This window comes from Sphingomonas desiccabilis (assembly GCF_004135605.1).
GTDB classification, from domain to species: Bacteria; Pseudomonadota; Alphaproteobacteria; order Sphingomonadales; family Sphingomonadaceae; genus Sphingomonas; species Sphingomonas desiccabilis.
The window spans coordinates 1,692,485-1,750,155 of the sequence record NZ_SDPT01000001.1; the positions used below are offsets into that span (position 1 = coordinate 1,692,485).

Genomic DNA, 57,671 nt, shown 5'->3' on the forward strand with positions numbered 1-57,671 from the left:
CGATCTGATCCCGCGTGGTCCACGGGCCGAACAGGCTCCGGGAACGCGATACGGTGAGCGCCATCCGCGGCGGCAGCGCATTGAACAGATAGTAGTAGTCGCCGCGACGCAGGATCTTCGAGCCTTCCGCGCCCTTGATGTAGTGGATCTTGCGGCTGTCGGTGACGCGCGCGAGATCGCGGTCCAGCGTCAACAGCGTGATGGTACCGTCCGCCGTCGAGGCCGTCGCGAGATAGGCGCGCCCGTCGGGTTCGATGAACAGGCCGGGATCGAACGCCTCGCGGTCCAGCTCATGGTGCTGCCAGGGGCCGCGCACGTCCTTCGCATAGTAGAGGCGAGTCTTCTGCCCGACGGGCGTGGTCGCGAGATAGAAGGTTCCCGCATGATAGCGCAGGCTGGAGGCGTACAGGCCCTTGCGATAGGCGTTGCCGCCTATGAGATCATATTGCGGTCGACCCTCCAGCCGCTCGGCGAGGTGGGACACGATCGTCCAGTTCACCAGGTCGCGGCTCTCCAGGATGGTCACCCCGGGTACGTTGGCGAAGGTGGTGGAGACGAAGTAATAAACCTCGCCCACGCGGATCACGTCCGGGTCCGGGTAGTCGGCAAACAGCACCGGGTTGCGGAAGGTGCCGTCTCCCTGATCCGATCGCCACACCTGCGCGGGCGCTGCGCCCGCGGCAACCAGCATCGCCGCCGCGGCGAGGCGCGCGCCCCTCATCGGCTGAACGCCAGGTTGCTCGAGAAGAAGGGGATCATCTTCTCCTGAACGCGAGTCGCAACGCCGCTGGTATGATCACCGGGGTAGATCTCGAACCCGTTGGCGATGCCGTAGCGGTCCAGCGCGGCATGAAACTTCACCGCATCCTCCTTCAGCCCATCCTTGTCGCCCACGTCGATGCCGATCGCGGCGTAGCGGCGCAGATTGCCGACATACTGGTCGAGCATGGAAAGCGGCGCGTTTGCCGCCCAGCGTGCGAGCACGTCCGGCTGCGGCTCGCCATCCTTGATCGGCAAATCCAGGAACAGCGGCGGGGCAGCCGGGTTCGGCGACCAGGCCGCGGCCGTCGCCAGCTGCGCGCGCAGGCCCCAGGGAAGGGACGCGCTTTCCGCCGGGGATCGAAGTGCCCGCAGCGTCTTTTCAGCCGAAGCGTCCGGCTTGCCGAGCGCCGCCGTGGACAGGCAACAGGGGCTCATCATGTACAGCGCGCCGAAGACGTCGGCATGCTTCATGCCGATACGCGCGGTGCCGTAGCCGCCCATCGAATGCCCGGCCAGGCCCCGGCTCCGCCGGTCCGCGATGGTCCGGTAGTGGCTGTCGATGTAGGCGACCAGATCCCTGGCGACGAACTTCTCGAAGTCGCCGACGGTCACCGAGCTCGAGTAAAAGGAGCCGTTGTGCGCGGTCTTGCTGTCGGGCAGCACGACGATCATCTCGCGCGCGCCCTTGGCAAAGGCTCCCTCGATAGTCTGGGGCACATGGATCTCACCGACCCACTGCTCAGCGCCGATCGAGTATCCGTGCAGCGCGTACACCACCGGGTAGCGCCGCTGCGGACTGGATCGATAGCTGGGCGGCAGCACGACCAGCACCGTGCGATCCGCGCTCTCCCCCTCCAGATTACCCTCGATCGCGGGCGCGTGCACGGTGATGCGCTCGATCGTCACGGGCTTGGCACCCGGCACGACGGGCGGCGCCGGCGTCGTGACCTGGGCCTCTGCCGGACCGGCTATGGTCATCGCGGTGCCGAGTGCCAGCGCGGCTGCGAGGAACTTGGTTACGGGCATCGGCTTGTCTCCATCGAATGGCAAAGGGCGGTCGCCGCCCGTGGTTTCAGGCGGGGCGCAACTCAGCGCCGCGCAACGCCGTCGCGCGGCCCGGCACGAGCGAAACGTCGGCAGTGCGAGATCCCAGGCGCACGCGGTAGCGGTTGGCGACATCCGACCTCAGTACCACCTCGACAAGCTGCCCGCCGCCCCACCGGAGGTCCACCGTGCAGCGACCGCGCGCGCGCAGGCCCGTCACGGATCCGCTCGGCCACGCGCGCGGCAGTGCCGGCAACAGCAGGATTTCATCACCCCGGCTCTGCATCAGCATTTCCGCAATGGCTCGGGTACCGCCGAAATTTCCGTCGATCTGGAAGGGCGGGTGCGCGTCGAACAGATTGGGGTAGGTCCGCTCGGGTCCGAGCAGGAAAGCGAGGATATGATGCGCGTGTTCGCCGTCCCGCAGCCGCGCCCAGAGGTTCGCGCGCCAAGCCGTCGCCCAGCCGGTCGACTCGTCGCCGCGCAGCTCCAACGATCGCCGTGCGGCGTTCGCCAGTTCGGGCGTGCGATCGGGATCGATCTGGTCGCTGGGGAACAGGGCATAGAGATGCGACACATGGCGATGGTTGGGCTCGGGCGCGGCCCCGTCCCAGTCCTGCTGCCACTCCTGAAGCTGACCGCCGCCGCCGATGCGATCCGGCGCCAGCCGCGCACGCGCAGCCGCGACCTCTGCGGCGAAGGGAGCGTCCGTGCCGAGTAGCCCTGCCGCCTTCCCGACCTGGTCGAACAGATCGCGAAGGATCTGCTGATCCATCGCGGGCCCCGCACAGATCGAGGCCCCGTGCGGGTGGGCATTTTCGGGTGACAAAGAGGGACTGGTCACCAGCAAGCCGGTCTCGGGATCGGTCTGGAGCGTGTCGAGGAAGAACTGCGCCGCACCCCGCATCAGCGGATAGACGGATCGCAGATACCCGAGGTCGCGGCCGTAGTCGTAATGCTCCCAGAGATGGGTGCAGAGCCAGGCACCGCCCGTGGGCCAGAGCCCCCACTCCGCCCCGTCGATGGGCGCGGTCGCGCGCCACAGATCGGTGTTGTGGTGGCAGACCCAGCCGGGCGCACCGTACATCTGCCGTGCGGTGCGCGCACCCGTCTCCGCCAGTTCGCGCACCATCTGCACCAGCGGCGCGACGCATTCGGGCAGGCCCGTAACCTCGGCGGGCCAATAGTTCATCTCGGTATTGATGTTGACGGTGTACTTCGACTGCCACGGAGGATCGACCGCTTCGTTCCAGATGCCCTGCAGATTGGCAGGCTGGCTGCCTGGGCGGGATGCGGCAATCAGAAGATAGCGGCCGTAATCGAAGTAGAGTGCCGCGAGTGCGGGATCCTCCGAGGCCCTGTTCGCGCGAATCCGCTCGTCGGTCGGCCGCTCGGCAGCGGCAGTCCGGCCAAGGTCCAGCGACACCCGGCGAAACAGCGCGCGGTGCGCAGACGTGGCGTCGGCCCGGATCCTTGTCACACCCCTGGCGCTTGCCCGCTCCAGGACGGCAAGCGTTTCCGCAGCGGGATCGCCCCCGACGTCATCGAAGCTGCGATAGCTCGTGCCCATGGCGACAAAGATCGTGACGGCACGCGCGCTGCGAACCTGCACCCGCTTCCCTTCCGCCGTGACGGAGCCACCCGTGGCGGAGACGTGCGCGCGGCCGGCGAACCGCAACGCGCCCGCGACGCCGGCTCGGGCGCTGTTGCGGCCGGTGAGCGTCAGCATGTTCCCCGCCGCCTCGACAGCGGCGTCGGGCAACGGCGAGGAGAACCCGACCTCCAGGTGGATCGGGCGGCTCGCGGTCAGGTGAACCACGATCACCCGATCGTCCGGCGAGGCGAACACCTCCCGCCGATAGCGAGTATCGTTGAACGTGAAGCTGGTCGTCGCGACCGCAGCATCCAGATCGAGCTCACGAACGTAGCCGCTGGCAGTCCCCGCCGCTTCGGGCAATTCGAGCCAAAGGTCGCCGAGCGGCTGATAGGCCATCTGCGTCTTGGGCGTGCCCATCAGCTTGGCATTGGCAAGCGCCTGCGCCTCCCCAAACCGCTCCTCCTCGATCAGGCGGCGCACCTGGGGCAATGCCGCATGCGCCGCCGGATTCACGGGATCATATGGCCCGCCGGACCAGAGCGTGTCCTCGTTGAGCTGGAGGCGTTCCTTGGCAGTGCCGCCGAAGACCATCGCCCCGAGCCGCCCGTTTCCGACCGGAAGCGCTTCCGTCCAGGTCGCTGCGGGCTGCCGGTACCACAGGCGCTGCGCCCCTGCCGGCGCAGCCGCCTCGGCAGGCGCCGGCATCGGCAGGGAGGCGACGGCCGCAGTCGCCGCACTCCCGCCAAGAAAGCCGCGGCGGGAGGGGTGGAACAAACCCGCCATCCCGCGTCAGCGCAGGTCGAGGACGACGACCGATTTCGCCGGCAGGGTGACCGTCAGCGTGCCGCCGCTCGCTTGCGCGCCGGTGAATGCCTGGGGCCTCACCGTGTCCGGCTGCTCGAAGCTGTTGTGGGCATCCATCGCCGCACCCGTGACGATGCGTCCGGTCACCGCCCCCGCCTGGACCCCGGCGAGCGAAACCGTCACCGGCAGCGTGCGGTTGGGATCGAGGTTGACCAGCGCGACGTGAACCTGCCCTGCGGTGTCGCGTACGGCCGAGGCGCTGACCGCCGGAATCGCGACCTCGTCCTTGTGATACCAGGGCGACTTCACCTCGATCGGCAATGCGGTTGCACCCTGCCACGGCTGGTACAGATCGAAGACCCAATAGGTCGGCGTCTTTACCATCCGCGGCCCGTCCGTCAGCAACATCGCCTGCAGCACGTTCACCATCTGCGCGATGGCGGCCATGCGCACCCGGTCCGCATGATGGGCGAAGATGTTGAGGTTGAGACCGGCCACGATGGCGTCGCGCAGCGAGTTCTGCTGCTGCAGGAAGCCGGGATTGCTGCCGGGCGCCGGATCGTACCAGGTGCCCCACTCGTCCACGGCAAGCATCACGCGCTTCTCCGGATCATATTTGTCCATGATCGCGGAGTGCTTGGTGATGAACTCCTCCATCTCCAGCGTGTGGGCCATGGTGGTTGCCCACTCGCGCTCCGGAAAGCCCAGTGCGGGACCCTTGTCGTTCCAGTCCTTGTTGCGCGGACGGGTGTAGTAGTGGAGCGCCAGGCCGTCGATGTGCTTGCCCGAGATGCGCATCAGCGTCTCGGTCCAGGCGTAGTCGGAGTCGCTCGGGCCGCTGGCGATCTTGAGCATCGGCCCGTTCGCGGACTTGGCGAACTGCGCATAGCGGTTGGTGAGATCGGCGGCATATTCCGCGCGCATGTTGCCGCCGCAGCCCCACAGCTCGTTGCCGATGCCGAGGTACTGGACCTTCCAGGGCTCGGCATGGCCGTTGCGGGCACGCTCCTTCGCCAGCATCGTGCTGTCCTTGGGAGCGGTCATATACTCGACCCACTGCGCGGTCTCTGCCGGCGGGGCGCTCCCGACGTTCGCCGACACATAGGTCCTGGCGCCAAGCCGATCCATCAGACCCATATATTCATGGGTTCCGAAGCTGTTGTCGTCGTTGACCCCGCCCCAGTTGGTGTTGACCTTCGCCGGGCGGGCCTTGCTCGGGCCGATGCCGTCGCGCCAGTGGTATTCGTCGGCGAAGCAGCCGCCGGGCCACCGGACCATCGGCACCTTGATCGCACGCAGCGCCTCCAGGACGTCCCGGCGATAGCCGCCGTCGTTCGGGATCTTGGACTTCGTGCCCACCCAGATGCCTTCGTAGATGCCGGTGCCGAGGTGCTCCGCGAACTGGCCGAAGACGTCCGGGTGGATCTGCGGGCCCGGCTGGTCCGCACGCAGGGTTGCGGTGACGCTGTCGGGAGCGGCTTCCTGCGCGTGGGCCGGGAGCGCCATGGCCACCGAGGCCAGCATCAAAGGCGCAAGCAGGCAACGCAGCCGTGCACTCGACGAACGGTGGACCGCCTCTCGCGAGGAGGTGTGAGCGGATGCCGTACGCGCACTGATAGTCATCAGGTCCATGCTCTCCCTTTCAGCTGATCAAGTCAGTCTGTTATCGTTACCATGGTTATGCAGGCTGAGGATCGGCCGTCAATCGGTACGCTCCAACAAAAGCCGGCTCAGGGTTGGCGGAAGCTCCACCGGCCAGCCGGGCTCTTCGGGTCGAACGAGGCGAGCGTCGGCGTACTCGCGCCAATCGCTACCAGCGCCAGATCCTTCTTGGCGCCCGTGGCGGATTTGGGCGCTATCCGGTAGGTGCCGTCCGTCAGCTGGTCGATGCGCCACAGCTGTTCTGCTGCGCCGGTAAAGGCGGGGACCGTCTCCACGGTGTCCGAAGGAGTGGCCGCCAGCGCACGGCCGGTGCCGGCAATGACGATCTTGTAATAGGGCGAGCCAAAATAGCCCCCGGCACCCGGCACGGGCTCGAGGGTCCAGAGTTGGTGCGGGCGGACCATATAATCGGCTAGGTCCACGCGGATCCGCTCCTGCGGCCAGACCGCAGAGTCTTCGGCGAGCGTCTGATCCGGGATCGGGCTGACGGGCTCGCCGGGCTTCGCCATGAAGCTGCGGCGGACGTCGAAGGCGATGCGAACGAAGTCGGTCGCCAGCCCAAGCGCATAGCCGCTGCGCTCCGACTGGATCTCGTACGTGCCGGGCCGCACGTTCTCGCCCGCGACGGGCCAGCCGTCTTTCCAGAGAAGCGGCTCGATGCCCAGAACACTACGGCCGCTGCGGTTCATGTCCGCCTCGTAGTGCATGGAGAACTTCTCCACGCCGCCGTCGAGTTCGATCAAGCCGAAGTGCCCAGGGCCGATGTTGCGACCGCGCGCGTTGACGACCAGCTTCCCGCCTCCGCGGAGCAGCGGAACGCCCATGTGATCGACGTACGGGCCGAGCGGGCTGCGCGAACGCCCGACCCGAATGTGGTAGGTCGAATTCGGCCCATCACAGCACGTGCCATGCGTGCCCAGCAGATAGTACCAGCCGTCGCGATACATCATCGCGGTGGCTTCCATGTCGATCGCGACATCCACCGGCTGGTTGCGCGCGACCCGCTGGCCGGTGGAGGGATCGAGTTCGATGATCCGGATCGGACCGAAGTAGGTGCCGTAGGTCAGCCACAGGCGCCCTTCGACATAGAGGAAGGCGGGATCGATCGCATCCGCCATCTCGACACCGTCGCTGGACGCGACCACCCCGATGTCGTGAAAGCCGAAGTCGGGGGACTTGGGATCCAGCGAGCGGGTCCACATCATCCGGACCTGACTGGCATGGCCGCCCGACATACCGCCGCCACCAATGGCGTAGGACATGTAGTAGCGATCGCCAATCTTGACGACGTCGGGTGCCACACCGCCGCCTGGACGCTCGGGGCCGCCGTGCCAGGTCCACCCATCCTCCGAAACCAGCCCGCCGCCGCGGGTGCCGAAGGTGTAGTATCTGCCGTCAGAGAGGACGATCGTCGACGGATCGTGGATAAAGGGCTCTCCCTCCAGTTGCGCGGCGGCGGGAGATGCGTGGAAACCAAGGCACAGACAAAGGCCGATCGCGGCCGTAGCAAGTCGCTTCATACGATCTCCGTGGATCTGCTGGATCGGGCGCGATAGCGTGGCCGATGCTATTTTAGCGTGGTCTCGAGCTCCCGGATCGGCTGCCCCTCCTCGTCGAGGAAGCGGACGCAGAAATCGCTGAGCCCGGGTCCGTTGATGACGGCACCGCGGATGACGTTGCGGCCCTTGCGCAGCGTGAGCCGGTCGGAAACGACATCGTCCATCACCATCCGGCGATCGTTGAACAGGCCGACCGCCTCTTCGCCGTTCAGCCACCACATCGACGCAGAATTGGAGCCCACCGCCATACGAACGTTGCGGACCTCCCGCGGGCTGTCCACAACGGTCACCGCCCAGAAGATGACGCCATAGGTGGGCTTTCCGAGCGATTGCGCGAAGTTGAACAGCTTGACGTCGAACTGGGTGGAATCGAGCGCGTGCCAGCGCAGCGGCTCGGCTGCCTTCACCACCTGTCCGTTCCGGGGAACGACCGTGAACTGCCCAGGGAAGTACTGCTGCGTCAGCGCCTGGCGCACATAGGAGCCAGTAAAGCCGGCATTCGTCGAATTGGGCTTGCTGATCGGTTCCAGCAACAGCCAGCGACGCAGGAAGCCATCCTGGTCCGGCGTAGCGGCCGCGGTCGTGGCCGGCTGGAAATACGCAGCCATGGCGGGCCTTGTCGCCCCTTGGTCTGCAAAGGCGCCTGACGATGCCACCGCAACCGCGCCGGCCCCAAGCAGCAGCAGCGGGCGCCGGATACTCAGGCACCCAATCTTCCGGTTGCCGATCATATTCCTCTCCTTCAATCACGAAGTTTCCCGTCTCGGCCCGGCTGACAGACCGCATCGACGCCCCCGCTCTGCCGTTCTCACGCCGGCATTTCACCTGCGCTTGAGCAGACCGTTCGTGTCGAGCCAGTGCAGGAAACTGTCGAACCAGCCCGTGCTCGTCGTCCCGTGCTTGCCCAGGCCAAAGCCATGGCCCCCCGCCTGGTAGAGGTGGAACTCGACAGGTCGGCCCGCCTGCTGCCAGGCATCGATCAACCCAAAGCCCTTTCGCGCGAACAGCGGATCGTCTGCGGCCAGGACGCCAAACAAGGGCGGCGCATCCGCGGGCACCTTCACCGCCTCCATCGATCCGTAGATCGGCGCAACGAAGGCAAGCCGGGTTTCGGGCGCCGCAAGCGCCGTCGCCATGGTGGTCATCGCCCCTGCCGAGAAACCGATCATGCCGATACGCTGCGGGTCCACACCCCATTCAGCCGCGCGGGAACGCACCAGCGCGACCGCCGCGCGCCCATCTGCGATCTGATCCGAGAGCCCCGCGATCGCAGCGTCCGGGCTGAGCCGCGACTGCGGCTTCCCCACGCTCGCGAACATGGCCGTCACCGCCTGCTCGAACGCGTTCATGTCCGCAGGAGTGGGCTTCAGCCGGTATTTGAGGACGAATGCGGCGACGCCGCGGTCGGCGAGCGCCTTGGCGACCCGCCAACCTTCGTTCTCCATGGAAAGCATCAGGAAGCCGCCACCCGGCGCCACGATCGCCGCCGCGCCGGTCGCGGTCGCCGGATCCGGCAGGAATGGCGTAAGCGTCGCGGAGGAAACGTTGCGCGTCATCGCGACGCCATATTGTTTGAACCAGGCTTCCGGCGCGGCCTGGCCCTTCACCGGCCCGGTCCGCAACGGAACCGCGTTCGGCTCGGCAGGCGCCTCCATCGTCGTCATGCGGGCATCCTGCGCCGATGCCGGCATCGTCGCTGCAGCCGCACTTGCGGCGATCAGACCGCCAACTCCCCTGATCCAGCGCATCGTCGCCCCCGTTTCTTTCGTGTCTCTTGATTTCAGCTCAGCAGGATCCGGCGCGCCTCGCCTTCCGGATCGTCGACCATCCGACAGGTCTCGTCGAAGACCATCGTCTGACAGCGATGGGGATCGGTCGCCGCCCAGGCGAGCCCGGAATGGCTCGGATTGCCGGTCCTGGCGAACGTTGCCCAGGCGGTCGCCATGGTCCGGGCGAGCCGCTGCGCCCCGGGCGTGTTCCCGGTGCCCTGCGCGCACAGGGCCGTGTTGTCGAAGCAGAAGGCGAGCTCTGCGGTATGCCAGGCACCGGCCACGCCGCCCAGCTGCGGCGACTGCCACTGGAAGAGGTATTGATAGACCGGCGCCCCGCCCTGCGCGTGCTTCAGGCGCACCATGTCCTGAACGCGGTTTCGGTTCATCAGCCCCTGAACCCCATAGGCCAGGGTACGCGTAGCCTTTTCCGGGTGCGCCTTCTTCATCGCCGCGATCAGGCGATCGGCCTTCGCGCTGCCCATCTGGGCGGAGAGATCGGCACGCCACCGCGCTTCCGACGGATCATAGCCCCAGCGCATCCCTTCCTCGCTGGTGTTGCCGATTAGCAGCGGAACGTTGCGGGAAACCTCCGGCGCCACCGCGGAGAAGGAGGCGACGGTGATCACCTCCCCGTCGAGCGTGGGATTCCAGCCGACGCGCGGCGTGAGCGCTGGTCCCATTGCCGGGCGCGGACCGTTCATCGCGTCGGCGACCTTGTTTCCGGCCTCGAACAGCGGTTTCCACTCCATGCGCTGGAGGGCCGCGATGTCGCGCGGGCCGATCCCGAGTTCCCGCACCACGCGACGCCCAAACTCCCGCGACTGCTCGGCGCTGGGAAGCGCACCGCCGCCGCCCGACTGGACCGCCGCGCGGTGGATCATCCCCTTCCCGCTCGGCATCCCCAGCAGGGTCGTCACCTTCGATCCGCCGCCCGACTGGCCGTAGATCATCACCTTGTCCGGATTGCCACCGAAGCGAGCGATATTCTCCTGCACCCAGCGCAAGGCGGCGATGCAGTCGGTCATGCTGACGTTGACCGACTCCGCATAGGCGGAGCCGCCGACCTCCGTCAGGTCCAGGAAGCCCAGCACGTTCAATCGATGGTTGATCGACACCTGCACCACATCGTGGTGCCGCGCCATCTGGGCGCCGTCGTGCGATGCGAGTTCATAGGAAGAGCCGAAGCTGAAACCGCCGCCGTGGAAATACACCATGACCGGCCGATTGCCGGAAAGCGCGGGCGTCCAGATGTTCAGCTTCAGCATGTCCTCGCCGAGGAAGCCATCCGTCCATTGTTGAAGAAAAGTATGCTCCCTGGCCCTGAAGTCGTGGAGCGTTTGCGGGCTGTTCGCGCCATAGGCGAGCGCAGGATAGGGATCCGTCCAACGAGCAGGCGCCTTCGCCGGCAGCCACCGGTTCTCGCCCCCGGTGTCGGCGCCGTAGGGCACGCCTTTGAAGATATAGACGCCGTCTTCGACGTAGCCGCGGACCGGCCCGTATTGCGTGCTGGCGACCGCGTCCCGAGGCGTAGAGCAGCGCGCTCCGGCGGCTGCCGTCGTCGCGGCACCCGCGCTGCCACGACGCGGCAGCAGCAGGCCGGCACCCGCGCACATCGATCCGAGCATAGCCCGGCGACGATTCACCATCCCCTTACCCTCTCCACCGCTGGTCTATCCGTCGACCCGGGACCGATTCCATCGACCCTCCTAAGTCTACGACCTTTGTTGTTGGAGTATTATGAACGGCTAGAAGTACCCGTCAAGCACCAACTTCCCCAGTTATGGAAGCAGATCCGCGACGGGATTAGCAACATCTACCGGCCTTCCAGCCTTTGAACTACGATTCAGCCAGCGCGAACTATCGCCGCGCGCACAGCTACTTGCCGGAAGGCCGCGGCCACTTGATCCGCAGCGCATTCATTCAGCAGTACTCGCCCGGCGCGCGTGCGACGCCGTTCTCAATCCGTGCCGATGCGTAACGGTTTCATCCACAAACTATGCTGTTACCGCTAACCTGTCGAGAGGCCGCTTCTACAAACCGAAAGGTGGGCGGGGCGGCTTTGTCGGACTGCGGTACTTGCCCAGCCGCTTTGACGGCTGGCGCCACGACTTGTTAGCGCTATAGTCGAGCAGAACGAGCACCGCAGAGTGCCGCAAACTGGATCAGGAGAGGATGACCATGGCGGGAAAACCCGTGCTCTGTTTCGTCGCGGCACTGCTCGCGAGCGCGTCCCCGGTGGCGGCGCAGACCACCGTGCCAGCCCCCGCCCCCGAGCTGAGGTTGGGCGACGCCGGCTATTACGAGGCCCCGGCAGTCAACGTGCTGGTCTTCTCCAACTGGTATGACGGCCTGTTCGCCGATTCGAAGATCAGCGGCGTCGAGATCATCCAGCAGGGCAAGCGGATCGCCACCAATGGCGACGTCCGCCTGTCCTCCACTCCCGGTCAATGGGACGCGATCGGGCGGTTGGTGGACCGGAAAGTCGACGCCGCGACCGGTGCGATCACGGTGACGCTGGAATATCCCGAACACCAATGGCGCTACCGGATCCGCTCCGAGAAGCGCGGCGCGGCGGTGGCCGTATCGGTCATCCTGGACCAGCCGGTGCCGGCTGCACTCGCCGGCAAGGCAGGCTTCAACCTGGAATTCCTGCCCTCCGCCTATTTCCACCACAGCTACATGGTCGACGGACGCACCGGTGGCTTCCCGCTCTACCCCGCCGACGCCATGACGCGGACGGCCGAACGCAATCCGGCGAGTGGACGCGCCGAGGGCCCGGGCGCCGAACCGACGGCGATGGCCAGCGGCAACCGCTTCGTGCTTGCGCCGGAAGATCCGGCGCGACGCGTGTCGATCCAGTCGAACGTCGAGGTGCAGCTGTTCGACGGCCGCAACCAGGCGCAGAATGGCTGGTTCGTGTTCCGCTCGCTGCTGCCAGCAGGACGCACGGGTACCGTGGTCGAATGGACAATCCAGCCGAACAGCGTCCCCGGCTGGCTCCGCCCGCCCGTCATCGCCCATTCGCAACTCGGCTACACGCCGAATGCGCGCAAGGTCGCGACGATCGAGCTCGACCGCAACGACCGCCGCAACCTGCCCGCACGGCTGCTGCGCGTCGGCGAAGATGGCGGCATGACGCCGGTCGAAACCGGGGCGCCGAAGCGCTGGGGGGACTATCTTCGATATAGCTATCTGCAGCTCGACTTCAGCCGCGTGCGCCAGCCGGGCCTTTACGTGCTGGAATATGGCGATGTCCGCACTGCCCCCTTCCGCATCGCCGCGGATGCGTATGCGGGTGCCTGGCACCCAACGCTCGACGTCTATTTCCCGGTCGCGATGGACCATATGTTCGTCAACGAAGGCTATCGCGTCTGGCACGGCGAGGCGCACCGGGACGACGCGCGCCAGGCGCCGGTCAACCATGAGCACATCGACCTCTATGCGCAGGGGCCGACCACCGACACCCGCTACAAGCCGGGCGAGCACATTCCCGGCCTGGCGGTCGGCGGCTGGTTCGACGCGGGCGACTTCGATATCCGCACCCAGTCGCAATATCAGGTGATCCGCTCCTTGGTGGACAGCTGGGAACGCTGGCGGCCGACGCGCGACACGACCGCGGTGGATTGGAGCCGCCGCCGGACGGAGATGCATGTCCCCGACGGCACCCCGGACCTGCTCCAGCAGATCCGCCACGGCACGCTGCAACTGGTCGCGCAGTTCGACGCCGTCGGCCACGCCATCCATGGCATCGTGGAGCCCGACGTCGCGCAATATACCCATCTGGGCGACGCATCGACCAAGACCGACGGGCTGATCTACGACCCGAGGATGAAGCCGGGCGAGGAGCGAAACGGGCGCAGCGGCACGCCCGACGATCGTTGGGCCTTCACGACCAAGGCTTCGGCGCTCAACTATGGTTCGATCGCCGGGCTGGCAGCAGCATCCCGGGCGCTGGCCGAGGTCGACCCGGAACTCTCGAGAAAGGCGCTGGCGATCGCCACCCGCACCTGGGCGGAGGAGCAGTCCCATGCCCCCGATCTCTACCAATATGGCAACACCACCGGAGGTCCGCTGGAGGCAGAACGCTTCTCGGCCGCGGTGGAACTGCTACGCGCGACAAGGGACCAGCGCTACGTTGCCGCCGTCCAGTCGGCGTGGCCGGCGATCGAGAAGACCTTCGCGTTCAACCTGCGGGACGCCGTCGCGGCGCTGCCCTTCATGCCCGCGAGCTATCGCGACGGCATGATTTCGGCGGTCCGGGCCTATGCCGAGGCCACGCGCGCGGGGGCAGCCGCCAATCCGTTCGGCGTGCCGATCACCACCGGTGGCTGGGCGGGCAGCGGGGCCGTGCTGGGATCGGCACTCAACGCCTATGCCCTGCACAAGGCGTTCCCGGAGATCATGCCGGCCGATCCGGTGTTCCGCGGGATCGAGTTCCTGCTCGGCCATCACCCGGGCTCCGACATTTCGTTCGTTTCCGGGGTCGGCACCGTCTCCAAGGAAGTGGCCTATGGCAACAACCGCGCCGACTTCTCCTTCATTGCGGGCGGCGTCGTCCCCGGCGTGCTGATCATCAAGCCCGACTTCCCCGAGAACCATGAGGACTGGCCCTTCTTCTGGGGCGAGAACGAATATGTGATCCCGGAGGGGGCGATGTGGATCGAGCTGGCCCATGCAGCGCACGAGCTCGCCACCCAGGCCGGTGCGGCCAAGGCGGACCCGAGCAGGCACTAACGGCGAGTTCGCGCCCGCAGAACAACAGAGAGGATCAACATGCACATTCGCACGCTTGCTTTGGCGCTGGCGGGTCTCGCCGCCGGCTCCGCAGCCCTGGCGACGGAGCCGGCGCGGTTCAGCCGCTTCACCTATGAGGGCCGTGCGCAGGAACGCGTGGCCGTGCGTGCGGGGCAGCACCGCAACCCCATCCTCTCCGGCTACTATCCCGATCCGTCGGTCACGCGCGTGGGCGACGACTATTATCTCGTCCTCTCCTCCTTCGCGCACTATCCGGGGCTGCCGATCTTCCGTTCGAAGGACCTGGTGAACTGGACGCAGATCGGCAACGCGATCGATCGGCCGGAGCAGCTCGACTTCACCGGCATGCGGACCTCTCAGGCGGTGTTCGCGCCCGACATCTCCTACCACCAGGGCACCTTCTACATCGCGAACACTTGCGTGGAGTGCGGCGGCAACTTCGTCATCACGGCAAAGGATCCGGCCGGCCCCTGGTCGAAGCCGATCTGGTTGCCGTTCGAGGGGATCGATCCTTCGATCTACTGGGAAGGCGACCGCGCCTATATCGTCAACAACCGGGCACCCGCCGAACCGCCGCGCTACGACGGCCATCGCGCGATCTGGATCCAGGAGTATGACTGGCGCGCCGGCAAGATGGTCGGCGAAAGCACCCAGCTGGTAAACGGCGGCGTCGACATTTCCAAGAAGCCGGTCTGGATCGAAGGGCCGCACATCCTGAAGAAGGACGGCTGGTATTACCTGACCGCTGCCGAGGGCGGGACCAGCGTCAACCATTCCCAGGTGGTGCTGCGATCGAAAAACCTGCGCGGCCCCTTCCTACCCTATCCCAACAATCCGATCCTGACGCAGCGGGATCTCGATCCGGCACGTCCGAACCCGATCACGTCGGCGGGACACGCCAAGCTGGTCGAGACGCAGAACGGGGAGTGGTTTGCGACCTTTCTGGCCGTGCGCCCCTACGAAGGCGACTTCTACAACATCGGGCGCGAAACCTTCCTGCTGCCCGTGACCTGGAAGGACGGCTGGCCGATCATCCTGCCCAAGGGCGAGGCCATCCCCTTTGCGAGCACGGCACCCAAGCTTCCGGCCCAGGCGCCGGGGCCCCTGCCCACGACCGGCGACTTCCGCTATGTCGACGAGTTCGACGGCGACAAGCTGGCGATGCAGTGGGCCGGCGTCCGCACGCCCAAGCGCCCCTTCTACCACCTCGCGGCCGGGGACCTGGTGCTCGACCGCGGCACGCCCATCGGCGACCTGTCAGGCGTCCCCGCCTTCGTCGGCCGGCGGCAGCAGCACCATGTCGCCACGGTGAGCACGACGGTGCGCTTCAATCCAGAGGCAGATGGCGAGCGCGGCGGGCTTGCGGCGATGCAGAGCGACCGGAACTACCTGTTCTTCGGCGTGACGCGGATCGCCGGCAAGCCGGTCGTGGCGCTCTACACGGCCGACAAGGGCCAGGAACGGCTGGTCGCCTCGGCTCCGATATCGCCCGGGAAGCCGGTGACGCTGACGATCCGGGCCGATGGGCCAACGATGGCGTTCGACTATGAGGGCACGGCTGGCAGGAAGACGCTGGCCGCCGACGTGGACACGCGCTTCCTCAGCACCAAGGTCGCAACCGGCTTCGTCGGAACGCTGATCGGCCCGTACGCCTGGACGAAGTAAACCACTCCAGGCGCCTGATATGAGAAAGGCGGGAGTACCGGTGTGGTACTCCCGCCTTTTATGCGTCTTCTGGCGAACGGGGGCTTAGCCCGCCATGTCCTCCAGCTCGCGGCCACGGGTCTCGTTCACCATCGCCTTCACGAAGAAGAACGACACTGCCGCAAAGAACGCATAGCCGAAGTAGGTGACGGCCAGGCCCGGCGAGACGGCAAGCGCCGGGAAGCTCACCGAGATCGCCGCATTGGCGATCCACTGCGCAAAGCCCGAGACCGCCAGGCCGGAACCGCGGATCTGGTTCGGGAACATCTCACCCAGCATCACCCACATCACGGGGCCCCAGCTGGCATTGAAGAAGATCACGTAGAGGTTCGCCGCGACCAGCGCGATCAGGCCGTTGTGGCCCGGCAGCGAAACGGCGCCGGACGCATCGGTGACCGCGGTCGAAAAGGCGTAGGCCACGATCGCGAGCGTGACGGCCATGCCGGCCGAGCCGACGAGCAGCAGCGGCTTGCGCCCGATGCGATCCACCGTCGCAATCGTGAACAGGCAGGCTGCGATCGACAGCACGCCCGACAGGATGTTGATCTGGAGCGCGTTGTCCTCGGTGAAGCCGACCGCCTCCCACAGCACGGCGCCGTAGTAGAAGACGACGTTGATGCCGACGAGCTGCTGGAAGACCGCAAGGCCGATACCCGCCCACAGGATGGGACGGATCTTGCCGGTCGCCTTGTCGCGGAGGTCCGACAGCTTAGGCTTGTGATGGTCGGCCGCGAGCGAGTTGCGGATCTCGACCACCTTGCGATCGGCCTCGGCACTGCCGAACAGGCGGGTGAGCACCGCATGCGCATCCGCATCACGCCCCTTGGCTACCAGAAAGCGCGGGCTTTCCGGAATGACGAGCAGCGCCAGCAGATAGATGGCCGCCGGGATGGCCTGCAGCCAGAACATCCAGCGCCAGGCCGGGAAGCCGAGCCAGAACTCGGACGTCGACCCACCGGCATAGCGCGCCAGCACGAAGTTGGCGACGAACGCGCCCGTCAGGCCCGTGATGATCATCACCTGCTGCACGCTCGAAAGCCGGCCACGGATCGAAGCGGGCGTGACTTCCGAAATATAGACCGGTGAGATGACGCTGGCGGCACCGACGCCCAGGCCACCGACGATGCGGGCCAGGATGAACACGACCGAGCCGTTGGCCGCCCCTGCAAGCACGGCGCTCACTAGGAACAGCACCGCCGACAGCATCATGACGTTGCGGCGACCGATCGCGTCGGCCAGCCGTCCCGCGCCGAAAGCGCCGATGGCGGAACCCACAAGGATGGCGCCGACGTTCACGCCGATGCCCAGGCGGCCGAGGTCGAACGCCGACTCAAGCCCCTTCTGCGTTCCGTTGATCACGCCCGAATCATAGCCGAACATGAAGCCGCCGATCGTCGCCACCGCGACGATTGCGGCAATAAAGCCGTGGTTGGTGGCGATGCCCGCCCCTCCCGGCCCCGGTCCCCTTACGCTGTCGGTCATCGTCTCTCCTCGCCCGGCCCACGCCGGATTGATGCTGTCGGCGGCTTCTGCTCCTCGCGGCCATGACCGCGAGTTGGCGCATATGCCTGTCCGCCTTACCGTGTTATCGCTATCAACTTGCAGCCCGCCGTCAAGCGCCGAGCGCGCGCGGACGGCGGCGCGGCGGTGCATCCGATTGGCGGCGGATCAGCGTGAAATCGAGAACCTGCTGCTCGGCGGCACCATCGAGGTGCTTCTGCTGGCGGAGGGTGGCGACCAGCAGTTCCACAGCTGCGCGCGCCATGTCGGCGATCGGCTGGTGGATGGTGGTCAGCTCCGGCCAGATGGCGGTCGCAAGCGTGGTGTCGTCGAATCCGCAGACGGTAAGGTCGCCGGGCACGTCGAGGCCGCGGCGATGGGCGATCGCCACCGTTGCTGCCGCCATGTCGTCGTTGGACGAGAAGATTGCGGTCGGCGGCTCCGCCAGGTCCAGCAGTTGCTCGGCCGCATCCAGGCCGGAGCGATAGGTGAACAGGCCGTCGACGATCAGCGCCGGGTCCTCGGCCATGCCTGCCGCGGCCAGCGCTTCCCGGAATCCCTCGAGCCGCTGGGCACTGGCGGAAAGGTTGGGATTGCCGGCAATGAAGCCGATGCGGCGATGCCCAAGCTCCATGATGTGCCGCGTCATCATCGCCGCAGCCTCGCGATCGTCGATGCGGATCGCCAGCTGGTTCTCGGCAGGAACCCCGGTCGCGACGGCGACCGTCGGGATCCGCGCCGAGCGTAGCAGCGAGAGCAGCGCCGGCGCCTCGCACAAGGGAGGCGGAAGGATGATGCCGTCGATACCGCCGCGCACCAGATGCTGCGCGACTTCGAGCTCGTGTTCGCCGAGTTCGCACCGCTCCACCACGATCTGCACGTCGCTGCGGCTTGCCTGGTCCAGACTGCCGAGCAGGAACTCGCTGAGGAAGCCCGCGCTGGGATTGCTGTACAAGAGGCCGATCCGGACCTGCCCTGCCCCGGCCAGGCTGCGGGCGGCCCGGTTGGGCGCATAGTTGAGCGCGGAAATGGCCGCATTGACGGCATCCCGGGTCGCCGGCCGGACGTTAGCCTCGCCGTTGATGACGCGCGAAACGGTCATGGGAGAAACCCCGGCGCGTTTGGCGACGTCGCTGATCGTCGGGGCCGACCCTGCGCGGCGGGAGGAACGTGTCGGTGCGGCGGCTATGGAGTCCATGGGGCGGTTGGCGCATTCCAGGTTCGGGAAAGCGCAGGCATGAACGCAAGCCGCAGGATCGGCAAGACCCACACGCATGCGCAATGTCCTTGCAGGCCGCGGATTCCCGCAATATGGTAGCGCTATCTAGGCCGAGAACCGGCCCGAGGCCTCGCAAGAAGGTCCGAAAAGAGGAAGGAGAGCCTGAATGCGCCTGCGCCTACAACTCTGTCTCGCGACCGCGGCCATCGCTGCCACGGCCACGCTTGCCGCCGCGCAATCGCACACCCCCGCCCAGCACACGGCGCAGGCCGAGGCTCGCAGCCCGGAGGGTCGGCGCTACTTGGCGCAGCCGCTGGTAACCGACAAGTTCTTCGCCGATCCTTCGGCGCACGTCTTCAACGGCAAGCTCTACGTCTATCCCAGCCACGACGTCGATGCGGGGATCCCCAACGACGACCTGGGCAACCAATATGCCATGCACGACTATCACGTGCTGAGCATGGATCGCGTCGGCGGCCCGGTGACGGTGCATCCGGTCGCGATCGACGTGAAGGACATTCCCTGGGCCTCTAAGCAGACCTGGGCGCCGGACGCTGCATACAAGAACGGCACCTATTATCTCTACATGCCGGCGCGCGACAAACAAGGCGTCTTCCGCATCGGCGTCGCGACGTCCAAGTCTCCGACCGGGCCGTTCAAGGCCGAGAAGGAGCCGATCCGCGGCAGCTACTCCATCGACCCGGCCGTCTTCACCGACACGGACGGCGCAAGCTACATGTACTTCGGGGGCATCTGGGGCGGCCAGCTCCAGCGCTGGACGACGGGACGCTATGATCCGAACGGTGGTGACACCGACCTGAAGCAGGACGACAAGCCCGCGATCGCACCCAAGATCGCCCGCATGTCCGCCGACATGAAACAGTTCGCCGAAACCCCGCGTGACGTCGTCATCTTGGACGAGGCCGGCAAGCCCGTCCTGGGCGGCGACCACGACCGTCGCTTCTTCGAGGCCGCATGGACGTTCAAGCGCAGTGGCAAATACTACTTCACCTACTCCACCGGCGACACGCACTTCCTGAACTACGCGATCGGCGACTCGCCCTACGGCCCGTTCCGCTACACCGGCCATATCCTGAAGCCGGTGCAGGGCTGGACGTCGCACCACTCGATCGTCGAATTCCAGGGCCGCTGGTGGCTGTTCTACCACGACACCCAGCTGTCGGATAAGAACCACCTCCGTTCGACCAAGGTGACCGAGTTGACCTTCAATCCGGACGGCACGATCCAGCTGATCGACCCGTTCAAGGACTGACCGGCCCATGTTTCTAGGCATCGATATCGGCACCTCCGGCGTAAAGGCCGTGGTGCTGGACGAGCACGGCGCGGTGGCCGGTCAGGGTACCGCCGCGCTCAGCGTCCAGCGGCCCCAGCCGCTCTGGTCGGAGCAGGACCCCGACGCCTGGTGGCATGCCACCACGGCCGCGGTGCAGGCGATCGACCCGGCGGTGCGGCGCGCGGTGCGGGGCATCGGCCTTGCCGGGCAGATGCACGGCGCGACGGTCCTCGGCGCGGACGACACGCCGCTGCGACCGGCGATCCTCTGGAACGACGGCCGGTCGCATGCCGAGTGCGGCGAGCTTGAGGCAGCGGTTGCGGATCTGCATGCGATCGCCGGCAATCTGGCGATGCCCGGTTTCACGGCACCCAAGCTCCAGTGGCTCCGCCACCATGAGCCCGCAGTGTTCGACCGCATCGCGACGGTGCTGCTGCCCAAGGACTATGTCCGGCTGAAGATGACCGGCGAAAAGGCGTCCGACATGTCGGATTCCGCCGGCACCTTGTGGCTCGACGTCGCCGGGCGCCGGTGGAGCGACGCGCTGCTGGCGGCGACCGGCCTTACCGAGGCGCAGATGCCGCAGCTGGTCGAGGGGAGCGACATCGCCGGCCGGCTGCTGCCGGAGATCGCGTCCCTGTGGGGCATGGCCGAGGTACCGGTCGCCGGCGGCGGCGGAGACAATGCCGCGGGTGCCGCGGGTGTCGGCGCCGTGCGCGACGGCGACGCCCTGCTCTCGCTTGGCACGTCGGGCGTCATCTTCGTGGCGACGGACGCCTTCCGGCCCAATGTCGCCGGTGCGGTGCATGCCTTCTGCCACTGTGTGCCCGGCATGTGGCACCAGATGGCCGTACACCTGTCGGCGGCGGCCTGCATCGACTGGGTGGCGCGTCTGACCGGCGCCGCCGGTGCCGCCGACCTGTTCGCCCGCGCCGAACGCGCCGGGCCGGCGTCCGGACCGGAGATCTTCCTCCCCTATCTCTCCGGTGAGCGGACGCCGCACAACGATGCGCAGGTGCGCGGTGCGTTCCTGCGGCTCGACCATGACACCAGCCCGGAACGGCTGTCGCAGGCGGTGCTGGAAGGCGTCGGCTTTGCGCTCGCCGACGGCGTCCGCGTCCTGCGCGAGGCCGGCACCACCATCGATCGCCTGTCGGTGATCGGAGGCGGCGCCCGCTCCCGCTACTGGGGCGAGACGCTTGCGGCAGCCATGGACGTGACGCTCGTCTACCTGCAAGGCGGCGAGGTCGGCCCGGCGCTTGGCGCCGCGCGACTGGCGCAGCTCGCGGTGGACGGCGGCTCGGCATCCGACATCTGCCAGCCGCCCCCGGTGTCCCACGTCATCGAACCCGATCCAGCGCTCGTCGAGCGCCTGGCCCCCAAGCGCGCCACCTTCCGCGACGCCTATCCCCGCATAAGGAACCTGTGATGGCCGAGTTCTTCGCCGACATTCCCCAGATCCGCTACGAGGGTCCCGATAGCGAGAACGAACTCGCCTATCGCTTCTATGACAAAAACCGCGTCGTGCTCGGCAAGACGATGGAGGAGCATCTGCGCTTCGCCGCCTGCTTCTGGCACACCTTCTGCTGGCCCGGCAGCGACGTGTTCGGTGGCGGCACCTTCAATCGCCCCTGGCATCGCGGCGCGAACGACAGCAACGCAGCGGCGCAGAAGCGCGAGGTGGCGTTCGACTTCTTCCAGAAGCTCGACGTTCCCTTCTACTGCTTCCACGACGTCGACGTGATGGCGGACGCCGGCAACGTTGCCGAGCACCGCCGCTATTTCGCCGAAGCCGTCGACCACCTCGAGAAGCTGCAGGCGTCCTCGGGCCGCAAGCTGCTCTGGGGCACCGCCAACCTGTTCAGCCACCCCCGCTATGCAGCCGGCGGCGCGACCAACCCGGATCCGGAAGTGTTCGCGTTCGGCGCGATGCAGGTCCGCGACGCGCTGGAAGCGACGCACCGGCTGGGCGGCACCAACTATGTGCTGTGGGGCGGCCGCGAGGGCTATGAAACGCTGCTCAACACCGACCTGAAGCGCGAGCTCGACAACCTCGGCCGCTTCCTCAACCTGGTGGTCGAGCACAAGCACAAGATCGGCTTCACCGGCACGATCCTGATCGAGCCGAAGCCGCATGAGCCGACCAAGCACCAGTACGACTTCGACACGGCGACGGTGTACGGGTTCCTGAAGCGCTACGGCCTGGAGAACGAGGTCCGCGTCAACATCGAGGCGAACCACGCCACGCTGTCCGGTCACACCTTCGAGCACGAGATCGCGACGGCCGGTGCGCTCGGCATCTTCGGCTCGATCGACGCCAACCGCGGCGATCCGCAGAACGGCTGGGACACGGATCAATTCCCGAACTCGGTCGAGGAAATGACGCTGGCGATGCTGGAGATCCTGCGCGCCGGAGGCTTCACCACCGGCGGCTTCAACTTCGACGCCAAGGTTCGCCGTCAGTCGATGGACGCCGCCGATCTCTTCTACGGGCATATCGGCGGGATCGACGTGGTGGCCAAGGGCCTGCTGAATGCCGCAGCCCTGATCGAGGACGGCCGCCTGGATGCGATCAAGGCGGAACGCTACGCCGGCTGGACTGGTGCGTTCGGCGAAAAGATCGCCGGTCTCGACCTGGCCGCCATCGCGGACCTGGCCGTCGAGCAGTCGATCGACCCGCAGCCGCGCTCGGGCCGCCAGGAGCGGATCGAGAACCTCATCAACCGCTTCATCTGACACGGCCCCCTGCGAGCCGGGCCCCGCTCGGTTCGCAGGGCCGACCCACATTCGTGCCGGACCGGCACGCCCCTCTTCCGTGCGGCCGCAATGCTGCTAGCTTCATCCCGAAGCCTGATGCCCAAGGACACGCCGCGACGCGACACCTGATTGTCCAGATAGCTTTGCGCTCGTGCGTACGCCTTCCCGATCGATCGACCCGAACGCCAGGGAGCCTGCTATGGACGTTGCACGACGCGATCTTATCCTTTCGGCCGCCGCACTCGCACTGAGCCCCCGTGCCTTCGCGGCAGATCGCCCGAACCGCCCGCTCGGCTACGCCATCGTCGGGCTCGGCTATTACGGCCAGCAGATCATCATCCCGCAGTTCGCCAATTGCCAGCACAGCCGCCTGGCGGCCGTCGTGAGCGGCGACCCCGCCAAGGCGAAGCGCGTCGCGGCCGAACACGGCCTGCCCGCGCGCTCCATCTACTCCTACGCGAACTTCGACACCATCCGCGACAATCCCGACGTGGACATCGTCTATGTCTGCCTGCCCAATTCCCTGCACGCCGAATATACGATCCGCGCCGCCAAGGCGGGCAAGCACGTGATGTGCGAAAAGCCGATGGCGACATCCGTCGCCGAATGCGAAGCGATGATCGCTGCCTGCAAGGCCGCGGACCGCAAGCTGATGATCGGCTATCGGTCCCACTTCGAGCCGTTCAACCTGGAAGCGATGCGACTGGCGCGCGCCGGCGAGGCGGGGAAGATCCGCTACGTACGGTCCGAGCACGGCTTCGTGCAGGGCGACCCGTCCGCGTGGCGCCTGAAGAAGAGCCTGTCGGGCGGCGGCTCACTGATGGACATGGGCGTCTACAGCCTGCAGGCGGCGCGCTACATGACGGGCGAGGAACCCGTGGCGGTCACCGCGCGGGAATCGACCGACCGCAGCGATCCGCGCTTTACCGAGGTCGAGGACATCATCGACTGGACGCTCGAATTCCCTTCGGGGGCGATCGCCAGCTGCCAGTCGATGTACAGTGCCAACCAGAACCACATCCTGCTGATGGGCGACAAGGGCCGGATCGAGCTGGAGCCGGCGACCCGATACGAGGGCAACCGCATGTGGCTGGGCCGCGACGGCCGCGAGCGCGAGGTGACCGCGCCCCCCGGGCCGGGCAAGACGCAGTTCGCGGGGCAGCTCGATCATCTCGTCCAGTGCGTTCGCACCGGCCGGGAGCCGATCGTGTCGGGCGAGGAAGGCCTGCGCGACATGCGCATCGTCGAGGCCATCTATCGCTCCGCGCGGGAAGGACGGACGATCCGCCTCGACGGCCGGGCGTGATCGCCTAGCGCTACGGGCCCGCGCCGCCTCTGGCACAGCGCGGGGTCCATCCGAACAACGGCTTCATAGCGTCGGCCGCACTGCGGCCGGCGATTCCTTGTGCGCGGCTTCGATCGATGATGTGCGTGGCCGAGGATGCGTTCCGGACCTTCGCCACAAACGACAACGCCGCCCCGAAGGGCGGCGTTGCGCGTTCCTGCTTGTGCTTTGGCGCCTTAGAAGCGTCCGCGCACACCCACCAGGACGGTTCGGCCCGGATTATATTCGTTGAACGTCGCGTTCGGGAACTGGAAGTACGAGCTCTGTGCTTCCTTGTTGATGTTGATCACGTTCACCACGACCGTCGGCAGATAGTCGTTGCCGAGGATCTTGCCGAGATCGATGTTCCCCGAGAAGTCGAGCTGGCCGTAGTTGCGACCGATGATCGCCGCATCCGGGATACTGTTCTGGTTCAAGCCCGAGTTCACCGAACCTTCGTTGTAGGTATAGGTCAGGCGCGCCGACAGGCCGTTTCCTTCATAATAGCCGGTCAGCGTGTAGGTGGTCGGCGAGACGCCCAGAGCGACCGGCGCGACTGTTCCTTCGCCGCGCTGATCGATCAGGGTCAGATTGCCCTGCACGCCGAAGCCCTCGACGCCAACCAGGCGCGTGACGAAGTCGAGCGGCTGGGTGACCTGGAACTCGAGGCCGTTGACCTTGAGCTTCCCGTCCGCGTTCACCTGCTGCTGGATCTGGATCGGAACCTCTTCAGGCCGGATACCTGCCGGGCCGGCGCGATCGATCAGGGCCTGCTGCTGCGCAGCCGTGAGCGACGCGAAGGTGATCCCAAACGGTGCCAGCGTCGAGAACGGCACCGTGGTGAGGCCGTTGACCGTGAAACCGGTGATCGACTTGCGGAACGCCGCAAACGCGATCACGCCTTCCCCGCCCGTGTAATACTCGAACCCCAGATCGATGTTGTCCGAGATATACGGGTTGAGCGCGTTGTTCCCGAGCGTACCGACGTCCGCCGACGGCGAGGTGAAGCTCGCGCCGGGCAACAGCTGGTTGGGATCGGGACGGGTCATCGTGCGGGAGATCGAGGCACGCGCCACCGCTTTGTTGCCAAAGCTGTAGGCGAGGCTCGCCGACGGCAGGAAGTTCGAATAGACGCGCTGCGTCCGCGCGAAGTTCACGATCGTGGGGTAACACGAACCGTCGAGCACGAACGTCGGGCTCTCACCCGGGCAGGTCACGCCGTCGCGAACGTTCAACGGGTTCGGCAGGGTCGTCCGGCCGCCCACGCGCTGGTCGGTGCGAACGTAGCGGATGCCGCCGTTCACGCGAAGCGTGTCGCCATCCCGCACGTCGAAGACGCCGTTCATCTCGGCAAAGGTACCGGTGACCTTCTCCCGGATCAGGCCGCCGTTCGCGCCGCTGCTGCCCGAACCGGTCTCCGTCGCGCCGGCGAGCAACTCTTCATAGCCGGTCGCGTCCTTGAACCTTTCCCAGTCCACCGTGACGAAGCCGGCGCCCGTGGGCATCAGGAAGCCGGGGACCGCCGCAGTCGGGACGACCGAACCGCCATAGCTGAGCGGCGGCAATCCGGCCGAGAAGCCGGTGCCATAGCCCAGATAGGGCGGATAGCCCGGAGGCGTCGCCGTGCCGGGCAGGTTGGCACCGTCGCAGACCGGCTGACGGTTCGGGCCGGGCAGGACGACATTGGGATTGTTGCCGCAAACCGCCGCCTGCCACGGGTTGGTGTTGTCGAACGGCGTGATCCGCCGGCTGGTGTCGTCATAGGCCGCGCCGACCCGGACGCTGAAGCGCGACTCATCGCCGAACAACAGGCTGCCGCGGACGCCCTTGGTCTCGGTCTCGCGCTCTTCGCCGTTGAGGTTCAGGCGGCCGCCGCCAGCCCAGCCGAAGCGGCTCGGATCGTTCAAATCGATGTTGGTCGAGATGTCCGGGATGCCGCCGTCGTTGGTGTAGTCCACCGTAACGCCGCTGTTAGGGGGCGTGATGACGAGAACGGTCGGGCTTTCCCGACGAAAGTTGCTCTTCGTGTAGTTCGCCTGCAGGTCGCCCTTGATGAAGTCGTTGACGACGAACTCCATACCGGGGTTGACGCCCCAGTAATCCTGCCGGTCCTTGTATGGGCGGAACTCGAGGAAGAACTGCGAATTGGCGTAGGTCCCGCTGGTGACGGTGCAGCCGTCGGAACAGTCGGACTTGTCATAGGTGGTGTTGAGCGGGATGGCGGCGCCATTGCGCACCGCCCAGTTCATTGCCGAGCGCTGGAAGTCGGTGTCCCGCTTGGCGTACATGCCGTCGACATAGAAGTGCAGCGCATCGCTCGGCCGCCATTCCACCGACACCAGGCCATTGTAGCGGGTGCGTTCGCCGATCTCGGTACGCGGGCGGCCGAGGCGCGGCAGCAGGCCGTTGTCGATTTGCTCGATCGTGGCGCCTGGATTATTGGCGAGGAGGAATGCCTGGTCGATCACCGTACCAGCCGTCAGGCCGTTGCCCGCATTGACCGGGACGGTGCCCGGGATGGTCCAGTTGCCGCCGCCGGTGTTGTTGCGCGTCGGGCTGCTGCTCTGGGCCGCAGTCAGGTTCGGGTTGGTCCAGCCGATCGTCTCGAAGCCGTCGACGCGAAAGCGGTTCTTGACCGCCGCACCGCCGACCAGGATGCCGAAGTCGCCGAACGTCGCGCTCGCCAGGACGTGCCCGCGATAGCCCCACTTGTCGGCCGAGCTCACCTTGGAGCCCTGCAGACCGTAGCTGACATAGGGCTTCGGATTGTCGAAGGGCCGAGCCGAGCGCAGGTTCACGGTCCCGGCCGCGCCACCCTCGATCTGGCTGGCGGTGGGCGACTTGCTGACGGTCAGCTGCGTGAACAGCTCCGTCGGGATCAGGTCGAGATCGACCTCGCGGTTGGTGCTCTGCGCATCGAACCGCACCGACGCGATGGCGACCGGTGCGCCGTTCAGCAGCACGCGGGTGAAGTTGGTGCCCAGACCGCGGATCGCGACGTTGGCGCCTTCGCCAGTGACTTCGCGGCTGATGGTGACGCCAGGAATGCGGTTCACCGACTCCGCAATGTTGGTGTCCGGGAACTTGCCGATGTCCTCGGCGAAGATCGTGTCGGTGAAGCCGATCGAATTGCGCTTGGCGTTGGTCTGGCTCTGAAGCGACGCGCGATAGCCGGTGACGACGATGTCTTCGTTGCCGGTCGCCGACGGATCTGCAGGCGCCTGCGCCGCATCGTCGATGGCAGTAGGCTGCGTCTGTCCGGCGCCGTCCTGGGTCGGCGCACCTGCCTCGATGGTGGCGCTGCTCGACGAAGATGCGGTGGGCTCACCTTGCGTCTGGGCCATTGCCGGCCATGCGACGGTGGTGAGCAAAAGAGCGGCGAAGCCGCCCGTGCGGCGAATCGATGACGTGCCCATGCGTTCCTCTCCCAATGAAGCCGGGGCGTGAACCGCCCTCGTTTCTGGATATGCCCTGCTTTACTGGTAGCGCTAACCAGCGCAAGCGCGATTATCCAAGCTATGCTACCGATGTTCGCATTGTAGATCAGTGTGACCTTAGCGCCACGCCAGCGACCATTTTCCGCGGCGCCCAGAAGCTACCGGTAGCGGTACAATCGCACCTTCTGAATGCCCCACTCGCCGGCAGGCAAGCGGATATGGCGCCCCTGATGCGTCTGATCGCCGTTCAGCAGGCGTCCGGCCACCCAGCGGCCGTCGGATGCAAACGTGCCTTCCTCTGCGCGCTCGATCCCGGCGAGCGACGGCCCCTCACCCGCACCCGCGAAGGTCACCGTGATCCCCTGCCCCGCGATCAGATATTCGTCCGCCCCGGTCTGGATCACCATCCCCCCATAGCCGGCGGTCTCCGGCGTCATGGCGGGGCGCTCGATGTCGGCGAATGCCACGGTGAAGCGGTAGTTGCCCATCCGCCGGACCTGCGGCTCGTAGTCGAGCGAGTCGTCGTAGCGCTGCCGCGGCTTGAAGCCGGCGATCCGGTCGCTACCCTGCGCCTGCAGGATGTGTGGCTGGAGCTGGCGAAGCACGCCATATGCCGCCCCGAGTTGCCCCGGCGCATCGTCCACGGAGTCGATCGAGAACGGCCCGAAGCCGATCGCGTCCCGCTCGCCAAAGGCGTAAAAGGCGTTCGCCGGCACGACCGGATTGTCGGCGTTGTGCGCCTCGGGCACGAACAGCGGATTGTCGGGCCGATGATAGCGATCGACGATCTGGGTGAAGTTCGAGAAGTAGATGTCGGGCGCGAGCAGGTCGATCGAAGGCGCCCCTGCCTTCCACACGTCGATCAGGTGCGGCAACGGGCCGCCGCTCGGATATTGTCCGGGGGCGCGTCCCGGACGGTTGAGCGCCACGTTCACGTACATGGGCAGCGCATAAGCGGCCTTGCCCGCACGGGCGAGCGCATCGGCGAAGCGGGCATAGTGCCACGCGGTGAATACCTCCGCCGCGGCATCGCCGTCGCCGAACAGCTCCGTCCAGCTGCCTTGCGTGCGGGCGCCCCGCTCCAGCCACATCGCCTTCATCTCCGGCACCAGCGCGTCGCGGTGCTGGACCAGATAGCTGGTGAGCTCTGCGGGCACCGGCTGCGCGAAGGCTGCATTGGCAGCGGGCGAATAGTCCCGCGCCACCGGGAGCATGCCGATCTCGTTCTCCACCTGCACCATCACGACGGTGTTCCGGTCCCCGTCGATCGCCTTGAGATGCGCCAGCATCGCCGCATAGGCACGCGCATCCGCACGGATCATCTCCTCCCCGAACGTTGACAGGATCTCGACCGACTGGCCGTTGGGCAGCCCTGCCCGCGGGAAGCGCGCCTGATCGCGCTTCACCCACCCAGGCACATAGGTGGACATGGAGTTCTTGTAGGCGCCGAACCAGAGCAGGACGAGCTTCAGGTCGTTCGCACGCGCTTCTCGGATCATGGAATCGAGGCTGGACCAGTCGAACCGCCCCTCGATGGGCTCGATCAACTCCCAGGACACCGGCGCCAGCACCGTGTTGAGGTTCATCGCGCGCAGCTTGGCCCAGTGCGGTGCCATGTAGGTCGCGCTGGAGGCTGCTGAGTTGCTCAGTTCCCCGGCGATCAGGAGCATCGGCTTGCCGCCGACGACAAGCTGCGTCGCCTCGCCCTGCCGCTCGAGCCGCGGCATCTGGGCGAAGGCGGGTGTGGCGATGAGGAGCGTTGCGGCCAGGCTTGCGGCGATATGCTTCACATCGGTTCCCTTGTTCGGTCGGCCGCGGCGGAGGAGGCTCATTGCGCGATCTTCACGTTGCGGTAGCGCGGGTTGAGGAGGTGGAAGACCAGCAGCGCGACCAGGTACGCGACACCGCACGCGACGAAGAACGGACCATAGCTGCCGACCTTGTCGAGCAGCGCACCCAGGGTCTTGGACGCCAGGAAGCCGCCGACCGCGCCCGCGAAGCCGCCAAGGCCGATCAATGTGCCCTGGGCGTAGCGGGGGAACTGGTCCCCCGGCAGCGCGAACAAATTGGTCGAGAAGCCCTGATGCGCCGCGCAGGCGAGGCCGATCAGTGCGACGGCGATCCAGATGCTGCTCGCCTGTGCCGCAAACATCACCGGCAGGGCGAACAGCGCGCATACGAACATCGCGCGCTTGCGGGCGCTGCCTGCGGAGGCCCCCCGCTTCAGCTGGCGCGACGAGTACCAGCCGCCGGCGACCGCGCCCAGGTCCGCCAGGATGTAGATCGCGACCAGCGGCGGGCCGAAGCTCTTGAGGTCGTAACCGTAGCGGGTGTGGAAGAAGTCCGGCAGCCAGAAGAGAAACGTCCACCACACCGGATCGATCAGGAAGCGGCCGGCCATATAGGCCCAGGCTTCCCGATGGCGCAGCACGGACAGGAAGCCTGCGCGGCCGCTGTCGTCGGCGGGCTCCGCCTCGATCCAGGCGCGCTCCTCGGTCGTGACGCGCGGATGGCGGCCCGGCGGATGGTAGAGGCGCCACCAGGCGAAGAGCCAGACGATGTTGAAGAGGCCGGTCACGATGAATGCCCAGCGCCAGTCGAGGATCAGGTCGGCGACGATGAAGCCGACGAGCAGCGGTGTGACCACCGCACCCACGTTGGCGCCGGCGTTGAAGATGCCGATCGCGAGCGCGCGTTCCTTTTTGGGGAACCACTGCGAGGCGGCGGCGAGCGCCGACGGATAGGTCCCCGCCTCACCGAAGGCGAGCGGGATCCGAGCGACGACGAAGCCGGCGGTGGAGGTGACCAGCGTCTGCGCGAAATGGCCGACCGTCCAACTGCCCATCGCCAGCAGATAGCCCCACCGCGGCCCCACCCGGTCGATCAGCCAGCCGAACAGCAGGAAGCCGACGCCGTAGAAAACCTGGAAGTAGCCGGTGATGTCGGCATAGCCGGAGTTGGTCCAGCCGTAGAGGCCCTCCAACTGCGGCTTCAGCACGCCCAGCACCAGGCGGTCGATGTAGCTGAGCACCACCGCGGTAAACAGCAGTCCGCAGATCACCCAGCGGATGCGCCCGCGCGGCGGCCGCACTGCGTGCGCGGCGGTTTCCGGCGCCTGTGCGGCGGCCTCGCTGAACTCGCTCACTTCACCAGCTCCACAAGGTGCCGTCCTCCAGCCGGTTTACCGGGAGGAAGGCGCGCTTGTAGGCGTGGGTGCTGGCCAGTTCCTCGTCGATGTCCACGCCCAGGCCGGGCTCGTCGCCGGGGTGCATCAGCCCGTCGGCGAAGGAATAGGCGTGCGGGAACACGCGGTCCGTTTCCTCCGTGTGCGGCATGTGCTCTTGGATACCGAAGTTCGGGATCGAGAGGCCGAAATGCAGCGCCGCTGCCATGCAGATGGGGCTAAGGTCGGTTGCGCCATGGCTGCCGGTGCGGACCTGATACAGATCTGCGAGCGCCGCGATCCGGCGCATGTGGGTGATGCCGCCGGCATGGACCACCGTCGCCCGGACATAGTCGATCAGCTGGTTCTCGATCAGCGCCTTGCAGTCCCAGACCGAGTTGAAGATCTCCCCCACGGCGAGCGGCGCCGTGGTGTGCTGGCGGATCAGGCGGAAGGCGTCCTGGTTTTCGGCCGGGGTCGCATCCTCCAGCCAGAAGGGGCGATAGGGCTCCAGGTCCCGGCCGAGCCGCCCCGCCTCGATCGGCGTGAGGCGGTGGTGGATGTCGTGCAGCAGGTGGACGTCCCAGCCGAGCTCCTCCCGCGCGACCCGGAACAGCTCCGGCACGACGCGCAAATATTTGGACGTCGACCAGACGCTTTCGCTCGGCAGGTCCGCGTCGGCGGGCTCATAGCGCTCGCCGTGCTTGGCGACCCCGTAGGTGGAGGGTAGCCCCGGCACGCCGCATTGCAGGCGCACGGCCAGATACCCCTCGTCCATTGCCGCCTTGGCTGCCGCGATCGTATCGTCGATCGTCGTTCCGTTGGCATGGGCATAGACCATGCACCCCTCGCGGGCCGCACCGCCGAGCAGCTGGTAGACGGGAAGCCCGGCGATCTTGCCCTTGATGTCCCACAGCGCCATGTCGACCGCTGCGATCGCGGTCATGGTCACGGGGCCGCGCCGCCAATAGGCACCCTTGTAGAGGTATTGCCAGATGTCCTCGATCTGGTGCGCCTCCCGCCCGATCAGGCAGGGCACCACATGCTCGGCGAGGTAGCTGGCGACCGCGAGTTCCCGGCCGTTGAGCGTGGCATCGCCCACGCCGGTCGTGCCGTCGTCGCACTCGATCTTGAGGGTGACGAAGTTGCGTCCCGGACTGGTGACGATGACGCGGGCATGGACGATCTTGGGCATGGGTTTCCTCAGGCGATTTCGAGCACGACGGACTGGAGGTCGCGGCTGTTCGGGCCGGTCAAGATGTCGAACCGCCCCGGTTCGACGACCTCGCGCATCTCCGCGTTCCACAGTCGGAATGCGTCGGGGCCGAGGGGCAGCCGGACGGTCCGGGTCTCCCCCGGCTTCAGGGTGACGCGCCGGAAGCCTCGCAGCGCCTTCACCGGACGGGCGACCGAGGAGACCTGGTCGCGGACGTACAGCTGGACGACCTCGTCGCCCTCCCGGCTGCCCGTATTCGTCACATCGACCTCCACGGTCACGCTCCCACCGGCGCCGATGGTCGCAGCCGACAGGCGCGGCGCCGACAGACGGAAGCTGGTGTAGCTCAGCCCGAAGCCGAACGGGAACAAGGGCTCGTCGTCGTCGAACAGGTAACCGCGGCGCGCCGAAGGCTGGTGATTATAGTAGAAGGGCACCTGCCCCACGTCCCGAACGACCGTCACCGGCAGCTTGGCGCCCGGGTTCACGTCCCCGAACAGCACGTCCGCGATGGCGTGGCCGCCCTGCTGGCCGACGTACCAGCACTCGACCAGTGCGTTCGTAGCACCCGCCACGGTCGGCCAAGACGGCGGCCTGCCGTTGATCGCGACTACCACCACGGGCTTGCCCGTCGCTTTCATGGCCAGGAACAGCTCGTTCTGCTCGCCCAGCAGGTCCAGGCTGGTGCGGTCGCCCAGATGGGACTTGGCATAGCCCTCGCGGCTGGTCTGTTCGGTGTCGCCGATCGCCAGCAGGATCACGTCGGCCGTCTTCGCCACCGCGACCGCCTCGGCGATCAGCTGGCGGTTGCGAGCGGGATCGGCGAGGATGACCGCGTTCGCCGATCGATCCTCGCTCTGGGTGATGAACACGCCCTGGGCGTGCAGCACCTCCGCCTTGCCGCGCAGCCGGGCCCGCACGCCGTCCAGCAGCGAGACCGGGTCGGCCGGAATGGAGGAGTATCCACCGAGCCGGGGAACGGCCGCGTTGGGGCCGATCACCGCCACCCGTCGAACCGTGTCGGTCGAGAGCGGAAGCGTGCCGTCGTTAATGAGCAGCGCGATGGATCGGGCGGCAGCCTCGCGGGCAAGTGCCAGCGCTTCCGCATTGGCCGTGAGCCGAGCCGCCGCACGAGCATCCGCCGGCGTTTCCTCGAACAATCCGGCGCGGAACTTGAGCGTCAGCATCCGGCGGCAGGCGGCATCCACCGCCGCTAGCGATACCCGCCCCGCGCGCACCTCGTCCGCGAGGGTGCGATAGGCGACGCCGTCGGGAAGGTCGCAGTCGACGCCTGCCTCCAGCGCCTGCCGCGCGGCATCACCCTTGCTGGCGGCGACATGGTGGAAGTATTCGAGCTCGGGAATGGCGGCATAGTCGCTCACCACTGCGCCATCGAAGCCCCATTCGCCGCGCAGCACCTCCGTCAGCAGCCACCGGCTGGCGTGGGAGGGAACCCCGTCGATCTCGTTGTAGGAAGGCATGACCGCGCCGATGCCGGTCCGCTCGACCACCGCCCGGAACGGCGGGAAATAGCTTTCGCGCAATTCCCGCTCGCCCAGTTGCGCGGGCGCCACGTTGTTGCCGGCCTGCGGCTGGCCGTGGCCGGTCATGTGCTTGAGCGTGGCGAAGACCTTGCCTGGGCCAAGCTCCCGCCCTTCCCCTTGGAGGCCGAGCACCGCGGCCACGCCCATCTCCCCGCAGAGATACGGATCCTCCCCGAACGTCTCCTCAATCCGTCCCCAGCGGGGATCACGGGCGATGTCCACGACGGGCGACAGGGCAAGGACGGAACCATGTGCCCGTACCTCGCGAGCGATCACCGACTGCACACGGCGCATGAGCTCAGGATCGAAGCTTCCGGCGAGGGCGATCGCCTGTGGGAAGCTGGTTGCTCCCGGCGCCATGTACCCGTGGAGGGTCTCCTCGTGGAAGAGCACCGGGATGCCGAGCCGCGTGTCCTTACGCGACCACCGCTGCGCCGCGTTCACGAAGGCGATCGTATCCGCAGGCCTCCGCCACCGTCCGGTGACTTCGGCACCGGTGTCATGCGCGGTGGCAGCCCCGCCGTGATCGGACGGGCGTGCGACCTGGCCGATCCCGTGCGGATAGGCGGCACTCGCCCTGGCGGGATCGAAACCGCGGGCGGCGTCCATCACGTCCCGCTTGGTGGTGGAAAGGGTGATGAGCTGGGCCGTCTTCTCGTCCAGCGTCATGCGTGCCATGAGGTCGCGCACCCTCAGGTCCACCGGCGCCCGGGCATCGAGGTAGAGCGGTGACGCCGCGCGGGCGGCAGCCGGAACAAAGGCCAGGAGCGAGGCGCCCATGCTCCAGCGCATCAGGCTTCGCCGGTCGATCTTCCATCCTGCGCGCGTCACGATCCGCTCCCCGTTGCAGCCTCCGTCTTGCGCGGGTTGCCTGTTCAACTGATACCGTTACCATGACCAGCGACGCGCCGGGCTGTCAACCGCCGCGCACCGGGAGAGATCAATGAAGGCAATGAGGACGCTGGTGCGCGCCAGCGCCATGGCGGTCACCGCGGCGCTGCTGACAGCACCCGCCGCGGCGGAGGACGGCTACAGGCTCTGGCTCCGCTCTGACGCGCCAGCCGAGGGGCCGATCGCGATCTCTCGCCTCGGCGACACGCCCACTCTTCGGCTGGCCGAAGCCGAGCTTCGTCGCGATCTGCCCGCGGCCGCGAACCTCCCGGTCGTGGTAGCGCTGGCAAGCGATCCAGCGGTCTCGGCGCTTCGGCTACCGGTCGCAGAACTGGGGAATGAAGGCTATCTGGTCCGCCCCTCGTCGATCGGCGGCCGGCAGGTGCTGTTGATCACGGGCAACACCGATCGAGGCGTGCTGTACGGCGCCTTTGCCCTGATCCGCCATGTCGCCAGCGGCGGGCAGGTCGCGAACGCGACGCTTCGCTCGGCGCCCAAGGTGAAGCTGCGCGTTCTCAACCATTGGGATAATCTCGATGGCACCGTGGAGCGGGGCTATTCCGGCGAGTCGTTGTGGGATTGGTGGAAGCTGCCGGACTATCGCGACCCGCGTTACACGGACTATGCGCGCGCCAATGCCTCGATCGGCGTCAATGGCACGGTGCTGAACAACGTCAATGCCAAGGCCGACAGCCTCACCGCACCGTATATCGCCAAGGCGGCGGCGCTGGCCGACGTGTTCCGCCCCTGGGGCATCCGCGTCTATCTTTCGGCGCGTTTCTCGGCACCGATCGAGATCGGCGGCCTCAAGACCGCAGATCCGCGGGACCCTGCCGTTGCTGCCTGGTGGAAGGCCAAGGCGGACGAGATCTACCGGGCGATCCCCGACTTCGGGGGCTTCCTGGTAAAGGCCAACAGCGAGGGGCAGCCGGGCCCGCGCGACTACGGCGCGAGCCACGCCGACGGGGCCAACATGCTCGCGGCGGCGGTGAAGCCCCATGGCGGCATCGTGATGTGGCGCGCCTTTGTCTATGCGGACACCGATCCCGAGGACCGCGCCAAGCAGGCCTATACCGAGTTCAAGCCATTGGACGGCAAGTTCGCCGACAATGTGCTGGTGCAGGTGAAGAACGGCGCCATCGACTTCCAGCCGCGTGAGCCCTTCCATCCGCTGTTCGGCGCCATGCCCAAGACGCCGCTGATGATGGAGTTCCAGATCACCAAGGAGTATCTCGGGCAGGCGACCCACCTCGCCTACCTGGGACCGCTCTTCACCGAGGTCCTGGAGGCGAAGACCGGGCGCGGGCAGGAGACGGTGGCGAGCGTCGTCGACGGCGAGAGCGAGAACCACCAGCTGACCGGCATGGCCGGCGTCGCGAACATCGGCGACGATCGCGACTGGACCGGAGGCACGTTCAACCAGGCGAACTGGTACGCATTCGGACGGCTGGCATGGGATCCGTCGCTCGACTCGGCAGCCATCGCGCGCGAATGGGCGCAGCAGACGTTCGGCACCGATCCGCGCGTCATCGGCCCCGTCGTGGACATGATGATGCGCTCGCGAGAGGCGGTGGTGGACTATACCGGCCCCTTCGGGCTCGCGCACCTGATGGCGACCGGACACCATTATGGGCCGGGGCCGTGGGTGAGCGAACTGCAGCGGCCCGAGTGGAACCCCGTCTACTATCATCGCGCCGACCGCCAGGGGATCGGCTTCGACCGCACCCGGACGGGCAGCAACGCGGTCGCGCAATATGCGCCGGCGGTGGCGAAGCTCTATGCCAGTCCGCGCACCACACCCGAAAGCGAACTGCTGTGGTTCCACCACCTCCCCTGGGACTATCGCCTGAAAAGTGGCGAGACGTTGTGGGACGGCATGGTGCGCCGGTACGACCGGGGTGTCGCCACGGTGGCGGCGATGCGCCGCGAATGGGACGGACTGCGCGCGCTGGTGGATACGGAACGCTGGGAGAAAACGGCTGCTTTCCTCGCCATCCAGGAGCGCGAGGCACGCTGGTGGCGCGACGCGAGCCTCTCCTACTGGCAGTCGGTGAACGGGCTGCCGCTCCCGGCCGGGGCAGCCCCGCCCGAGCACGACCTCGCCTGGTACAAGGCACAGAGCTACCCCCACGCGCCGGGCAATCCGCATTGATCCGTCACCACCCCCGGCATTGAGGAACCACCGATGGCAGCACCTTGGAAGACGACGATTGCGGCCGCCGCCCTCCTTCTGGCGAGCGGCGTGGCCGGAGTCGCCGACGCGCGCACCACGGCGACACGCTGGATCGCGACCTGGGGCTCGGCACAGATGATCCCCGAGGGCGAGAATGCACTGCCGGCGGATGCGTCGGCCGCCATCACCCTGCGGCAAGTGGTCCGCCTGTCTGCGGGCGGGGGCGAGATCCGCGTGCGGTTCTCCAACCGCTTCGGCACGCGTCCGCTGCCGATCGGCGCAGCGCATGTCGGCCGCGCGGCACGGCCGGGGACGCCGCGGGTCGAAGGCGGCGTGGCGCTGACCTTCTCGGGTCATGCCGATGCAGTGATTCCTGCCGGGGCGGAAATCTATTCGGATCCGATATCGCTGGAACTCGCCCCTGGCGCGGATCTCGCCATCAGCCTCTACCTGCCCGAAGCGCCCGAACCGCAGACGGGCCATCCGGGCGCGCGTGCCACCAGCTTCCTCCTGACCGGCCAGCATGTCGCGGACGCGGACCTGCCCGGCGCACGGCCCACCACCCGCTGGTACCTGATCGCCGACGTGGAGGTCGCGGCCGCATCGAACGGCGGCACCGTGGTGGCGATCGGCGACTCCATCACCGACGGCTATGGCGTCCAGCCGGAACGGAACAGCCGCTGGACCGACGTGTTCGCGCAGCGATTGCGGAGCCAGGCCGCGACGCGCGGCATCGGCGTGGTCAATACCGGGATCGGCGGCAACCGCATCCTCCTCGATGGGCTCGGCCCCAATCTGATGGCCCGCTTCGACCGCGACGTGATCGCCCGCAGCGGCGTCCGCTGGGCGATCGTGCTGGAGGGGATCAACGATCTCGGCACCCTCACCCGAGATGCACCGGCGACCCCGGAGCAGCATCGCGCCCTGGTGCGGCAGATCACCGCCGCCTACCGCCAGCTCGCCGACCGCGCGCACGCCCATGGCATCAAGCTGATCGGCGGAACGGTGATGCCGTTCGGCGGCAACAGCTACTATCACCCAGGCCCGGAACTCGAAGCGGCGCGACAGGAAATCAACCGCTTCATCCGCACCTCCGGCACGTTCGACGCAGTTATCGACTTCGACAAGGTGATGCGCGACCCGGCCCACCCGGATCGGCTCGCCCCGGCGCTCGACTCCGGCGATCACCTCCACCCGTCCGAAGCGGGCTATCGAAAGATGGGAGAAGCGGTGCCGCTAAGCCTTTTCTCGGGAGCTCACGGGCGAGCGAACTGACGGGATGGTACACGTTCAAGCCCAGCGATCATTGCAGCGCGGGCCGCGCCACCTCCAGATTTCGGGAGCTTCTTCATGAACGAGAAGATTGATCGCTTGCTGCGTCGTCCGGTACTTGCCTTCGTAGCCAGGTTCGCCCTCACCTTTCCCTTCTGGGGCAGCGGCCTCTCGAAGCTGATCAACTTCGATGCCGGCGTTGCAGAGATGGCGCATTTCGGGCTGGAGCCCGCGGTCGCTTTCAACCTGGCGACAATCGTCGTGCAACTCGGCGGCTCACTCCTGATCATCGCGAACCGCCTCGCATGGCTAGGCGCGGGCGCGCTCGCGGTTTTCACGGGGCTAACGGTGATCCTGGTGCATCACTTCTGGACCATGACCGAGGAACCGTTCCGAACCATCGCCTTCCATACCGCCGTCGAGCATGTCGGCATCATCGGCGGCTTGCTGGCTGTCACCATTCTAGCTGCACACCGGGACCCAAAGCGGGGTTGAGGAGGAGGCTCCGGCGGCGTGACGTTGCGCCGAAACTGGTCGGGGCTGCGTAGCGTGCCCGCGAACGAACGCGGCCGCTCGATTTGACCGCGGGCCCTTGCGCGCGCAGCGACCAGCGGCGACACGTGCGGCTTCACCAGAACAGTGGATCCCCATGCGCCGCTTCCTCCTTGTTTCCGCCCTGCTCGCCGCGCCCGCCATGGCTGCGCCGGACGCACCCTCACCCATCCTGACGACACTGGATGCGCGCGACGTGCTCACCTATGCGCGTCCGGAGATTGCGCGGGTGACGCATGTCGACCTCAACCTCGCCGCCGACTTTGCGAGCCGCACGATGCGGGGCACCGCGACCCTCGACATCCTGGCGCGCCCGGACGCGCGTGAGATTGTGCTGGACGACAAGGGGCTGGTCATCGCCCGCATCACCGATGGCGCGGGCAAGCCCCTCAAATGGACGGTCGGCGCGGAGGACCCGTACAAGGGCGCGCCGCTGACCGTGGCGATCGGCAAGGCCCGCCGGATCGTCATCACCTATAGCTCGCGCCCCGACGCGCGGGCGCTGGGCTGGCTGCCGCCCGAGCTCACCGCCGGCAAGCGCAAGCCCTACCTGTTCAGCCAGGGGCAGGCGATCAACAACCGCAGCTGGATCCCGACCCAGGACAGCCCCGGCATTCGCCAGAGCTGGAGCGCGTCGATCACCGTTCCCGACGATCTGGTCGCGGTGATGAGCGGCGAGCGGCTGACGCCTGAGGGCGAGGCTGCCGGCGAGGGCCTCCACCGCTTCCGCTTCCGCATGGATCGGAACGTGCCGCCCTATCTGATCGCACTCGCCGTCGGTGACATCGGCTTCCGCGCCGTCGACGGCCGCACCGGTGTCTTCACCGAGCCGGGCCAGCTCGATCGGGTAGCGACCGAACTCTCGGACACGGGCAAGATGGTGACCACCGCGGAGGCGCTCTACGGCGCCTATCGCTGGGGACGCTTCGACGTGCTTGTCCTGCCACCCTCCTTCCCGTTCGGCGGCATGGAGAACCCCACCCTCACCTTCGCCACCCCGACGATCATCACCGGCGACAAGTCCAACGTCGACGTGATCGCGCATGAACTGGCGCACAGCTGGTCGGGCAATCTCGTCACCAACGCGACCTGGTCCGACAGCTGGCTCAATGAAGGTTTCACCACCTATTTCGAGAACCGCATCGACGAGGCGCTCTACGGCAAGGAGCGTGCAGCAACGCTCGCCGACCTGTCTTGGGACGATCTCCAGCGCGACCTGAAGGAGGCGAAGCCCGAACAGACCCGGCTGCACGGCGATCCCGAGGGGACCTATGGGCAGCTCGATTATACCAAGGGGTCGACCTTCCTGCGGACGATCGAATATGCTGTCGGGCGTGCGCGCTGGGACGCCTATCTGCGCGCCTATTTCGACCGGCATGCCTTCCAGCCGCAGACCAGCGCCAACTTCCTAAAGGATCTGCGCGCCAACCTGATCCGGGGCGATCGCGCGCTCGAGGAGAGGCTGCAGCTGGACGCGTGGGTGTACCAGCCGGGGCTGCCGTCCAATGCGGTACATGTGAAGTCGGCGACGCTCGCGAAGATCGACCAGATCCTGGAGCGCGTGAACGGCGGCGCGCCGATCGCTTCGGTCGATGCGGGCCGCTGGTCGACGCAGGAGTGGCTTCGTTTCCTGAACGGCCTGCCCCGCCAGCAGAGCGCAACGCGCCTGGCCGAGCTGGACCAGGCGTTCCGGCTCTCGACGTCCACCAACGCCTACATCCGCTCTGCCTGGCTCGTGCTCGCGATCGGCAACCGCTACCAGCCGGCAGTCGCGTCGGCCGAACAATTCCTGCCAAGCGTCGGCCGCAACCTGCTGATTACCCCCGTATATCGCGCACTGAAGGCGCAGGGCGAGTGGGGGGTGCCGGTTGCGCGTCGGATCTTCGAGCAGGCGCGCGCGGGCTATCATCCCGTCACGGCAGGAGCGATCGCGCAACTGCTGCATTGAGCGGGGGCGGGCGTCGGTTCGCCGACGCCCGCCCCCGCAGGCTAGTCCTTTCCCGGCATCTCGCCCGCTTCTTCCTCTTCGTCCCACGGGAGGCTCAAGCGCCTCTCCGCCCGGTCCCGGTACAGGGCCGAACGGGCGAGCAGGATGAACCCGACCGGGGCCGTGCAGGTCAGGAACAGCGCGATGACGATTTCGTGGACCGACAACCGGCCGCGCAGGACCGAGAAGCAGACGATGGAGGCGGCCACGATCAGTGTCATTCCAAGGGTGCTGCCAAGCGTCGGCGCATGGACCCGCTCGTAGAAACTCCTGAGCCGCAGCAGACCGAGCGAGCCCACCAGGGTCACCGCGGCGCCCGAGAGGACCAGCACGGCGACGATCAGGGCCGCCCATTGGGGAAGATCGGGTGCCTGGATCATTCGATCACCTCGCCGCGCATCAGGAACTTGGCGAGGGCGACTGTCCCCACGAACCCGAGCAGCGCGATGATCACCGCAGCCTCCAGATAGAGTGTCCGCCCGGTCTGGATGCCGAAGGTCAGCAGCAGAAGCATCGCGCTGGTATAGAAGGTGTCGAGCCCGAGTACGCGATCCTGCGCACGGGGGCCCCACACCATGCGCAAGACGGCACACGATACCGCCAGCCCGAGCAGGATCTGCGCGGCGGTGATGGCGAACGCGAGCGCCAGGGTCGTCATTGCTCGAACGCCTGGAGCAGAAGGGTTTCGTAGCGAGACTTGATCAAGTTCGCCCATTCCTCTTCGTCGATCAGATCCAGCACGTGGAGCAGCAGCGTGCGCCGCCGCTGGTCGTACTCGACCCAGAGGGTTCCCGGGGTGGCAGTCAGGATCAGCCCGAGCAGCGCCAGCCCGCCCCGCTCGGTCAGCTCCAGCGGGATGCGGACGAAGCCGGAGACCCGGCCCTTCCGGGGGAACAGGATAATCGCCGCCACTGCCAGGTTGGAGCGCACCACGTCGACGGCGACCAGGCCCGCCAGCTTCATCAGCGGCGCCAGACGAACCCGCCGGCTGCGCGGCGGACGCAGCACCGCCATGGTGCGGGTACCGACCAGCGCCGCGCCGGAACCAAGCAACAACTGGCCGACCGAAACGGACTGCGAGAGCAGCAGCCACACCAGCAGCAACGCAAGGGCGAGCCCCGGATAGGGAAGCCACCGTCTCATCGGCCGGCCGCCTGCGGCCCGAGCACCGCCTCGACATAGCCGTGGCGGTCCCCCAGCGACTGGCTCGTCCGCTCCATGTACCGCATCACCGGTCCGGCGAAGATCGTGAGCGCGAGGCAGATGGCGAGCAGCAGCCCTACGGGCAGGATTTCGGTCAGCTGCAAGGCCGGCTGGGGGCTCTCGGAAGGTGCCCAGATGAGGTCGATGCCGGCACGGGTCGTCGCGATCAACGTTGCGAGGCCCGAGCCGACGATCAGGCCCACGAGCCACCACACGGGCGCGCCGACCGTATCCCGCAGATCCAGCAGACCGTTGATCATGGCGAATTTCGCGAGGAAGCCGGAGAGCGGCGGCAGCCCCGCGATCAGCAGCACGCAAAAGGCGAAGCCCCCGCCGAGGATCGCCACCGATGCCGGGATGACGACGCCGATCTCGCTCTCCTGCTCCATCGGCATCAGGCCGACATACTCGTCGTCGAAAACAGGCTCGCCGCCTAACGCCGTCGCGGCATCCCGGCGCTCGACCAGCTCGATCAGCAGGTAGAAGGCGGCCACCGCGAGGGTCGAACTGACGAGGTAGAACAGTGCACCGGCAAGGACGGAGCCCTCCCCCGCGCCCACCGCCGCCAGCAGCGTTCCGGCCGAGATCGTGAGCGAGTAGCCGGCGATGCGCGACAATCGGCGTGCGGCGAGAACGCCGATGATGCCGAATGCGATCGTGCACACGCCGCCGAAGAACAGCCATTGCTGGGCAGCACCCGCGGTCCGGCTGATCTCCCCGACGAAGAGGAGCAACGGAACTCGAAGCACCGCATAGACGCCGACCTTGCTCAGGATGGTGAAAAGCGCGGCGACGGGCGGTGCCGCCGTGGCATAGGTGCGCGGCAGCCAGAAGCCGAGCGGCCACATCCCCGCCTTGACCAGGAACGCGATGGTGAGGATCGCCATGCCGGCCTGCAGCATGGGCAGGTCCTGGTCGCTCACGCTAGCGACCTGCAAGACCAGATGCGCCATGTTGAGCGTGCCCGTCACCCCATAGATGAGCGCGGCACCGATGAGGAAAAGCAGCGACGTCGCGACGTTGAGCGCGACATAATGCAGCGCTGCCTTGATCCGCGCCTTGCTCGACCCGTGCAGCAGCAACCCGAAGGAAGCCGCCAACAGCACCTCGAAGAAGACGAACAGGTTGAACAGGTCGCCTGTCAGGAAAGCGCCGTTGAGCCCCATCAGCTGGAACAGGAGCAGGGTGTGGAACCGAGGCCCCGCCTGGTCCCAGCGGGTCGCTGCATAGATCAGGGTCGCCAATCCCACGACGCTCGTGAGCACCAGCATCAGCGCCGAGAGCCAATCGAGCACCAGCACGATGCCGAAGGGCGCCGGCCAGTTGCCGATGCGATAGACTAGTGTCGCCGGATCCCCGGCAAACCCCGTGCACGCCACGCCGGTGAGCAGCAGGGCCGAGACGAGCACGAGGGTCGCGGTGGTCCCCAGCGCGATCACCCGCTTCGCCGTGCGCCTCTGCTCCCGGAGCAGCAGCAAGACCGCGCCGGCGACCAGCGGCAACAAGATGGGGACGATGATCAGGTGCCCAGCCCAACCCGCGCTCATTCGCCGTCGTCCCCGTCGACATGATCGGTGCCGGTGATGCCGCGAGAGGCGAGCAACACGACCAGCAGCAAGGCGGTCATCGCGAAGGAGATCACGATGGCCGTCAGCACCAGCGCCTGCGGAAGCGGATCATCGTACCGCGACGCCTCCACCGCGCCTGACCCCACAATGGGCGGCGCATCCACCTTGAGCCGCCCCATCGCATAGATGAACATGTTCACCGCATAGGAGATCAGCGAGAGGCCGAGGATCACCTGGAAGGTTCGCGGACGCAGGATCAGCCATACGCCCGATGCCGTGAGGATTCCGATGCCGAGGGCAAGGACCAGTTCCATCAGCGCTTTTCCACCCCCGTCTCGTCGCCGCCCCGCAACGGCCGGACCGGCCTTCGGATCGACTGGTGGGCGATGGCGATCAGGATCAGCGCCGTGGCCCCCACCACGAGCAGGAACACGCCGAGGTCGAACAGAAGCGCGGTAGCCAAGGGGGTTTTTCCGACCAAGGGCACTTCGAGATACCGGAACCAGGACGTGAGAAACGGGTGGTCGAAGAGCAGCGCCCCAGCGCCGGTGGCAGCTGCGATCAACAGGCCGCCCGCGATCCAGTCGGTCGGGCGAACGCGCAGGCGCGCCTCTACGCTGCGCGTCCCCGCAGCCATGTACTGGAGGATCAGCGCGATCGACATGGCGACGCCGGCCGCGAACCCGCCGCCGGGAAGGTCGTGCCCGCGCAGGAAGAGATACAGCGCGATCACGACGATGAACGGGAACACCCATTCGAGGATGACCCGCGGGACGACCAGGTAATCCGACACCGTATCCCCCGGCGCCCGACCCGCATGCGCTTCGTCGAAGGCGTCCTGCAGGCGCTGCTGCTCGGGATCACGGACGCTCTCCCGGGCGGGGCGGAACCGGCGCAGCAACGAGAAGACCGTCAGCGCGACGATCGCCAGCACGGTGATCTCCCCGAGCGTGTCGAATGCCCGGAAGTCCACCAGAATGACGTTGACGACGTTGCGACCGCCGCCTTCCGCATAGGAGCGTTCGAGGAAGAAGCGGGAGATGGCGTCGGGAAGCGGGCGGGTCATCATCGCATAGGCCAGAGCCGCGACGCCCCCGCCGGCAGCGACGGCGATCGCGAGGTCGCTTCCCCGGCGCAGCACGACGCTCGCAGGCGTGCGCTTGCCAGGCCAGTTGTCCGGCAGTCGTTTGGGGAGCCATCGCAGCCCCAGGAGCAGGAGCACCGTGGTTACCGTCTCCACGAGCAGCTGGGTGAGTGCGAGATCGGGAGCCGAGAGCCAGACGAAGCCGATGCAACTGGCAAGCCCCGTCCCCGACACCAGCACCACTGCGGCGAGCCGGTGGTACTTCGCCTGCCAGGCGCCGGCGACGGCGCAGGCGCTGCCGATCAGCCAGATCAGTGCGAAGCCGGGATCGATCAGGGTTCGCGGCGCCGTTCCCGGCGCGTAGCCATGCCGAAGGAAGGGCAGCAGCGCCACGGCACAGGCGACCAGAACCATCAGGCGAAGCTGCGGCTGCAGTCGGCGCGTTCCCAGCCAGTCCTCCAGCCAGCGCGTCCCCGAGACGAGCACGGAAAGGACCGCATCGAACATGCGCCGCCCCCTCAGCCGACCGAGAAGGGGAACGGCATCGGCGGCGTTCAAGCTTCGCGCGAAAACCAGATAGGCGGCCGTGCCGAGCACAAGCGCGATGACGCTCAGCAGCAGCGGTTTGCTGAATCCGTGCCAGATCGCGAGACTATATTCCGGCGCCCCTCCGCCCAATGCCGCGCGGACCGCGACGTCGAGGAACGGCCCGATGGTCACGGCGGGGAAGATCCCGATGACGACACAGGCGAGCACCAGAATCTCGATCGGCAGACGCATCCAATGGGGTGCCTCGTGCGGGCGCCGCTCCAGTTTGGTCGCCGGCGGACCGAAAAAGCTCTGGTGGATGAAGCGCACCGAATAGAGGACGCTGAAAATCAGGCCGACGGTGACGAGATACGGCAACGCCTGGTCCAGGAAGGTCTCGTTGGTGTCCTCCAGTGCCTCTGCGAGCAGCATCTCCTTGGAAAGGAAGCCGTTGAGCAGCGGTACGCCCGCCATCGCTGCCGCAGCGACCATCGCCAACGTCGCGGTCACCGGCATGAACCGGTAAAGCCCGCTCAGCTTGCGCAGGTCGCGTGTGCCGGCTTCGTGATCGATGATGCCGGCCGCCATGAACAGCGACGCCTTGAACGTCGCGTGGTTGACCGTGTGGAAGATGGCGGCCACGGCAGCAAGCGGGCTGCCGATACCCAGCAGCAGCGTGATGATGCCCAGATGGCTGATCGTCGAATAGGCAAGCAGCCCTTTGAGATCCTGCTGGAAGATCGCAGCCCAGGCTCCCAGGATCAGCGTGATGAGGCCGACGCTGGTGACGATTAGGTACCAGGCGTCGCTCCCCGCCAGCACGGGCCACAGCCGGATCAGCAGGAACACGCCCGCCTTCACCATCGTCGCCGAGTGGAGATAGGCCGAAACCGGGGTGGGCGCCGCCATCGCGTGGGGCAGCCAGAAGTGAAAGGGGAACTGGGCGCTCTTGGTGAACGCCCCGATCAGGATGAGGATCAGCGCCGGCAGGTAAAGGCTGCTCGCCCGGATCCGGTCCCCGGAGGCGAGCACCGTGTCGAGATCATAGCTCCCGACGATCTTTCCGATCAGGAGGACACCGACCAGCAGGCAAAGCCCGCCCGCTGCCGTCACGATCAGCGCCATGCGGGCCGCGCTTCGCGCGCTTTCGTTCTGGTGCCAGTAGCCGATGAGGAGGAACGAGGTGAGGCTGGTCAGTTCCCAGAAGAAGGCCATCTGCACGAGGTTGCCCGACAAGACCAGCGCGAGCATGGAGCCCATGAAGGCGAGCAGGAACGAAAAGAAGCGCGGAACCGGGTCGCGAGGAGACATGTAGTAGCGGGCGTAGACCACCACGAGGAAGCCGATCGCCAGAACCAGCATCGCGAAGATCCAGGTGAGGCCGTCCAGCCGCAGAACGATATTGAGCCCCAGCGAGGGCAGCCAAGAAACGCCGGCCTGCAGGATCGTGCCATCCGCGACACGCGGATAGAGCGCCGCCATGAACACCGTGCCCGCGAACGCGACGGCGCCCGCGAGCAGCGCTGCGGCGTCTCGGCTTCGGGTCGGCAGCCCGGCCACCACGAGGCTTCCCAGAAACGGCAGCAGCAGGACAAACCACAAGGTGACGCTCGACGTCGCGATCAACATTCTCCCTTTTTCTTCTCTCTCTCTTCGGCCGACGACGGCTACCGTCAACCAGCCGCCCCCCAGAACCCTTTCACGGGCGCGTATCGGGCCGCACCCCTCTCTTGCAGGATCTGCCGAGAGAAACTGCCGCCTACGAGGGTCCTGGGGGCAAGGTAGGGCAGTATGCCCGCGATGCAACTCGCCCGGTGGGGCCTGATCGCCGGACGCTCCCGCCGCGCGCGAGCGCAAGCTGGTGATCGTGAACGTCGCGCAGGAGGCGACGGTTTCCTGATGACCGCGCTCCCAGCCCTTGCAGAAGCCGGGGCTGAGAGCAGGCCATGGGTTCAGCCGGCCAGCGCCTGCTCCAGGTCGGCCAGGATATCGTCGATATGCTCGATGCCGACGGACAACCGGATATAGCCCTCCGAGACACCGGTCGCGAGTTGCTCCTCGGCGGAGAGCTGCGAGTGGGTGGTAGAGGCCGGATGGATGGCCAGGCTGCGCGCGTCGCCGATGTTGGCGACGTGATAGAACAGTTGCAGCGCATCGATGAACCGCCGGCCGGCCTCACGCCCCCCGGCCAGTTCGAAGCCCACCAGTCCGCCGAACCGCCCCTGCAGATAGCGATCCGCACGTTCGCGCTCTGCTCCCTGCTGGAGCGAGGGATGGATGACGCGGGTGACTTCGGCACGCTGCGCGAGGAAAGCCGCGACCTTTGCTGCATTCTCGCAATGCCGCTCGATGCGCAGCGGCAGCGTCTCCAGGCCCTGCAGGATCTGAAACGCGTTGAACGGGGAAAGCGCTGCTCCCAGATCGCGAAGCAGCACGACGCGCGCTCGCAAGGCATAGGCGATCGGGCCGAGCGGGCGTGCTGCCTCCGACCAGACGGCGCCGTGATAGCTCGGGTCGGGCGTATTGAGCAGCGGCTGGCGCTCCGGAAAGGCAGCCCAGTCGAAGGTACCGGCATCGACGATCATGCCGCCGATCGAGGTCCCATGGCCGCCGATGAACTTGGTGGTCGAATACACCACGACCGCCGCCCCATGATCGAGCGGACGCGCCAGCAGCGGCGCCGCCGTGTTGTCCACGATCAGCGGAACGCCCAGCGCGCGGCCGGCGGCTGCGATCTCCGCCATGGGCGGCACGACCAGCTTCGGGTTCGGGAGGGTCTCGAGGTACCAGGCGCGGGTCCGCTCGTCGCTGGCGCGGGCGAACGCCTCAGGGTCGCCCGGATCCACGAACCGGGTCTCGATGCCCATGTCGCGCAGCGTATTGGCAAACAGATTATAGGTACCGCCATAAAGGTCGGTGCCGCTCACGATGTTGTCGCCGGCCCGTGCGAGATTCTGCACCGCATAGGTCGAGGCGGCCTGCCCGGAGGCGACGGCGAGCGCTGCGGCCCCGCCCTCCAGCGCGGCCAGCCGCTGCTCCAGCACGGCGGTCGTCGGATTGCCGAGGCGGGTGTAGATGTTGCCGAGTTCCTTCAGCGCGAAGAGGTTCGCTGCATGGTCCGCATCGCGGAACTGGTAGGAAGTCGTCTGATAGATCGGGGGAGCCACCGCGCCTGTCGCCGGATCGGAACGCCAGCCGGCATGCAGCGCAAGGGTCTCGGGACGGTAGGTCTGTTTTGGCACGCTCTCGCCTCCTGCAAGCGTCAGCTTCATCGCTGCGGGAGTTGGATGGCAACGAAGCGCTGCGCGTCAAACTCCGAAATTCTATCCGCCGGCCAAAGCAAGCGTTGCCGTCTGCCCGCCGCTCGTCGCGCAGCCCGGCGCTTCCATCGAACGAGGACCAGCCCTGCGTCCCCATCTTAGCATTGCGTAAACCTGCGCTCGCCAAATTCCGTTTTGAATTGCAGGATGTTGGCATGTCGAGCGCGGAAATGATGGAGAGCCTCTACTGGCTCATGAGCACGATGGTGCCGGCGGCCGAGGCCTCCCTGTCACCGGTCACGCTGTTCGGTGCCTTCGGCTCGGGGACCCGCCGAGCTCGGGTCCTGACTGCGCGCGGGGAGAGCCTGGACGCGGCCTGGAGCCGGCTCGCCACAGAGATCGAGACGGCAACTGCCGGGGCCCCACCCCGCTGGCTGCGCGTCGAGAGGGTCGATCAGGTCGAACCCACCAGTTGGACGAAGCTCAAGGCCAGCCTGCGCCAGACCAAGCGCAACTATTTCCGCTACGGCATCGCGCTCGACGCGCAGTTCGAACGCGCCTTCCTGGAGCAGGAGCTCAACGCCAACGCCATGCTCTATGGCGGCAATGCCATCGCTCATGCGGTGGTGAACGAGGGCAACTTCACCATCTACGCGCGCCGGAAATACGGAGCCGCTACGCAGATCGACTTCAGCGACGAACAGCCGGTTTTTCTGTTCACGACCCAGGCGGTGTTCGCTGATGCGGACGGTAGCTGCGCGATCCTGCACGACAGCGGCCTCGAACGCGGGCGGCGGCAGCTTGATCCGCTGACGCCCGAGACGATCGAGGCCCTGGTGCGCAGCGGTGCCGGCCACCTTGCGCGCCAGGTCGGCGACGACGGCCGCTTCGTCTACGGCTACCATCCCTGCTTCGACCGGAAGATCGACGCCTACAACGCCCTGCGCCACGCCAGCTCCACCTATTCGATGATCGAGGCCTGGGAGATGCTGCGCGACCCGCAGCTCGCCGCCGCGATCGAACGCGCGCTGGGGCATCTGGTACGCGAGCTGATCCGACCAGCGACGCTCGCGGACGGCAGCGAGGCCGCGTTCCTGGTGGACGTGGGGGACGAGATCAAGCTGGGCGGCAGCGCTGTCGCGATCCTGGCGCTGGCCCGCCATGCCCAGGCGACCGGCTGCCGCGATCACCTGGCGCTGATGGAGCAGCTGGCGCTCGGCATCCGCTCCACGCAGGATCCGGCGACCGGCGCCTTCGCGCATGTGCTGCACTATCCCGACCTAGCGGTCGTCCAGCCGTTCCGCACGATCTACTATGAAGGCGAAGCCGCGTTCGCGCTGATGCGCCTCCACCAGCTGACCGGCGATCCGCGCTGGCTGGCGGTCGTCGAGCGCGCCTACGACCATTTCATCGCGGCCGAGCATTGGCGGCACCACGACCATTGGCTCGGCTATTGCACCAACGAGCTGACGCTGGTGCGGCCGGAGGAGCGCTATTTCCGCTTCGGCATCCGCAACGTCGCCGGCTATCTCGATTTTGTGCGGGACCGGATCACCACTTTCCCCACGCTGCTCGAACTGATGATGGCCGCGCATGCGATGCTGTCGCGCATCGCCGAGCTCCCGGAGCACCGCCACCTGCTCGCCGAAGTGGATATTGCGCGCTTCAACGAGGCGCTGGAGGCACGTGCGAGACACCTGCTCAACGGGCATTTCTGGCCCGAGCTGGCGATGGACTTCGCGCGCCCCGACCGCATTCTCGGCAGCTTCTTCATCCGCCACCAGGGCTTTCGTGTGCGCATCGACGACGTGGAGCATTACCTCTCCGGCCTCGTCGCCTATCACCACTATCGTACCCAGAGTCAGCCGCTGCGCCCCGCGCCGCCGGTGGAGGGCGCGTCCGGCCTCTGGGATAGGGAAAGGCTGCTGACAGCAACGGGGGGGAGCTGGCTGGTGCCGCCGCCGGCCGCTTGGTCCGCGCGCGGCGTGTGCATTCACCCGCCGACCTATCGTCCGGGCCAGCTGGCAGTGGTCCGGTCGAGCGATACCGGGCGCGGCATGCGTCCCGCGGCACTTGCCCGGCTGTCCCCGCCTCCGGCGGCAGTCATCACCGACGGGGACCTGGAGGACGTGCCGCCCGAGATGCCGTTGCTGCGGGTCGCCGACACCAGCGAGGCCGTCCTCGAACTCGGGCGAGCGGCGCGGCGCCAGATGACGGCGCCCGTGCTTGCCGTCACGGGAAGCGCGGGCAAGACGACTGCCGTCGCGATGCTCGCCCATGCGCTGGAGCCGTTCGGCCCCGTCGGGCGCAGCGCCCACAACGCGAACCTGCCGCACGGGGTTGCCTGGAACCTGGCGTCCATGCCCCCCCAGGCCAAGCATGTCGTGCTCGAACTGGCGGTCGGCCGGATGGCGCAAAGCGCGCGGCTGGCACGTCCGGACGTCGCCATCTTCACCACCATCGCACCGGCACACCTCACCAACGGCAGTAGCGTGGCCGATGTCGCCCGCACCAAAAGCGCGATCTTCCTCGGCATGGCGCCGGGTGGAACCGCCATCCTCAACCGCGACATGGACCAGTGGGACATCGTCCATGCCGCCGCCCAGGCTCGGCAGCTGAGGATCCTCCACTATGGCCGGAGCGACGATTGCGAGGTTCGCCTCCTCTCCTACGACGGAAGGACCCGAACGGTCGACGCGGTGGTGTTCGGCCGGCAGATCCGCTTCGTCCTGGGCGCCTCGGGCGAGCACATGGCGCTGAACGCGCTCGCCACCCTTGCGGCCGTGACGGCGCTCGGCCACCCGATCGAACCCGCGATCGCGGCGCTGGCCGGTTTCCGCTCGCTGCCGGGCCGTGGCGAGACGCTGCCGCTGACGATCGACGGCAAGCGGGTGACGCTGATCGACGACGCCTACAATGCCAATCCTGCCTCCATGGTCGCAGCCCTCGCCGACCTCGCGGAGCGTCCGGGCACACGACGCGTAGCGGTACTCGGCGAGATGGCGGAGCTTGGCGAAGCCGAGCAGGCGCTCCACCGGCAACTGGCGGGTGCCGTGGACCCGCGGATCGATCGCCTACACCTGCTCGGGCCCTTGTGGAGCGAATTCTGGGAGGATCTGCCCGCCCCGCAGCGTGGCTGCCACGCCCAGACGCTCCCGGCCTTGCGCGCGGTCGTACGGGCGGAGCTGCGCGACGGCGACGTGATCCTGTTCAAAGGCTCGAACAGCAAGGGCATCCACCAGATCGTGGACTGGCTGAAGGCCGAAGCGAACGGCGCCGCTCCACCGGCATCCCTGCTGCAGACGCGTGCACCCCGGCCGGCAGCGCCGCAGAGTCGGCTGCTCTTCGACTGCGAGGGCGAACGGATGGTGATCTCCGAGCAGGAGGAAGGGGCGCATCATCCCGCCGCCCTCGCGAAGCTCCTCACCCTCTGCCTGGTCGACGAGCGCCGCCGGCAGCTTGGCACCGGGGGCGAGGAACTGGTTACCCTCTCGCCGGCCGCGGCAGCGCTCGACAGCCGCTGGCGGCTCAACGCCGGGGATCGAGTTTCCGTGTCCGATCTGATGGCAGCAACCGCCATCGTCGGCGCCAACGAGGCGGCGCATGCGCTCGCCGAATGGCACAGCGGCTCGGCGGAGGCTTTCACGCGGCACATGAACGAGCGAGCGCAGGCGATCGGGATGACGTCCAGCCGCTTCGCATCGCCGAGTGGCTTGGGCACGGATCAGGCGATCACCGGGGCCGACGCCATCCGGCTGGGCATCCACGTGCTGAAGCATGCGCCGGAGGTGCATAGGCTTTCCGCAAGACCGTGGTTTGAATGGAAGGGCGCGACCTACCCCAACACCAACCGGCTGATCGGCACGCTCGCGGGAGTGAACGGGCTTCGCACGGGCAGCGTCGGCGCGCGGGCGCATCATCTGCTGCTGTCGGCCACCGACCCGTGGGGCAGGCACTGGATTGCGGCCGTACTGGGGGCGCCCACCCGTGCGGCGCGCGACGCCGCCGCGCGCGAACTGCTCAGTGCTGCGCTTCCTCCGGCGGGGACGGAAGCGGCGCCATCGCGCGCAGCGCCGCGCTGATCGCCGCGGCATCCTCGCCGCGCGCGTACAGCGCGGCGCCGGCCTTCATCGGCTCGGCCAGAAGGTGCCTGCTGCGCCCCTCCCCCCGCAGCAGGATATGCGTGGGGTGCCGTCCGGCGCTGCGCAGCCGCTCGACATAATGGCGCTGGCTGAGGAAGGGCACGATCCGGTCGCCGGGGTCCGACAGCACGAAGATATCAGGGCCCGGCCCGGCGATTTCCCCCACATGACCGATCGGGTCGTAGACGGCGTTCGGATCCTCGACCGGTCCGGCATCGCGCCGTCGTCGGGCCTGATAGGCTCGCATCACCTCCACCGCCGACACCAGGCCCGAACCGATGAAGGCTGCGGCGATGTCGCGGCGGCGGTTCACGAGTGCCGCGACCAGATGCCCCCCTCCCGACTGGCCCGCGAGGATGAAGCGCGACACGCGATAGCGTGCCTTGATCCGGTCGAGTGCGCCATCGACCAGGCGGACTTCGTCGATCCGCCGGCGCGCGCCGTGGTTGCCCGAAGATCCGTATAGCCCCGGGCGGGCAATGAAGATCGCCGGCACGCCGCCGTTGCGAGACCAGCCGGTCATCTCCTGGCGGATGTCGGCGGGCGATCGGCGTGCGTAGCTGCCGGCGATCAGCCGAACCCCGCCGCGCCCGCGCAGCAGCACATCGCCCGGCAGGTACACCAGCATCGTGCCCCCGCCGCTCCGGTTCGCCGCCGGATAGGTGCGAATGCACGCGCCGCCGCCCGGGATCGGCACCCAATAGGCGTCGGGCACTTCGGTGCAGCGCCGCCGGGTGGCGGTCGCACCGTTCAGCGCCTCACGCGCGTCGAAGGTCTGGCGACCGCGCGGGATGCGCAGGGCGGCCGGACGCTGGACTTCGTTGGGCATCAGCCGTGGTGGCATCGGGGTCTCCGCCGGGAGCGACAGGAACAAGGTCGCCGCCGGGATCCAATGCCCGAACACGCTCACCGCTCCCGCAAGGCCTCCCGCCCTCGGTTGAACGGCTTCACCAGGTATTGGAACACCGTCTTGCTGCCGGTGTGGATGTCGGCGGTCGCGACCATGCCGGGCACGATCGGGAAGCGGCGACCTTCCTTGTTCACCAGCGCGTCGCGGTCGGTGCGGATCAGCACGCGATAATATTCGACGTCCGGCTTCGCCTCGTCCTTGATGGTGTCCGGCGAGATGGTCGCGACCTGCCCCTTCAACCCGCCGTAGATGGCATAGTCATAAGCGGTGATCTTGACGCTGGCAGGCTGGTTCGGATGGATGAACGCGATGTCGCGGGGCGAGATGCGTGCCTCGACAAGAAGCTTGTCGTCCAGCGGCACGATGTCCATCAGCCGGCCATTGGGCGGGATGACGCCGCCGATAGTCGACACCTCGATGTTCTTGACGATGCCGCGCACCGGCGACCGGAGCGTCAGGCGGGCGAGCGTGTCGGCACGCCCCTTCACCACCGGCGAGAGCGTCGCCACCTCGGCATTAGCCTTCGCCAGTTCCTCGCGCGCCTGGACGATATATTCCGAGGTAAGATCCGCCTGCTTGAGCTCCAGGTCGGCCAGCTGCCGCTGCAGGCGGAGGACCTCGACGTTGCTCGAGGCACCGACTGCGATCAACCGCTGGCCGATCTGGACTTCGTTTGTCAGCAGCGCGATCGACCGCCGGAGCCAGGCGAGCGACTTGTCCAGGCTGCTTCGACGCGCCTGGTACAACCGCAGTTCCTTGGCCTTGAGCTCGGGATAGGGATCGAGCTCTCCCGGGAACACGGGCGCGGTCTGCCCGACCTCCGCCTCCAGCCGAGCGACGCTTGCGAGGGCCGCGCGGTATTTGGCCGCACTCTCCTCGAAGGTGGAGGCACTCTGGGTCGGATCGAGTTGCGCCAGGATCTGGCCCGGCTGGACGATGTCGTCCTGCTTCACCTGAAGCTTTGCCAGGATGCCGCCCTCGAGCGACTGGATCACCTGCTCGCGCGTGGAAGGCACCACCCGCCCTGCCCCGGTCGCCACTTCGTCCAGCCGCGCGAAATAGGCCCAGGCGAACAGCGCGGCCATGCACGCGACGATCACCCAGATCAGCCGCATCGCACGACCGAGACGTGCGCCGTCGGCATCGCCGAATACCCAGGCGCCATTGAGGACGTCGGCGCTCGTCGCCATCAGATCCGATCCTTTCGTACCGGCACGACCTTCGCCGGTGGACGGGGGGCACGAAGCCGTTCCAGAACCTCGTCACGCGGCCCATCGGCGACGATGCGGCCGCCCTCCACCACGATCAGCCGATCGACCAACTCCAGCGCACGGGTGCGGTGCGTGGCGATCACCACCGTTCGCGCCGCGCTCCACTCGCGGAAACGGGCGATGAAGTTCCGCTCCGTCGCCTCGTCCATCGAGGCGGTCGGTTCATCCAGCAGGATCACCGATGGATTGCGGATCAGCAGCCGGGCGAGCAGCAGCGCCTGGACCTGACCGCCCGAAAGACCGGAGCCGCCCTCGAAGATCAGATGCTCCAGGCCGCGCGGCAGGCGCCGGACGAACTCGTCCGCGCCGACGGTCGCGAGTACCGAGCGGATATCCTCGTCCGTGGCGTGCGGCGCGCCCATCAGCAGATTGTCGCGGATGGTGCCGTGGAAGAGCCGCGCGCGCTGCGACAAGAGGCTGATGTCGCGCCGCACGTCGGCCGGATCGACTTGGCCCAGCGCCACGTCGTCGATCAGCACCTCACCCGAGACCGGCTCCAGAAGGCCCGACAGCGCCTGAAGAAGCGTCGACTTGCCGGCGCCGTTGCGGCCAAGGATCGCGATCTTCTCGCCGGCCGAGATCTGGAGCCGGCTGACGGTCAGAGCGGCCGGGGACTGGGGATCGCCATAGCGAAACACCGCATCCCGCACCGCCAGGTCGCCGGCGATATGGGCCAGGTGCACGCGCGATTCCCGGTTTGGATGATCCACCGGCAGCGCCATGACCCGGTTGAGACCCCCGACGCTCGTCCGTGCCTGCTGAAGCCGGCTGAGCACCTGCGTCACCTGGGCGAGCGGAGTCATCATCCGGGACCCCAGCATGGAGGCACCCACCAGCGCGCCGGTGGTCAGGTCTCCCGCCATGACAAGGGGGGCGCCGAAGAAGATGACGGCCGCATAGACGCCCATCTGCACCGTCTGCGTCCAGGACACGAGCCGGGCGGTCAGCCCGCGCAGCCGCAACTGGGCCTCGCCGGTGACGGCGTTGAGATGGTTCCATTGCTGCTGGAAGCGCTCCTCCGCCTGGAGCGTCTTCACGTCCTCGAGGCCCTGCACGACCTCGACCAGCATCCCGCTTCGAAGCGACGCCTCGCGAGCCGCCTCGACCGCGTAGGCGCGCAGCTTCGGCTGGGCGAGAACGGCGGGAATCACCAGCAGCACCAGTGCCACCAGCGGAACCAGCACGAGGGTCCCGCCGATGAACCAGAAGATCACGAGGAACAGGAAGAAGAACGGCAGGTCCGCGATCGCAGCGACCGTGCTGGAGGTCATCAGTTCGCGCACCTGGTCCAGGTCGCGCAATTGCGCCGTGAAGCTTCCCGTCGAGACCGGCCGTGCCCGGTTGCGGACGCGCAGGGCGTGCCCGAATACCCGGTCCGAAATGCGCAGGTCCGCGCGTTTCCCCAAGAGGTCGATGACGCCCGTGCGCAGCTGCCGCAGCACGAAGTCGAAGCCGATCGCCAGGAGCACGCCGGCGAACAGCACATAAAGGGTCGGGAAGGACTCCGCCGGCACGACGCGGTCATAGACTTGCATCGAAAACAGCACGCCGGTCAGGCCCAGCAGATGCACCAGCAGCGATGCGGCTAGCACCGGGACATAGGCGCGGCGTTCCTGAAAGGCGAGCTTCGACAGCCACCTGGGCTCGAACGGCTCGACATAGGCGTCCACCCGGGCGTCCGGCATGCCGCGCGCCGGACGCGCCAGTACCACCATCTCGGCGGCCTGCCGGAGCTCGGCAAGCTGAACCGTGGTCGGAAGCTCCCCCGGCCCGCCCATTAGGAAGCTCGCCTCGCCCCCTTCGCTGGCGCCGGTCAGCACGCCGACCTGTCCGTCGCGAAGCTGGACGATCATCGGAAGGCGCCAGGGCGAAAGCTCGCCATCGAGCGCAGTAGCCCCATCGAACTTCACCCGCAGCCCCATGCGGCCAGCGAGGTTCGCGATCCGGTCGCGTGGCTCGGTCGCCGCGTCCCATGCGGCCGACAGGCGCGCTGCCTGCATCGATTGCGGAAGGCGGAACTGGGTGGCGACCTGCCGGAGCGCGGCGACCCAGCGTTCCGTCATCTCCGCCGCAGCGGAGTCGTTCGCCGCCTCCTCCATTGCGCCCGCGCCAGCGATAGGCTCGAACTTCATAAGGTCACTCCGCGAACCCGCATGCCGCTAAGCGCGAAGCGGTCCCGGGCCTCACCCTTGTTGAACATGCAGTCGATCCCCAGCCGCCGCAGGTCGTGCTCGGCGTTCACGCCGTCGAACAGCACCTGGTGCAGTTCCTGCTCCGCGTTCAGCAGGTCGATCAGCGTGCGCGTACCCATTTCCAGATACTGCAGGCGGTAGAGTTTGCCGGTCTCGCGCATCATCGCTTCCCGGGTCTCCAGCGAGGCCCGCCGCTGGCGCAGGCTCGGTATCTGCTGGCGGGCCTCTGCCAGCGCGCGCTCGGCATCGAGGTTGCTCGCCTCCACCGCTGCGGCTGCCGCGCGCAGCGATTGCTCCGCACCGGCCCGCCGGGCCCGCGACGCCCCGCCCTGGAACAGGCTGCTGGAGAGCGACAGCCCGAAATTATAATTGCTGCTGGTCGAGATCGGGTCGCGCAAATCCGCAGCGGCACCTGCGTCGAGGGACAGCGTCGGAAGCGCATCGGCGCGGCTGCGGCGAAGGCGTGCCGTCGCCTCCTCGCGGCGCGCACTCGCCTCCTGGACGGTCGGCACCTGCGCCCAGTCGGGGTCCGGCCCCTCGCACACCCGGTCGAGCCACGCGGGCGATTGGGATCGCACGAGCGCAACCGGGCCCTTGCTGCCGATCAGATAACCCAGAACCCCGCGCCACCGCTCCAGCTGGGCGCGGATCTCCAGCACGGAGACGCGCGCCGCCTCCACCCGTGCCTCCGCCTGCACCGCGTCCGAACGGGTGCTGGCGCCGTTTCGGGTGCGGTGCTGGACCAGCGTGTTGATCGCGAGCACGCTTTCGAGCTGGGCGTCCGCAACTGTGAGCAGCGCCTCGTGCCGCTGGATCTCGATGACGACCTGGGCGGTGTCGCGCACCAGGCTGTCCACCGCCAGCAACAGCTGCGCGCGGCTGACTTCCACGCCTGCCCGCGCCGCGGCCACGTCGCTGGACACCTTTCCGAAGTCGACGATCATCTGCGAGACGGAGAGCTGCGGACGCGGAAGCCACGCGGTGTTGCGCAGGCGGTTGTCGTATTGCGTGCCGACGCCGCCGCGGATCGTGGGATAATAGCCGGCGCGCGCGACGCGGACCTCCGCCTCGTTCGCGCCGATCCTCGCCACCGCCTCTTCGATCGAAGGGTTCCATTCGACTGCCCGGCGGACCGCCACGTCCAGCGACAACGCGCCGAGCGGCTCGAGACCCGGCGGCGCCGGGGGGCCGATCGTCGGGGCGGGCACTCCCTCCTGCGCATAGGCCAGGGGGAACGTCCCGCTCCCGATCATCGCGAGGCCGACCGCCGCGGCGAACCACCGCCGGCAGCGGGATGGCTGCCGGCGGTGGACGTTGCTGACCTGTGATGGCCCTTGGTCAGACGTGGGAAGCGGCATTCGCCCACGGATCGTGCAAGGGACTTTCGACCAGGATCACCGGCTCGATCTCGACGGCTACGGCCGTTTCGACATGTGGATTGTCGGCTGCGTCCGGGGTCGCCGACGGGTCGATCTGCTCGTTCGCCACGGGCTCGATCTGGAGCACGTCCTCGAACGCCGGCAGG

Annotated in this window: 38 protein-coding genes (2 of these 38 running past the window's edge); 11 read left to right on the plus strand and 27 right to left on the minus strand. The window is 67.4% G+C overall.

Going from position 1 to position 57,671, the window contains the following annotated elements; genetic code table 11:
* From EO081_RS07975 to EO081_RS08010, 8 genes are all read right to left on the minus strand, one after another.
* On the minus strand, positions 1–721 hold the start of the coding sequence (locus EO081_RS07975) for a glycoside hydrolase family 43 protein (RefSeq protein WP_129341303.1). The gene continues 851 nt to the left of window position 1, outside the view; 721 of the gene's 1,572 nt are visible here — the first part of the coding sequence; the start codon lies at positions 719–721; its stop codon lies off the left edge, out of view.
* Complete coding sequence (locus EO081_RS07980) at positions 718–1,788, minus strand: alpha/beta hydrolase (RefSeq protein WP_129341304.1); 1,071 nt, start codon at positions 1,786–1,788, stop codon at positions 718–720. The genes EO081_RS07975 and EO081_RS07980 overlap by 4 nt, the downstream gene beginning before the upstream one ends.
* A 46-nt stretch (positions 1,789–1,834) precedes the next feature.
* Complete coding sequence (locus tag EO081_RS07985) at positions 1,835–4,186, minus strand: glycoside hydrolase family 95 protein (protein ID WP_129341305.1); 2,352 nt, start codon at positions 4,184–4,186, stop codon at positions 1,835–1,837.
* A gap of 6 nt (positions 4,187–4,192) precedes the next feature.
* Positions 4,193–5,731, minus strand: a complete 1,539-nt coding sequence (locus EO081_RS07990; RefSeq protein ID WP_129341306.1) for an alpha-N-arabinofuranosidase — start codon at positions 5,729–5,731, stop codon at positions 4,193–4,195.
* A 206-nt stretch (positions 5,732–5,937) separates the two neighbouring features.
* Positions 5,938–7,389 (minus strand): family 43 glycosylhydrolase, encoded by a 1,452-nt coding sequence (locus EO081_RS07995; protein ID WP_129341307.1) that lies wholly within the window; start codon positions 7,387–7,389, stop codon positions 5,938–5,940.
* 47 nt (positions 7,390–7,436) lie between these two features.
* Positions 7,437–8,159 (minus strand): acetylxylan esterase, encoded by a 723-nt coding sequence (locus EO081_RS08000; RefSeq protein WP_129341308.1) that lies wholly within the window; start codon positions 8,157–8,159, stop codon positions 7,437–7,439.
* 90 nt (positions 8,160–8,249) lie between these two features.
* The gene (locus EO081_RS08005) at positions 8,250–9,092 is read right to left on the minus strand and encodes an alpha/beta hydrolase (RefSeq protein WP_240697588.1); all 843 of its coding nucleotides are present in this window, start codon (positions 9,090–9,092) and stop codon (positions 8,250–8,252) included.
* A 116-nt stretch (positions 9,093–9,208) separates the two neighbouring features.
* On the minus strand, positions 9,209–10,846 hold the full coding sequence (locus EO081_RS08010) for a carboxylesterase/lipase family protein (protein ID WP_129341310.1): 1,638 nt from the start codon (positions 10,844–10,846) through the stop codon (positions 9,209–9,211).
* A 532-nt stretch (positions 10,847–11,378) separates the two neighbouring features.
* Between EO081_RS08010 and EO081_RS08015 the strand changes: the two genes are divergently transcribed.
* Both EO081_RS08015 and EO081_RS08020 read left to right on the plus strand, forming a co-directional pair.
* Positions 11,379–13,934, plus strand: a complete 2,556-nt coding sequence (locus EO081_RS08015; RefSeq protein WP_129341311.1) for a glycoside hydrolase family 9 protein — start codon at positions 11,379–11,381, stop codon at positions 13,932–13,934.
* 39 nt (positions 13,935–13,973) lie between these two features.
* Positions 13,974–15,620 carry a glycoside hydrolase family 43 protein gene (locus EO081_RS08020; RefSeq protein ID WP_129341312.1) on the plus strand — a complete coding sequence of 549 codons (1,647 nt, stop codon included), beginning with the start codon at positions 13,974–13,976 and terminating at the stop codon, positions 15,618–15,620.
* A gap of 84 nt (positions 15,621–15,704) precedes the next feature.
* Here the strand turns inward: EO081_RS08020 and EO081_RS08025 are convergent, their stop codons facing one another.
* Positions 15,705–17,141, minus strand: coding sequence for a sugar porter family MFS transporter (locus EO081_RS08025; protein ID WP_129341313.1), 1,437 nt, complete (start codon positions 17,139–17,141; stop codon positions 15,705–15,707).
* A 130-nt stretch (positions 17,142–17,271) separates the two neighbouring features.
* Entirely contained in the window at positions 17,272–18,357 is a 1,086-nt protein-coding gene (locus tag EO081_RS08030) for a LacI family DNA-binding transcriptional regulator (protein ID WP_129341314.1), read from the minus strand.
* A gap of 187 nt (positions 18,358–18,544) precedes the next feature.
* On the opposite strand from EO081_RS08030, the gene EO081_RS08035 reads away from it, so the two are divergent.
* The 4 genes from EO081_RS08035 (at position 18,545) to EO081_RS08050 (ending at position 23,735) form a co-directional block, all read left to right on the plus strand.
* Complete coding sequence (locus tag EO081_RS08035; RefSeq protein ID WP_129341315.1) at positions 18,545–19,651, plus strand: glycoside hydrolase family 43 protein; 1,107 nt, start codon at positions 18,545–18,547, stop codon at positions 19,649–19,651.
* A 7-nt stretch (positions 19,652–19,658) separates the two neighbouring features.
* Positions 19,659–21,101 (plus strand): xylulokinase, encoded by a 1,443-nt coding sequence (gene xylB, locus EO081_RS08040; protein ID WP_129341316.1) that lies wholly within the window; start codon positions 19,659–19,661, stop codon positions 21,099–21,101.
* Positions 21,098–22,408 carry a xylose isomerase gene (gene xylA, locus EO081_RS08045; RefSeq protein ID WP_129341317.1) on the plus strand — a complete coding sequence of 437 codons (1,311 nt, stop codon included), beginning with the start codon at positions 21,098–21,100 and terminating at the stop codon, positions 22,406–22,408. The genes xylB and xylA overlap by 4 nt, the downstream gene beginning before the upstream one ends.
* Before the next feature lie 220 nt (positions 22,409–22,628).
* Entirely contained in the window at positions 22,629–23,735 is a 1,107-nt protein-coding gene (locus tag EO081_RS08050) for a Gfo/Idh/MocA family protein (protein ID WP_129341318.1), read from the plus strand.
* Between the two features lie 215 nt (positions 23,736–23,950).
* Here the strand turns inward: EO081_RS08050 and EO081_RS08055 are convergent, their stop codons facing one another.
* The 5 genes from EO081_RS08055 to EO081_RS08075 all read right to left on the minus strand — a co-directional run bounded on the left by EO081_RS08055 (position 23,951) and on the right by EO081_RS08075 (position 33,893).
* Complete coding sequence (locus EO081_RS08055; protein WP_240697589.1) at positions 23,951–27,169, minus strand: TonB-dependent receptor; 3,219 nt, start codon at positions 27,167–27,169, stop codon at positions 23,951–23,953.
* A gap of 179 nt (positions 27,170–27,348) precedes the next feature.
* Positions 27,349–29,022 carry a GH35 family beta-galactosidase gene (locus EO081_RS08060; RefSeq protein WP_129341319.1) on the minus strand — a complete coding sequence of 558 codons (1,674 nt, stop codon included), beginning with the start codon at positions 29,020–29,022 and terminating at the stop codon, positions 27,349–27,351.
* Entirely contained in the window at positions 29,019–30,335 is a 1,317-nt protein-coding gene (locus EO081_RS08065; protein WP_129341320.1) for an MFS transporter, read from the minus strand. Before EO081_RS08065 ends, EO081_RS08060 begins: the two co-directional genes overlap by 4 nt.
* 1 nt (position 30,336) lies before the next feature.
* Positions 30,337–31,548: a D-mannonate dehydratase ManD gene (gene manD / locus EO081_RS08070; protein ID WP_129341321.1), complete on the minus strand. Its 1,212-nt coding sequence runs from the start codon at positions 31,546–31,548 to the stop codon at positions 30,337–30,339.
* A gap of 8 nt (positions 31,549–31,556) precedes the next feature.
* On the minus strand, positions 31,557–33,893 hold the full coding sequence (locus tag EO081_RS08075) for a glycoside hydrolase family 3 N-terminal domain-containing protein (protein WP_240697610.1): 2,337 nt from the start codon (positions 33,891–33,893) through the stop codon (positions 31,557–31,559).
* A 163-nt stretch (positions 33,894–34,056) separates the two neighbouring features.
* Here EO081_RS08075 and EO081_RS08080 point away from each other — a divergent pair, with 163 nt between their 5' ends.
* The 4 genes from EO081_RS08080 to EO081_RS08095 all read left to right on the plus strand — a co-directional run bounded on the left by EO081_RS08080 (position 34,057) and on the right by EO081_RS08095 (position 39,949).
* Entirely contained in the window at positions 34,057–36,156 is a 2,100-nt protein-coding gene (locus EO081_RS08080; RefSeq protein WP_129341322.1) for an alpha-glucuronidase family glycosyl hydrolase, read from the plus strand.
* A gap of 33 nt (positions 36,157–36,189) precedes the next feature.
* Positions 36,190–37,452 carry an SGNH/GDSL hydrolase family protein gene (locus EO081_RS08085; protein ID WP_129341323.1) on the plus strand — a complete coding sequence of 421 codons (1,263 nt, stop codon included), beginning with the start codon at positions 36,190–36,192 and terminating at the stop codon, positions 37,450–37,452.
* Between the two features lie 75 nt (positions 37,453–37,527).
* A complete protein-coding gene (locus EO081_RS08090; RefSeq protein ID WP_129341324.1) occupies positions 37,528–37,944 on the plus strand; it encodes a DoxX family protein in 417 nt (138 codons plus the stop codon).
* Between the two features lie 154 nt (positions 37,945–38,098).
* Positions 38,099–39,949 carry a M1 family metallopeptidase gene (locus EO081_RS08095; RefSeq protein WP_129341325.1) on the plus strand — a complete coding sequence of 617 codons (1,851 nt, stop codon included), beginning with the start codon at positions 38,099–38,101 and terminating at the stop codon, positions 39,947–39,949.
* Positions 39,950–39,990: 41 nt separating this feature from the next.
* Here EO081_RS08095 and mnhG read toward each other — a convergent pair whose 3' ends face one another.
* The 7 genes from mnhG to EO081_RS08130 all read right to left on the minus strand — a co-directional run bounded on the left by mnhG (position 39,991) and on the right by EO081_RS08130 (position 47,613).
* Positions 39,991–40,368 carry a monovalent cation/H(+) antiporter subunit G gene (gene mnhG / locus EO081_RS08100; protein WP_129341326.1) on the minus strand — a complete coding sequence of 126 codons (378 nt, stop codon included), beginning with the start codon at positions 40,366–40,368 and terminating at the stop codon, positions 39,991–39,993.
* Complete coding sequence (locus tag EO081_RS08105) at positions 40,365–40,646, minus strand: K+/H+ antiporter subunit F (RefSeq protein WP_129341327.1); 282 nt, start codon at positions 40,644–40,646, stop codon at positions 40,365–40,367. Before EO081_RS08105 ends, mnhG begins: the two co-directional genes overlap by 4 nt.
* Entirely contained in the window at positions 40,643–41,131 is a 489-nt protein-coding gene (locus EO081_RS08110) for a Na+/H+ antiporter subunit E (protein WP_129341328.1), read from the minus strand. The genes EO081_RS08105 and EO081_RS08110 overlap by 4 nt, the downstream gene beginning before the upstream one ends.
* The gene (locus tag EO081_RS08115) at positions 41,128–42,738 is read right to left on the minus strand and encodes a monovalent cation/H+ antiporter subunit D (protein ID WP_129341329.1); all 1,611 of its coding nucleotides are present in this window, start codon (positions 42,736–42,738) and stop codon (positions 41,128–41,130) included. Before EO081_RS08115 ends, EO081_RS08110 begins: the two co-directional genes overlap by 4 nt.
* Positions 42,735–43,073 (minus strand): Na+/H+ antiporter subunit C, encoded by a 339-nt coding sequence (locus EO081_RS08120; RefSeq protein WP_129341330.1) that lies wholly within the window; start codon positions 43,071–43,073, stop codon positions 42,735–42,737. Before EO081_RS08120 ends, EO081_RS08115 begins: the two co-directional genes overlap by 4 nt.
* Positions 43,073–46,000 (minus strand): monovalent cation/H+ antiporter subunit A, encoded by a 2,928-nt coding sequence (locus EO081_RS08125; RefSeq protein WP_129341331.1) that lies wholly within the window; start codon positions 45,998–46,000, stop codon positions 43,073–43,075. Before EO081_RS08125 ends, EO081_RS08120 begins: the two co-directional genes overlap by 1 nt.
* Before the next feature lie 323 nt (positions 46,001–46,323).
* On the minus strand, positions 46,324–47,613 hold the full coding sequence (locus EO081_RS08130) for an O-acetylhomoserine aminocarboxypropyltransferase/cysteine synthase family protein (protein ID WP_240697590.1): 1,290 nt from the start codon (positions 47,611–47,613) through the stop codon (positions 46,324–46,326).
* Between the two features lie 233 nt (positions 47,614–47,846).
* On the opposite strand from EO081_RS08130, the gene EO081_RS08135 reads away from it, so the two are divergent.
* Complete coding sequence (locus EO081_RS08135) at positions 47,847–51,713, plus strand: Mur ligase family protein (RefSeq protein WP_129341333.1); 3,867 nt, start codon at positions 47,847–47,849, stop codon at positions 51,711–51,713.
* Here EO081_RS08135 and EO081_RS08140 read toward each other — a convergent pair.
* From EO081_RS08140 to EO081_RS08160, 5 genes are all read right to left on the minus strand, one after another.
* A complete protein-coding gene (locus EO081_RS08140) occupies positions 51,652–52,677 on the minus strand; it encodes an alpha/beta hydrolase family protein (protein ID WP_129341334.1) in 1,026 nt (341 codons plus the stop codon). The two genes, EO081_RS08135 and EO081_RS08140, sit on opposite strands and share 62 nt — an antisense overlap.
* A 2-nt stretch (positions 52,678–52,679) precedes the next feature.
* Positions 52,680–53,873, minus strand: coding sequence for a beta-barrel domain-containing protein (locus EO081_RS08145; protein ID WP_129341335.1), 1,194 nt, complete (start codon positions 53,871–53,873; stop codon positions 52,680–52,682).
* Positions 53,873–56,086 (minus strand): type I secretion system permease/ATPase, encoded by a 2,214-nt coding sequence (locus EO081_RS08150; protein ID WP_129341336.1) that lies wholly within the window; start codon positions 56,084–56,086, stop codon positions 53,873–53,875. The genes EO081_RS08145 and EO081_RS08150 overlap by 1 nt, the downstream gene beginning before the upstream one ends.
* Entirely contained in the window at positions 56,083–57,354 is a 1,272-nt protein-coding gene (locus tag EO081_RS08155) for a TolC family protein (RefSeq protein WP_240697591.1), read from the minus strand. Before EO081_RS08155 ends, EO081_RS08150 begins: the two co-directional genes overlap by 4 nt.
* 130 nt (positions 57,355–57,484) lie before the next feature.
* A protein-coding gene (locus tag EO081_RS08160; protein WP_129341338.1) for a BapA/Bap/LapF family large adhesin crosses the window boundary here: on the minus strand, positions 57,485–57,671 show its final stretch. The gene runs 5,153 nt beyond the window's last position; the window shows 187 of its 5,340 coding nt (coding positions 5,154–5,340); its start codon lies off the right edge, out of view — the gene reads right to left on this strand; it ends in the stop codon at positions 57,485–57,487.

Excerpts from the sequence above, each read along its gene's own strand:
- EO081_RS08150 (WP_129341336.1), bottom strand. The coding sequence starts at position 56,086 with ATGAAGTTCGAGCCTATCGCTGGCGCGGGCGCAATGGAGGAGGCGGCG.
- EO081_RS08035 (WP_129341315.1), top strand. The coding sequence starts at position 18,545 with ATGCGCCTGCGCCTACAACTCTGTCTCGCGACCGCGGCCATCGCTGCC.
- EO081_RS08120 (WP_129341330.1), bottom strand. The coding sequence starts at position 43,073 with ATGGAACTGGTCCTTGCCCTCGGCATCGGAATCCTCACGGCATCGGGC.
- EO081_RS08110 (WP_129341328.1), bottom strand. The coding sequence starts at position 41,131 with ATGAGACGGTGGCTTCCCTATCCGGGGCTCGCCCTTGCGTTGCTGCTG.
- EO081_RS08095 (WP_129341325.1), top strand. The coding sequence starts at position 38,099 with ATGCGCCGCTTCCTCCTTGTTTCCGCCCTGCTCGCCGCGCCCGCCATG.
- EO081_RS08000 (WP_129341308.1), bottom strand. The coding sequence starts at position 8,159 with ATGATCGGCAACCGGAAGATTGGGTGCCTGAGTATCCGGCGCCCGCTG.
- EO081_RS08020 (WP_129341312.1), top strand. The coding sequence starts at position 13,974 with ATGCACATTCGCACGCTTGCTTTGGCGCTGGCGGGTCTCGCCGCCGGC.
- EO081_RS08060 (WP_129341319.1), bottom strand. The coding sequence starts at position 29,022 with ATGAGCCTCCTCCGCCGCGGCCGACCGAACAAGGGAACCGATGTGAAG.
- EO081_RS07990 (WP_129341306.1), bottom strand. The coding sequence starts at position 5,731 with ATGCTGGCCTCGGTGGCCATGGCGCTCCCGGCCCACGCGCAGGAAGCC.
- EO081_RS08105 (WP_129341327.1), bottom strand. The coding sequence starts at position 40,646 with ATGACGACCCTGGCGCTCGCGTTCGCCATCACCGCCGCGCAGATCCTG.
- EO081_RS08030 (WP_129341314.1), bottom strand. The coding sequence starts at position 18,357 with ATGGACTCCATAGCCGCCGCACCGACACGTTCCTCCCGCCGCGCAGGG.
- EO081_RS07995 (WP_129341307.1), bottom strand. The coding sequence starts at position 7,389 with ATGAAGCGACTTGCTACGGCCGCGATCGGCCTTTGTCTGTGCCTTGGT.
- EO081_RS08135 (WP_129341333.1), top strand. The coding sequence starts at position 47,847 with ATGTCGAGCGCGGAAATGATGGAGAGCCTCTACTGGCTCATGAGCACG.
- manD (WP_129341321.1), bottom strand. The coding sequence starts at position 31,548 with ATGCCCAAGATCGTCCATGCCCGCGTCATCGTCACCAGTCCGGGACGC.
- EO081_RS08015 (WP_129341311.1), top strand. The coding sequence starts at position 11,379 with ATGGCGGGAAAACCCGTGCTCTGTTTCGTCGCGGCACTGCTCGCGAGC.
- EO081_RS08050 (WP_129341318.1), top strand. The coding sequence starts at position 22,629 with ATGGACGTTGCACGACGCGATCTTATCCTTTCGGCCGCCGCACTCGCA.
- EO081_RS08115 (WP_129341329.1), bottom strand. The coding sequence starts at position 42,738 with ATGAGCGCGGGTTGGGCTGGGCACCTGATCATCGTCCCCATCTTGTTG.
- EO081_RS08145 (WP_129341335.1), bottom strand. The coding sequence starts at position 53,873 with ATGGCGACGAGCGCCGACGTCCTCAATGGCGCCTGGGTATTCGGCGAT.
- EO081_RS07985 (WP_129341305.1), bottom strand. The coding sequence starts at position 4,186 with ATGGCGGGTTTGTTCCACCCCTCCCGCCGCGGCTTTCTTGGCGGGAGT.
- xylB (WP_129341316.1), top strand. The coding sequence starts at position 19,659 with ATGTTTCTAGGCATCGATATCGGCACCTCCGGCGTAAAGGCCGTGGTG.
- EO081_RS08085 (WP_129341323.1), top strand. The coding sequence starts at position 36,190 with ATGGCAGCACCTTGGAAGACGACGATTGCGGCCGCCGCCCTCCTTCTG.
- EO081_RS08025 (WP_129341313.1), bottom strand. The coding sequence starts at position 17,141 with ATGACCGACAGCGTAAGGGGACCGGGGCCGGGAGGGGCGGGCATCGCC.
- EO081_RS08080 (WP_129341322.1), top strand. The coding sequence starts at position 34,057 with ATGAAGGCAATGAGGACGCTGGTGCGCGCCAGCGCCATGGCGGTCACC.
- EO081_RS08125 (WP_129341331.1), bottom strand. The coding sequence starts at position 46,000 with ATGTTGATCGCGACGTCGAGCGTCACCTTGTGGTTTGTCCTGCTGCTG.
- EO081_RS08075 (WP_240697610.1), bottom strand. The coding sequence starts at position 33,893 with ATGGGCGCCTCGCTCCTGGCCTTTGTTCCGGCTGCCGCCCGCGCGGCG.
- EO081_RS08090 (WP_129341324.1), top strand. The coding sequence starts at position 37,528 with ATGAACGAGAAGATTGATCGCTTGCTGCGTCGTCCGGTACTTGCCTTC.
- EO081_RS08005 (WP_240697588.1), bottom strand. The coding sequence starts at position 9,092 with ATGACGACGATGGAGGCGCCTGCCGAGCCGAACGCGGTTCCGTTGCGG.
- EO081_RS07980 (WP_129341304.1), bottom strand. The coding sequence starts at position 1,788 with ATGCCCGTAACCAAGTTCCTCGCAGCCGCGCTGGCACTCGGCACCGCG.
- EO081_RS08055 (WP_240697589.1), bottom strand. The coding sequence starts at position 27,169 with ATGGGCACGTCATCGATTCGCCGCACGGGCGGCTTCGCCGCTCTTTTG.
- mnhG (WP_129341326.1), bottom strand. The coding sequence starts at position 40,368 with ATGATCCAGGCACCCGATCTTCCCCAATGGGCGGCCCTGATCGTCGCC.
- EO081_RS08010 (WP_129341310.1), bottom strand. The coding sequence starts at position 10,846 with ATGGTGAATCGTCGCCGGGCTATGCTCGGATCGATGTGCGCGGGTGCC.